A 54,338-nucleotide genomic window follows, 5' to 3' on the forward strand; every position below is an offset into this window, starting at 1 on the left:
CAGATAGGCGGCGACATAGCGGTCGATCGTGTACCGCTCCGCTTCCATGGCGCGGCGTTCCAGCGTGGAGATAAGCTCTCCGGTCACTTCCATCGCCTCCGCCTCGTGGTCGGTGAGGGCGCCGTCGCCCAGCCTGTAGCTGCGGACCAGCGAGCGATGGACGACGAGGTCGGCGTAGCGGCGGATGGGGCTGGTGAAATGCGCGTAGCTGCCGAGCGCCAAGCCGAAATGGCCGTGATTTTCGGGGCTGTAATAGGCCTGCGTCTGGGTGCGGAGGATCTGCTCCATGATCTGCGGCTTGAAATCCGCCTCCCCGACCCGCTCGATGATGCGGTTGAAAGTGGCGGGCCGGACCACCTGGCCGAGCGCGAACTCGACCTCGAAGGTCTTGAGATAATCCTTGAGCGCGACCAGCTTTTCGCGGCTCGGCGGTTCGTGATCGCGGTACATGACCGGCGCCTTCTTCATCTCCAGCGCTTTCGCCGCCGCGACGTTGGCGGCGATCATGTAATCCTCGATCAGCTTGTGCGCATCGAGCCGCTCGCGCGGCGCGACCGAGAGGATGCGGCCCTTCTCGTCGAGCATGACGCGCCGCTCCGGCAGGTCGAGATCGAGCGGCGCCCGCTTCTCACGCGCGGCATAAAGGGCGCGCCAGCAAGCCCAGAGCGGCCTTAGGGTCGATTCGACCAGTTCGTGCGGCACCGACGCCTCGGGCTGGTTCATATCGGCTTCGGAAAAGGAGCAGGGTGAGGAGGAGACTTCGATTATTTCATCAAGATCCCCATGTTGGGTTTCCTGCTCAACCAGATCGATCGCCGTTTGCGCATCTTCGTAGGCGATATTGGCGGCTATGCGGATCTTGGCGCGGGTGAAGCGCCAGTTCTTGATCTGGCCGTCCTTCGCGATCTGGAGATGACAGGCGAGCGCGGCGCGGTCCTCGCCCTGCTTCAGCGAGCAGACATGGGCCGACAGCGTCTCCGGCAGCATCGGCACGACGCGGTCAGGGAAATAAACGCTGTTGCCGCGCTTTCGCGCCTCCTTGTCGAGGGCGGAGCCGGGGCGGACGTAGAAGCTGACATCGGCGATGGCGACGATTGCCTTCCAGCCGCCGGAATTGGCGGGGTCATCGTCCGGCGCGGCCCAGACCGCGTCGTCATGGTCGCGCGCGTCGGCGGGGTCGATGGCGACGATGGGGATGTGAGTGAGGTCTTCACGATCGCCGAGCGACTGTTTCGCGACGCGCTCGGCTTCCTCCAGCACGCCTTCCGGAAATTCATGCGGAATGCCGTGCTTGTGGATGGCGATGAGGCTGAAACTGCGCGGCGCGAAGGGGTCGCCGAGGATGTCGGTGACGCGGCCCGTGATGCGCGGCGGGCGGCCGGTCTTCTCCGCGAGAACCAGATCGCCGACCTCCGCCTTGGCCTTGTCGGAAATGGGTAGCTCGCGCCGCTCCTTTTTGTCGACGGGGCGGAGCCAGTATCCCTCCCCCTCCTTGTGGACGACGCCCAGCACCAGTTCGCTGCCCTTCAGCAGCTTCTTCATCGGATGGGCGATATGGCCGGTGCCCTTTTCCTCCGTGCGGGCCAAGATGCGATCGCCGGGGCCGAGCGCCCCTTTCCGCCCCCGCTCCTGCACTCGAAGCCGCGGCTCCGGCGCATCGGCTTCCCACCGCTCCGGCACCGCCCAGACCTGCCCGCTATCGTCGACATCGGTGACGCGCAGCACCGTCACCTTCGGCACCCCGCCCATCCTGTGAAACGCGCGACCGGGAGCGCTGTCGATCAGTCCCTCGTCGCCCATGTCGCGCAGCAATTGCTTGAGCGCGATCTTGTCATGGCCCCTGAGGCCGAACGCGCGCGCGATTTCGCGCTTCCCCGCCGGCTGGTCGGAGCTCTCGATGAAATCGAGAATCTGCTGGCGGGTCGGGAGTCCCGGCGTGTTCTTCTTGGCCATCTACCCCATCTCGACGTTCGTTACGCCGGCGACAAGGTCATTCTGCCGGCGGCGGTGTCCAGGGCTTGAACGCGCCACCCGGCACGGCGGATGCAACCGGGCTCTCATAGCCGTCCGCCGAAACCGACGAGACGCCGAACACCCAATCGTCGACGCGAACGCCCTCCAGCGCATGATTGGTGGCTGTGCCTGGGAGACGCAGGCTGTGCTCCCAATCGGCGGTATCGGTCGGACGCCAGCGGATGATATAGGCGGCCGCGTTCGGCACCGATTTCCAGCTGATGGTGGTGTCGATCGAAACAGCGCCTTCCGCCGTCGGCTCCGGCGGCATCGGCGCGCGCGAGAGGGCGGCGAGGGCGGCGACGTTCAGCTTCGTCACCTTGGTGAGATAGGAGAAATCCATCTCGTCGACCGTGTCGCCATATTTGATGCCATTGTCGGTCCTCAAATCCTGGTGTTGGTGTTCATAATCCTCGACCGCGACGGTGAACCGCACCGCTGGATAACCCAGTTCCTGAAACGCAATATGGTCGCCGCCCCGCCCGAAGCGGTCGGTGCGCCATATCTGCCTGACGTCGAGCCCGAGGGCGAGCTCGTCGGCCAGTTCCTCGACGAAGCGCGAGATGTTGCGCGACGGCGAATCGTTGAAGCCGCCCCGGCTGCGCTGCGCGGCGATCAGCTCCTTAGTCCAGTCGCCGCGCACGCCTTCCGAGAGGACGCGGACATGGTCGTCGTCGCAATAGCCGTCGGAGCCGCAGCTGTTGCCGATGATGTCGTTGTTGAGCACCGCCTCGACCTGCCAGCCCTGCGCCTTGGCATAATCGGCGAGGATCTTGCCGCCGAGCAGCCCCTGCTCCTCGCCCATCAGCGCCGCGTAGACGATGGTCGCCGGGAATTTGTATTTCGAAAGGACGCGGGCGGCTTCGATGACGGCCGCGGTGCCGGAACCGTCGTCATTGGCGCCGGGGGCATCCGAAGTGGAATCCATCACATCGGTGACGCGGCTGTCGATATGGCCGGAGATGATGATCACACGGTTCGGCTCGATCGTGCCGCGCTGAATGGCGAGAACGTCGGTGACCTTGGTCGGGTTGGGCACGCGGCGGCCAGTCACCGTGTCGGACGGCGTCGCGATGGTGAGGCATCCTCCGCACGCTTGCGAGTAGCGCTCGAACTCCTCCTCCGCCCAGTCGAGGGCCGCGCCGATGCCGCGCTTCGGGTCCGTCTGCGACGAAAGCGTATGGCGCGTGCCGAAGCTCACCAGCTTCTCGACATTGGCGCGAAGCTGTTGCCGCGAGACGTCGTCGGCAATCTGTTGGGGGGTGGCGGCGGTGGCCGCGACGGGAAGCATCGCGGCGGCGAGCAGGAGCGCGAATTTTGTCATCGACACTATTCATGGACCGGCGCGGACCCGCTTGGCAAGGCGAGCGTCCTCCGACGCCGGTCGAACCCACATGGCACTTCGTCGAAGCATCGGGCAATGTCGTCCCGGTTCCGAATAGCCGATAATGATTCCATCTGAATCGCGGGGGCAAAACCATGGCGAAGCTTCAAATCGACGGAACGTTCATGCTGCTGCTCGGCCTGGGCCTGGCGTTGCAATCCATGCCAGCAAGCGCCCAGCCCAGTCCCGTGGAGCCGACGGCCGAACCACGCGCGGAACGGGACGGGCAGCACGACTTCGATTGGGAGATCGGCACCTGGAAGACCGAGCTCAAACGGCGGCTGCGCCCTTTGACGGGCTCCGACGAATGGGTCGAATATCAGGGAACGTCCCACGTCCGGAAAGTCTGGGACGGCCGTGCCAACCTGGTGGAGCTTGACGTTCAGGGCCCCGCCGGCCGCATCGAGGGTCTGTCGCTGCGGCTGTACAACCCGAAGACTCGCCAGTGGAGCCTCAATTTCGCCAGCAGCGCGGGCGGGACCATGACCCCACCCACGATCGGCGGGTTCCGGGATGGCCGGGGCGAATTCTTCGCGCGGGAAACCCTCGATGGCCGGTCGATCCTGGTCCGGTTCGTGATCTCGGACATCACCCCGACTTCGGCCCGTTTCGAACAGGCATTCTCGGATGACGGCGGAGAAGCCTGGGAAGTGAACTGGATCGCCACGGACACGCGGATGGCCGACTGAGCGGCCCCACGTCCGAGCCAGCATGATGCGAGGCTGGTCGAGCAAGGCAGTGGATTGGTCGAAGGGGTCGGGCGCCAGGGCAACCCCAAGGCCAGCGTCCTAGGTCCAAATCAGGAGTCGCCAGGATCATGTTCTTGAATCCAATGTTGTTCGCGGCCGCGTTGTTCACGACGCCCGCCACACCGCAGACGGTGGTGGACGATTTGCTTAACGTCGATCGCTCCTTTTCATCCGCGGCGGCCGCCACCGACCCCGCGTCCGGCCTTGCCACTATGCTCGACGCCGACGCGGTCACGCCGGTGCCGGGCAAAGGCATTGTCGAGGGCCGGGACGCCGTGACCGCGGTCCTTCGTTCCAGTCTCTTGGCAAGAGGGGACAAGATCGGCTGGACGCCCATTCGCGGGGGCGTCTCCGCGGATGGAACGCACGGCTTCACCTTCGGCTATCTGACGCTCGAAGGTGGCGATCCTCGGGTCACGGCGCAGAAATATCTGTCTTATTGGATCAAGCGCCCGGAAGGATGGCGCGTCGCCGTCTTCAAGCAGATGCCCCGCCCGGCCGGCGAAGTCGCCTACGATCTGCTGCCGCCCTCGCTCCCCGCGAGCCTGACCGCCCCCGTCGCCGATCCGACCGTCATCGCGGCGCACGCACGCAGCCTGGCCGAAACGGAGCAGGCATTTTCCGACGAAGCGCAAACGATCGGCCTCAAGGCCGCTTTCCGTAAATATGGCCGGTCCGACGCCATGAACATCTATGAGGGCGCCGCCTTCGCTGTAGGCCTCGACGCGATCACGGCAAGCTTTCCGGCCGAGACGACCAGCCCCCTCTATTGGTCGGCGGAGAAGACGCTCGTGGCCTCCAGCGGCGATCTCGGCGTCACTATCGGCACCATCCACCAGAAGGAGCCGGAGGCCGGCAAGCCGGCTTCCATGCCCTTCTTCACCATCTGGCGCCGCGACAGCCCAAACGATCCCTGGCGCTACGTCGCGGAGTGACGGGCCTAGCCCGTCATCCCTCGGGGTAACGGCTAGCCGTTTACCACCGTCTGCTCGATGGTGCCGAAGATGGCGTGGCCGTGCTCGTCCTCCATCCAGATGCGGATGCTGTCGCCGGCCTTGAGGAAGGGCGTGGCGGCCTTGCCATCGAGGATAGTCTCGACGGTGCGAACCTCGGCGAGGCAGGAATAGCCGCGGCCGCCGCGTGCGATGGGCTTGCCGGGGCCGCCATCGGTATCGCGATTGGAGACTGTGCCGGAGCCGACGATCGATCCCGCTCCCAAATTGCGGGTCTTGGCGAGATGCGCAACGAGGGTGCCGAAATCGAACGTCATGTCCTCGCCGGCATCCGCACGACCGAACGGCTCTCCATTGAGGTCCACCATCAGCGGACCGTGCAGCTTGCCATCCTTCCAGCGCTCGCCCAATTCGTCGGGGGTGACGAGCACCGGCGACAGCGCCGAGGCGGGTTTGGACTGGAGGAACCCGAAGCCCTTGGCGAGTTCGGCGGGGATGAGGCCGCGAAGGCTCACATCGTTGACGAGGCCGATCAGCTTGATGTGCTCAAGCGCCTCCTCGCGGGAAATGCCGCGCGGCACGTCATCGGTGACCACGATCACCTCGGCTTCGAGGTCGCAGCCCCAGCTTTCGTCGGCCAGCGGAATGGGGTCGCGCGGCGCCAGCATCTCGTCAGAGGCGCCTTGGTACATCAGCGGATCGGTCCAGAAGCTCTCAGGTAGCTCCGCCCCGCGCGCCTGTCGGACCAGCTTCACATGGTTCACATAGGCCGAGCCGTCCGCCCATTGATAGGCGCGCGGCAGCGGCGCGTCGGCGTCACGCTCGTGGAAACGCTCCTTGGGAATGGCGTCGTGGGCAAGGTCGGTCGCCAGAAGCTCCAGTCGCGGCGCGGCCTCGGCCCAATTGTCGAGCGCGGCCTGCAAGGTGGGCGCGATATGGCGCGCATCCGCGCACCAGGCAAGGTCGTGGCTGACGACCACCAAGCGGCCATCGCGGCCGAGCTTCAGAGATCCGAGCTTCATATTCTTCCTTTCGTCATCCCGGCGAAGGGGCACCCCACAAAATAGTACTTTGCGGGGACCCCGAAGGCCGGGATCTCATGGAGACCGCCGTGACTTCTTGTCCTGAAATCCCGGCCTGCGCCGGGATGACGGCAAGTGGCAACTGGCATTTCGGCCGCGCATTGGCTAGGGGCATCCACACATCACCGCATTCCCGACTTCAAGGACGAGTTCCATGCGCAACATCGATCATTTCATTGGCGGCGGCGCTCATGCCACCGGCGAGCGCCAGGGCGAGATATTCGACCCCAATAGCGGCTCCGTGCAGGCGAAGGTGGGCTTCGGCACCGCCGCCGACCTCGACAAGGCCGTGAAGATCGCGGTGGAGGCGCAGCATGGCTGGGCGGCGACCAACCCGCAGCGGCGCGCCCGCGTCATGTTCAAATATAAGGAGCTGGTCGAGAAGAATATCGAGGAGCTCGCCCTCCTCCTCGCCTCCGAGCACGGCAAGGTGATCGCCGACGCGCGCGGCGACGTGCAGCGTGGCCTAGACGTCATCGAATTCGCCTGCGGCATCCCGCATGCCCTCAAGGGCGAATACACTCAAGGCGCGGGCCCCGGCATCGACGTCTATTCGATGCGCCAGCCCTTGGGCGTGGTCGCGGGCATCACGCCGTTCAACTTCCCGGCGATGATCCCGATGTGGATGTTCGGCGTCGCCATCGCAGTCGGCAACGCCTTCATCCTGAAGCCGTCCGAGCGCGACCCCTCGGTGCCGGTCCGCCTCGCCGAGATCATGCTGGAGGCCGGGCTGCCCGAGGGCATCCTTCAGGTCGTCCACGGCGACAAGGAAATGGTCGACGCCATCCTCGACCATGACGACATCAAGGCCGTGAGCTTCGTCGGCTCGTCCGACATCGCCCATTATGTCTATAAGCGGGGCGTCGCCAACGGGAAGCGCGTGCAGGCCATGGGCGGCGCCAAGAATCACGGCATCGTCATGCCCGACGCCGATCTCGACCAGGTTGTGAACGACCTCTCCGGCGCCGCCTTCGGCTCGGCCGGCGAGCGCTGCATGGCGCTGCCGGTCGTCGTGCCGGTCGGTGACAAGACGGCCAACGAGCTGCGCGAGGCGCTGCTCCCCGCCATCGCCAAGCTGCGCGTCGGGGTCTCGACCGATCCGGACGCCCATTACGGGCCGGTGGTCAACGCGGCGCACAAGCAGCGGATCGAGAATTACATCCAGATGGGTGTCGATGAAGGCGCCGAACTGGTCGTCGACGGCCGCGGCTTCACGCTCCAGGGGCATGAGAACGGCTTCTTCGTCGGCCCAACCCTGTTCGACCACGTGAAGCCGACGATGCAGACCTACCAGGAGGAGATTTTCGGCCCCGTCCTCCAGATCGTCCGCGCCGAGAATTTCGAAGAGGCGGTCCGCCTTCCCAGCGAGCACCAGTACGGCAACGGCGTCGCCATCTTCACCCGCAACGGCCACGCCGCCCGCGAGTTCGCCCACCGCGTCAATGTCGGCATGGTCGGCATCAACGTGCCGATCCCGGTGCCGGTCGCCTACCACAGCTTCGGGGGCTGGAAGCGCTCGGCCTTCGGCGACATCAACCAGCACGGCATGGAAGGCGTGAGGTTCTGGACCAAGACCAAGACCATCACCCAGCGCTGGCCCGATGGATCGGCGACGGGTGAAAACGCCTTCGTCATCCCGACCATGGGGTAGGACGCGGAGCAGGTGAGCTCGCTACGTCATCCTGACGAAAGTCAGGACCTATGAACACGGGGGTACCGGATTGTCGCAATCCGTGTTCATGGATCCCGGATCAAGTCCGGGATGACGGTTTGAGAAATGCTGGATGCGGCGGAAGAGGATCGAACCCAAGCTCAATCGCCCGATCCCTCCTAGAACGGATTGTATTGCTCGATCAGCGCTATCTTCCAAGCTCGGCGCCAGCTCTTCAGTTGCTTCTCGCGGCAGATGGCCGTGTTCATGGATGCTGAATCAAGTTCAGCATGACGTTATGGGGGTGCAATGACTACCCAATTCGACCTCACCGACGAGCAGCGCCAGATTCAGGAGTTGGCGCGGCAGTTTACCGCAGATGCCATTACGCCCCACGCGGCGGAGTGGGACGAGAAGCATATCTTTCCGCGCGATACGATCCGGCAGGCGGCGGAGCTGGGGTTCGGATCCATCTATGTGTCCGAGGAGAGCGGGGGCATCGGGCTCGGGCGGCTGGAGGCGGCGCTGATCATGGAGGCGATGGCTTATGGCTGCCCCTCCACATCGGCCTTCATCTCGATCCACAACATGGCCGCCTGGATGATCGACCGCTTCGGCTCGGCGGGCGTGAAGGAGAAATATCTCCCTTCGATGGTGACGATGGAGCGGATGGGCTCCTACTGCCTCACCGAGCCCTCCTCCGGCTCCGACGCGGCGGCGCTCAAGACCAAGGCGGTCAGGGACGGCGACCATTATGTCGTCTCCGGCTCCAAGGCCTTCATCTCGGGGGGCGGCGAGAATGAGATCTACGTCACCATGTGCCGCACCGGCGAAGAAGGGCCGAAGGGCATCTCCTGCCTCGTCATCGAGAAGGACATGCCCGGCGTGAGCTTCGGCGCGCAGGAGAAGAAGCTCGGCTGGCATTCGCAGCCCACGGCGCAGGTCAATTTCGACGAGGTGCGCGTGCCGGCTGAGAACCTGGTCGGCGGCGAGGGCGAGGGATTCCGCATCGCCATGATGGGTCTCGACGGCGGCCGGCTAAACATCGGCGCTTGCTCCCTGGGCGGCGCCCAGCGCTGCCTCGACGAGGCGGTGGCCTATACCAAGGAGCGCAAGCAGTTCGGCACGCCGATCGCCGATTTCCAGGCGACGCAGTTCACCCTCGCGGACATGGAAACCGAGCTTCAGGCGGCGCGGATGCTGCTCTATGCGGCGGCCGTGAAGGTGACCGAGAACGCGCCCGACAAGACTCGCTTCGCCGCCATGGCCAAGCGGCTCGCGACCGACTCCGGCAGCTCGGTCGTCGACCGTGCGCTTCAGCTGCACGGCGGCTACGGCTATTTGCAGGATTATCCGATCGAACGCTTCTGGCGCGACCTTCGCGTCCATTCGATCCTGGAAGGAACCAACCAGATCATGCGCGTCATCATTTCGCGGGATATGCTGAGGCAATGATGCGGCCATTCACGCGGTCGCCGGCGGAAGCCAGGGCGCTAATCAGCGGCCGAAACTGGACCTCGGCTTTCGCCGGAGAACGGAATTGCCCATGAGCGATGTGATCACGAAAGTCGAAGGCCAGGTCGGGCGGATCAGGCTCAATCGGCCGAAGGCTATACATGCGCTGACCAAGGATATGTGCACGGCGATGATCGCCGCCCTTGTCGAATGGCGCGGTGACGGCGGCATCCAGGCGGTGATGATCGACCACGCCGAGGGACGCGGCTTCTGCGCCGGCGGCGACGTGCGCATGCTCGCCGAGAGCGGCGCGGTCGACGGCGCGGAGGCGCGCGCCTTCTTCCATGAGGAATATCGGCTCAACCACCTGCTCTTCACCTATGCCAAGCCGGTCGTCGCCTTCATGGACGGCATCACCATGGGCGGAGGCGTCGGCATCTCGCAGCCGGCAAAATACCGCATCGCGACCGAAAATACCCGCTTCGCCATGCCCGAGACGGCGATCGGGCTGTTCCCGGACGTGGGCGGCGGCTGGTATCTGTCGCGGCTGCCGGGACGCACGGGCCAGTTCCTGGCGCTCACCGGCGCGCGGATGGATGGCGCCGAGTGTCGCTATCTCGGCCTTGCCACCCATTATATCCCGCACGGCGCGATCGAAGAGGCGAAGGCCCGGATCATCGAGCACTCCGACCGGATCGAAGGGGCCCTCGGCCAGGCGAGCGTGACGGCGCCTGAACCCCGGATCGCGGACAGCATGATCCACATCAACAAGATATTCGGCTCCGATCGGCTGGAAGAAATTTTTGCGGCTCTCCAGAAGGGCGATTCCGATTGGGCCGACGCGGAGCTTGCCACGCTGCGCTCGAAGAGCCCGCAGGCGTGCAAAGTGTCCCTCCGTCTCCTGGCGGAAGGCACGAAGATGCAGGATTTCGCCGACGAGATGCGGCAGGAATATGCGGTCGCCGCCAAGGTCGTGCAGCGGCCGGACTTTCTCGAGGGCGTGCGCGCGGTGCTGATCGACAAGGACAATGCACCCAAATGGAATCCCGCGACGCCGGAAGGCGTCACCGATCACATGATCGACACCATCTTCGCGCCCATGCCCGAAGGGGACGAATGGACACCCTTATCCGTCGACGGAGGCCAGCAGTGAATTACGAGAACATCCTCGTCGAGCAGCGCGGCGCGGTGACGCTGATCACGCTCAACCGCCCGAAGGCGCTCAACGCGCTCAACGCGGTGGTGCTGAAGGAGCTGATCGACGCCTTCGCCGCCTTTGATGCCGACGATACCCAGCGCTGCGCCGTGCTGACGGGGAGCGAGAAGGCCTTCGCGGCGGGGGCGGACATCAAGGAGATGTCGGACCAAGGCTTCGCCAGCATGTATGCGTCCAACTTCTTCGCCGGCTGGGAGAAGGTGACGGCGACGCGCAAGCCGTGGATCGCGGCGGTGGCGGGCTACGCGCTCGGCGGCGGCTGCGAGGTCGCGATGATGGCCGACTGCATCATCGCCGCGGACACCGCCCAGTTCGGCCAGCCGGAGATCAAGCTCGGCGTTACGCCCGGCATGGGAGGCTCGCAGCGCTTCACCCGCGCCGTCGGCAAGGCGAAGGCGATGGAGATGTGCCTTACCGGCCGCATGATGGGCGCGGAAGAGGCCGAGCGCTCGGGCCTCGTGGCGCGCGTTGTGCCAGCAGACCAGCTTCTCGATGAGACGATGAAAACCGCCGGGACGATCGCGTCGATGGCGCCGCTCGCCGCGATGGCGACCAAGGAGCAGATCAACGCCGCCTTCGAAATGCCGCTGGCGCAGGGCATCGCCTATGAGCGCCGCCTGTTCCACGGTCTCTTCGGAACCGAAGACCAGAAAGAAGGCATGGCCGCTTTCGTCGACAAGCGTAAGGCCGATTGGAAGGGCAAGTAAGATGGCACGGGTAGCATTTATCGGTCTCGGCAACATGGGCAGCGGCATGGCCGCGAACCTCGCGAAGGCGGGGCATGACGTGCGTGCCTTCGACCTTTCCGCCGAGGCGCTGGAGCGGGCGAAGAAGGCCGGGTGCCTTCCCGTCGGCTCCACCGCCGCCGCCGTAGAGAAAGCCGAGGCGGTCGTGACCATGCTCCCGGCCGGCAAGCACGTCCGGGACGTCTACGAAAACCACATCCTCGGCAAGGCGCCGGCGACCGCCATTCTGATGGACTGCTCGACGATCGACGTCGCCACGGCCCGCGAGGTGATCGCCGACGCCCAGGCCAAGGGCTACAAGATGGTGGACGCCCCGGTCTCGGGCGGCATCGCTGCGGCGGAGGCTGGCACCCTCACCTTCATGGCGGGCGGCACCGAGGAGGCCTTCAAGCGGGCAGAGCTATTTCTGGACGTGATGGGCAAGGCCGTCATCCACGCAGGCGGGCCGGGCGCGGGCCAGGCGGCCAAGATCTGCAACAACATGCTGCTCGGCGCCTCGATGATCGCGACCTGCGAAACGTTCGTGCTCGCCCAGAAGCTGGGGCTCGATCCGCAGACCTTCTTCGATATCGCCAGCCAGGCATCCGGCCAGTGCTGGTCAATGACGAGCTACTGCCCCGTTCCCGACGTCGGCCCGGAAACGCCCGCCGACCGGGACTATGAAGGCGGCTTCGCGGCGGCGCTGATGCTGAAGGATCTGCGGCTTGCGATGGAAGCCGCGCGGAGCGTCGACAGCTACACGCCGATGGGAAGCCATGCCGAGGAGCTCTACACCCGCTTCGCCGAGAAGCTCGGCGGATCGGGCAAGGATTTTTCCGGCATCATCAAGATGATCGACGACAGTTGGCAGGGCGAAGGCTCCGTACCTCCTCCCCCGCCGGGCGTTCAGTTGAAAGACTGATGTTCAACTCGCCAGTATAGCGTCCAGGGCCCTTCTCCAGCCGTGAAGCCGTCGCTTGCGCTCGGCCTCGGCCATGCGGGGCTCGAACAACACCACATTGCCGCGCATGGGGACAGCCTCTTCAAGCGAAGAGAACATCCCGCAGCCAACGCCGGCCAGCATCGCGGCGCCCAGGGCGGTCGTTTCGACGAAGGCGGGACGCTCAACCGCCAGGTTCAACATGTCCGCCAGATCCTGTGCCAGCCAGTCGTTGGCCACCATGCCGCCGTCGACCTTCAGGCATTCCCATGCGGCGCCGTCGGAGGCGAAGGCGGTCATCAGGTCGTGCGTCTGGTGCGCCATGGCCTCCAACGCTGCGCGGACGATATGGGCGCGGCCGGTGGCGAAGCTGAGGCCGGAGATGGCGCCGCGGGCCGACGGCTCCCAGTAAGGCGCACCGAGACCGGACAGGGCGGGCACGATATAGGCGCCGCCATTGTCGGAGACGGAACGGGCGAGCGCCTCGCTCTCCGCCGCGAAGCCCAGCAGCTTCAGGTCGTCGCGAAGCCACTGGATCAGGCTGCCGGCGACAAAGACCGAGCCTTCCAGCGCATAAGCACGGGCGCCGCCCAGCTGCCAGGCGATGGTGGAGAGCAGGCGGTGATGCGAGACCGGCCGCTCCGCCCCTGTATGGGTAAGGACGAAGGCGCCGGTGCCGTAGGTCGCCTTGGTGTCGCCGGGCGCGATACAGGCCTGGCCGATGGCGGCGGACTGCTGGTCGCCGGCCATGCCGCAGATCGGAATGGGCGCGCCGAACAGGCTCGTCTCGCCGAAACGGCCCGCACAATCGACGATTTCGGGAAGAGCGGTGCGAGGAACGTCGAACAGGCCGAGAAGCGCATCATCCCACCGGCCGGTGACGATATCCATCAGCGCCGTGCGCGAAGCGTTGGTGGCATCGGTGATGTGGAGGCCGCCAGTGAGGCGATGGATAAGCCAGCTTTCGACGGTGCCGACCCGAAGATCGTCGCCCGCGTCCCTCAACTCCGGCCAGTTCGCCATCGCCCAGGCAATCTTGCTGGCACTGAAATAGGGGTCGAGGAGAAGGCCGGTGCATTGCCGCAGCGCCTCCTCGTGCCCCGCTTCCTTCAATGAACGGCAAAGCTCGGCCGTGCGGCGGTCCTGCCAGACAATGGCCGGGGCGAGCGCCCTCCCCGTTCTCCGGCTCCAGAAGACGATCGTCTCGCGCTGGTTGGTGATCCCGACCGCCGCGATCCGATCCGCGCCGCCGGCTTTGGCGACCATCGCCTCGGCGCACTCAAGGCTACGTGCCCAGATTTCCTCGGCATCATGCTCGACGAGTCCGGGGGCCGGGTAATGCTGAGTCAAATCGCGCTGCTCGCTGCCAAAACAGGCGCCGTCCGCAGCGAACAGCATCGCACGAGTGCTGGTCGTCCCCGCATCGATGACTAGAAGCAATTGGTCCACTGCCCTTCCGTCACCCCGGCGGAGGCCAGGGTCCATGCCGAGTTGGTGGCACGAAGGCGCTCTGGATTCCAGCGTTGAGCTGACGCTCTTCTACGAATCCGCTGGAATGACGTAGGTAGCGGCGATGGAAAGCTTCGATCTCCTCATCATAGGCGGCGGCATCAACGGCACCGCCATCGCCCGCGACGCCGCGATCCGCGAGTTGAAGGTGCTCCTGGTCGAAAAGGACGATCTCGCCCAGCATACCAGTTCGGCCTCCTCCAAGCTGATTCACGGCGGGCTGCGCTATCTCGAATATTATGAGTTCCGGCTGGTCCGCGAGGCGCTGAAGGAGCGGGAAATCCTGCTCCAGACAGCGCCGCACATCGTCCGGCCGCTGTCCTTCGTCCTCCCCCATGCAAGGGGCATGCGGCCCTGGTGGATGGTTCGGGCGGGTCTCCTCCTCTATCGCCTGCTCGCGTGGGGCAGCAGCTTGCCGAGGCCCGGCCGAAGCGACTATCGCGCGCCGCTGAAGCCGGAGGCAGGGCGCCGCATCGCCCTTTATGCCGATGCCGTGGTGGACGATGCCCGCCTCGTCGTCCTCAACGCGGTGGACGCGGCTGAACGGGCCGCCGAGATCGCGACCCGGACGGAATTGGTGTCGGCGGAGCGCGAGGGTGATGTCTGGCGCGCCACCCTGTCGGGAGGGCGGACGGTTTTAGCCAAGATCATCGTCAACGCCGCCGGCCCGTGGGTGGCCGAAGTGTTGGGCGGGCGGCTCAGCGAAAGCAGCGAAAGCCGAGCACGGCTGATCAAGGGCAGCCATATCCTGGTCCCGGCCATATGGGAGGGGGAACAGGCCTACATCCTGCAGCAACCGGACGGCCGCGTCGTCTTCGCCATTCCCTATGAAGGGCGGTTCACCCTGATCGGGACGACCGAAGTGCCCGTCTCCTCGCCGGAAGACGCGACTATCACGGAAACGGAGACCGACTATCTTTGCGCCGCCGCCAATCGCTACTTTAACAAACCCATCGCTCCGGCGGATGTGGTGTGGAGCTATTCCGGCATCCGCTCACTCTACGACGACGGCGAAATCGACCCCAAGGCCGTGACGCGCGACTATCGGCTGGAGCTGGACGACGATCCGGGCGCCAAGCTCCTGTCCGTATTCGGCGGGAAGATCACCACGGCGCGGGCGCTCGCGTCGGAGGCGCTCGACCGGCTCGGCATCAAGGGACGGAAATCGACTGGCTGGGCCGCGCTGCCCGGCGGCGACATCTATCCGGCCTACAACGACTATCTGCGCGAGCTGTCGACGTGGATGCCCCAGCCCCTGCTCGGCCGCCTCGCCCGCTCCTACGGAACCCGCCTCAAGGACGTGATGGGCGACGCGACCTCGCTCAAAGACCTCGGCCGGCATTTCGGCGCCGGGTTATACGAGGCGGAAGTCCGCTATCTGACAACATACGAGTTCGCGCGGACGGACGAGGACATTCTCTGGCGGCGGACGAAGATCGGGCTGCATATGAGCGCCGCCGAGCGAGAGGCGGTCGCCCGCTTCCTCGCCTAGGGCCCTTCGTGCAACGGGTCGGTGCCCGGCGCCGGAATCCTGTCCATCTTGCGCCGGTTCTCTTCGCCTTCGCGGGCAATCCCCTTGTCGTGCGCGGCACGATCCTTGTCGCGCGGAGCCTGCTTATCTCGCCGGTCCATGGCCGTTCTCCTCGCGTCTGTAACGTCCCGTCGCGCCCTTCTTTCCCGCGCAGGAACGTGTCCGCCCCGAAACGGTTGGGCCGCCATGGATTTGTCGGCGAAAGAAGCCGCCACCAAGGCAGGCGAGGGACCCAGCGTCATCGGCTGGGCGCTGGATCGCGACCAGCGCGCGGAGCTGCTTCAGCAATTTCCGCCCAAGTTCGTGGATGTCGTGGCGGATCATGTGACCCTGGCAGCGACGGCCAGTCCGGATGCGGAACTCCCCAGCGAAACGCTGGGCGACATCGTGGGCCGCATCAACGACGGCGAAGGCGTCGAGGCGCTGATCGTCAGCATCGACGGCACGACCGACCGGCCGGACGGCAGCACCTATCATGTCACCTGGTCGCTGGAGAAAGCGAAGGGCCGGCGAGCGAAGGAAAGCAACGACGTGATCGCGCGGCTTGGCTGGATCCCGATCGATCTACCCATGCCGATCAAGCTCATCCCGAGGCGCTGGCCGTGAGGCGGCAGCTTTATCTCGATTGCGACGGCGTGCTCGCCGATTTCGACCGCGGCGCCGAAGCGATACTCGGCATGAGGCCGAAGGCGTTCGAGCAGCGATACAATATCGGCCGGATGTGGGCGAAGCTGGCGAATGCGCCCGATTTTTACGGCACCCTTCCCCTGATGCCGGGCGCCATGGAGCTGTTCGGCGCGGTCAAGCATCTCGACCCGGTCATCCTGACGGGCCTGCCGCGCGGCAGTTGGGCGGCGGAGCAGAAGGTGCGCTGGGCGGCCGAGCATTTCCCCGGAACCCGCATCATTACCTGTATGGCCGTCAACAAGCGCACCCACTGCGTGCCCGGCGACGTGCTCGTCGACGATACGCTGACGCACCGCCATCTTTGGGAAGAAGCGGGCGGTATCTTCATCCATCACCGGAGCGTCGACGCGACGCTGGAGGAGTTGAGCCACTTCTTCCCGCTCCACGCGAACGCTTGAGCCAGCGGCGCGCCCGCGATAGGCGCCGGACATGAATCATACGGCCAGGATCCTGCTGCTCGGCTCGGGTGAGCTCGGCAAGGAATTCACCATCTCCGCCAAGCGCCTCGGCTGCCACGTCGTCGCCTGCGACAGCTACGCAGGCGCCCCGGCCATGCAGATGGCGGACGAGGCGGAAGTCTTCTCCATGCTCGACGGCGACAAGCTCCGCGCGGCGGTGAAGCGACACAAGCCCGATTTCGTCGTGCCGGAGATCGAGGCGATCCGCACCGAAGTTCTGCAGGAGATCGAGGCGGCCGGCACCACCGTGGTTCCCTCGGCGCGGGCGACTATGATGACGATGAACCGGGACAATATAAGGGAGCTCGCCGCCGAGACGCTGGGCCTCCGAACCTCGAAATTCCGTTTCGCCGAGAGCCTGGAGGAGGTGGAGGCGGGCGCCGCCCACACCGGCCTCCCCTGCGTCATCAAGCCGGTCATGTCATCTTCCGGCAAGGGCCAGAGCACGGTCCGCACCGCCGCGGAGCTGGAAGCCGCCTGGGATTACGCCGTCGCCAACATGCGAGGCGATCGGGCGCGGGTGATCGTCGAGGAGTTTGTCGACTTCGACTATGAAATTACCCTGCTCACCGTCCGCACGCGAGAGGGCGTCCTCTTCTGCCCGCCCATCGGCCACCGGCAGGAGCGCGGCGACTATATGGAAAGCTGGCAGCCGACGGGCATGTCCGCCAAGGCGCTGGCCGACGCCCAGGATATGGCGCGCAAGGTGGTCGACGATCTCGGCGGCTACGGCATCTTCGGCGTCGAGTTCTTCGTCGCCGGAGAGGACGTCATCTTTTCCGAACTCTCCCCCCGGCCGCACGACACGGGCATGGTGACACTGATTTCACAGAACCTGTCCGAGTTCGACCTTCACGCGCGCACCGTGCTCGGCCTTCCGATCCCGGAGATCACACTCCGCCATCCAGCCGGCGCCTCGGCCGTCATCCTCGCCGGTCGCGCTTCGGAAAGGTTCGAGATCGGCGGTCTCGCCGAGGCACTTGCCCTCGGCGGAAAGGGGGAAGAGGTGGATGTGCGCGTCTTCGGCAAGCCCGTGACCAGACCTTACCGACGGATGGCCGTGGCGCTGGCGTCAGGTCGGACCTCCGAAACGGCCCGCAAGATCGAAATCTCCTACCGCGATTGATTGCACTCCCGGAACGGGCCGCTAAGCTTCCCATTCAGAAAAAAGGGGAGTGCGATGTTCCGTAGATTTCAGGCTGCATTGGCCGGCGTCCTGCTGGCTCTGTGCGCACCGGCCGCCGCCCAGGACTATGATATCATCATCCGCGACGGCATGGTCTATGACGGCCAGGGCGGCGCTCCCTACCCCGCCGACGTGGCGATCGAGGCGGACCGGATCGCCGCGATCGGTGATCTGGACGGCGCCACCGCCGAGCGGGAAATCGAGGCGGAGGGGCTCGCCGTCGCGCCCGGCTTCATCAACATGCTGAGCTGGGCGACCCAGTCGCTGATCGAGGACGGCCGTTCGCAAAGCGATATCCGTCAGGGCGTGACCCTGGAGGTGTTCGGCGAAGGCTGGTCGATGGGCCCGCTCACACAAGAGATGAAGGCGGAGATGGAGGAGGACCAGGGCGACATCAAATTCGATGTCAGCTGGACCACGCTCGGCGAATATCTTGATTTCCTGGAGAAGAAGGGAGTCTCCACCAACGTCGCCTCCTTCGTCGGCGCGACGACCTTGCGCGTCCACGAGGTCGGCCGCGACAACAAGAAAGCGACGCCCGAGCAGACCGAGCGCATGCAGGAACTGGTGCGGCAGGCGATGCGCGAGGGCGCGCTCGGCGTCGGCTCCTCGCTCATCTACGCGCCCGCCAATTTCGCCGATACCGACGAGCTGGTCGCGCTGACCGCCGCAGCGCATGAGTTTGGCGGCACCTACATCTCGCACCTCAGGAGTGAGGCCGAGCGCTACGAGCAGGCCATCGACGAAATCCTCGAGATCGGCCGCCGCACGGGCGCGCCCGTCCAGATCTATCATATGAAGCCGGCGGGGAAGGACAATTGGGACAAGTCCATCCCCATGCTGAAGAAGCTGTCGGACGCGCGGGAAAACGGCATCGACGTCACCGCCAACATCTATCCCTATACGGCGGGCTCGACCGGCCTCTACGCGACCATGCCCTTATGGGTGCAGGAAGGCGGACATGACGCCTGGGTGGCGCGACTCAAGGACCCTGAAATCCGGGCGCGGGTGATCGCAGAAATGCGCGCGCCCGCCGTCGGCTGGGAGAACCTTCTGCATCACGCCGGCGGACCCGAAAATGTCCTGCTGACCGGCTTCAAGAACGACAAGCTGAAGCCGCTTACCGGCAAGACGCTGGCGGAGGTCGCCAGGATGCGCGGCACCAGCCCAGAGGACACGATCATCGACCTCGTCATCGAGGACGACAGCCGGGTCGACGCCATTTATTTTCTGATGACCGAAGAGAATATCCGCCGCAACATCGCCTGGCCCTGGACGATGGTCGGCTCCGACGCGGGCAGTGTTTCGGCCGAGGGCGTCTTCCTGGAAAGCAACCCCCATCCCCGCGCCTATGGCACCTTCGCCCGCTTCCTTGGAAAGTATGTGCGGGAGGAGACGGTAATTCCGCTCGAAGAGGCCATTCACCGCCTCACAGGCTTGCCCGCCGAGCAGCTGAAGCTGCATGGGCGTGGGCGGCTGGCGGAGGGCTATCTTGCCGATGTCGTGGTGTTCGATCCCGCCACCATCGTCGACAAGGCGACCTACGACAAGCCGCATCAATATGCGGTGGGCGTCGAGCACGTCCTGGTGAACGGGACGCCGGTGATCAGCGAAGGCGAGCACACCGGCGCCACTCCGGGCCGCTTCGTACGAGGGCCGGGCTGGACCGGGTGGAAGGAGTCAGCTCCTAAATGAGGCCGGCCAAGGGGCTCGACGGGTCGGCGTAGCGGCGCTTGCCCATGCGGCCAGCGCGATAGGCGAGGCGACCGGCTTCCACCGCGGCCTTCATCGCGCGCGCCATCAGGATCGGATCCTTCGCCTCGGCGATGGCGGTGTTCATGAGGACGCCGTCGCAGCCGAGCTCCATCGCGACCGTCGCGTCCGACGCCGTGCCGACGCCCGCGTCGACCAGCACGGGCACCTGGGCATTTTCTACCATGATGCGGATCATCACCTGGTTCTGAAGACCGAGGCCGGAGCCGATCGGCGCGCCCAGGGGCATGATCGCGACCGCCCCCGCATCCTCCAGCTTCTTCGCGGCGATGGGATCGTCCGCGCAATAGACCATCGGCTGAAAGCCTTCGTTGGCGAGCACTTCGGTGGCCCGCAACGTCTCGATCATGTCCGGATAGAGCGTCTTCGCCTCGCCCAGCACTTCGAGCTTCACCAGGCTCCATCCGCCGGCTTCGCGCGCAAGCCGAAGGGTGCGGATCGCCTCCTCCGCGGTGAAGCAGCCGGCGGTGTTGGGGAGATAGGTGATCTTCTTCGGATCGATGAAGTCGGTCAGCATCGGCTGCTTCGGGTCGGCGATGTTCACCCGCCGCACCGCCACCGTGACGATCTCCGCGCCCGATGCCTCGACGGCGGCGGCATTCTGCTCGAAGCTCCTATACTTGCCGGTGCCGACGATCAGCCGCGACCGGAAGGTCCGGCCGGCGACCGACCAGCTGTCGTCGTCGGCGGGGGCGGTTGCTGTCTTCTCGAGAACCGCGTCCATGCTTTCATCCATCATGGCCGCGCCTATAGCGACCTTTCGCCCCTCGCGAAACCTCAGGGACAGCGCGAACGAGTCATCGTTGCCCCTTCGCCGGTCACGGTCAGCGTGTCCCCGTCCGGAGACAGGCTGAGCCGGCGCTCATTGCTCCAAGTCTGGCCTTCGCCGCTATAGGCGGCAGTCACCTCGATCACCCGGTCGCTCACAATATCGATCTCGCGCACTTTGCCGGCACTTTCATAGAAGCGCAGCCTGTCCGCGCTGATCCTCAGCCGCGTTTCGCTTGAACCGGTGCCGCAGGCGGACAAATCCTGATTCCATTCGCCGTGGAAGCGAACGGGGATGGCTGTCGCCACTTCATCATCCGAGCCATTGTCGCCTTCGTCATCCAAGGTGTTGTCGCTGCCCTCTTCGTCCGGGAGCGGCGGCGGCGGCGGAATGTCGGCCAATTCGTCATCCGATGCATTGAAGACGAGGCTCTCATCTCCCGCCACCTCCATCTCATTACCGCCGGCTTCATTGTCCGCCGCTTGCTCCGATGAGCAGGCGCCAAGGAGCAGGGCTGCGGCGAGCGACGTGGCGAATGTCGAATGACGCATGGAAACTCTCCAAAAACATGAGCGAGAGCCGTAACGAACGCACCCTGCCCGCCTTTGCTCCCTATTTGAGACGATCAATCACCGCCTGGGCGGCGGCCGGGGCGCGAACCTTGGCGCCGTTGATCATGAACATGAACACGTCCCGGGCCTTCTTCGGTGGCGACCCGGCGTCGGCATAAGCGAGCCCCGCCGGCGCCTCGCCCGCCGCCCAAGCCTTGGCAAGTTCGGTCCAGCGGTCCAACTCGCCGGGATCATAGCCGGTCGGTTCGTCCTCCCTCGCTTGCTGGAGGCGGGCATAGACGAAATCCGCCGTCACATCGGCGATCTCCGGATAGGTCTCGGAGTCGGCGAAGACGAGAGCCGCACGTGCTTCACGGGCGAGCGTGACAAAGCCCGGATCGCGGAAGCTCTCGTGCCGTACCTCCAGTGCATGACGTAGGGGCACCCCGTCCTGCTTCGCGGGAAGTAACTTGAGGAACGCCGCGAAATCGTCGGGATCGAACTTCTTGGTGCCGGCGAACTGCCACAGGATCGGCCCCAGCTTGTCGCCGAGCTCGGTAATGCCCTGGGAGCAGAAGCGCTCGATCGACTCCCCCGCCTCGGCCAGCACCTTGCGATTGGTGCAGAAGCGCGACGCCTTGACCGCGAAGACGAAGCCGGGCGGCGCTGCCTTTCCCCAGCGCTCGAAGGTCGCCGGCTTCTGGCTGCCGTAATAAGTGGCGTTGATCTCGATCGCGGTCACATGGGTCGCGGCATATTCAAGCTCGCGCGCCTTGGGCAGGTCGTCCGGATAGAAGACACCCCGCCACGGCTCGTAGGTCCATCCCCCGATGCCGACCCGAATGGCGCCGCCGCTCATGCGCTGGCGCCGTCATAGGGAATGATCTCGAGCGCGTTGGGATCGATGCCCTCGGCGCAACCCAGGTTGATCTCGACCATCGGCGTACCGTCCGGGCCATTCCCTTCCGCGAAGGGCGCGCAGCCGCAGGTCTTGCAGAATTGATGGCGGATATTGTGCTTGTTGAACGTGTAGACCGTGATGTCGTCGCGCGAGCCCTGGAGCGTGAATTTCTCCGGCGTCGTGAAGTGATGCAGATAGCCCTTTCGCCGGCAGATCGAGCAATTGCATTCCAGCGCCCTGGTCGGCGCCTCTTCGTCGAGTGTGTAGGCGATCTTGCCGCAATGGCAGCTTCCCCGGACAGTCATCGCACCTTCTCCTTCTCCATGAGGTGTCCTTTCATTCTTGCTAATGCGAACTACTCGCAATACTATCGGGGTTGAGGAGAGATTCATGACGTTCGACATCGACCTGCTGGCGCGCACGCCCGACCTTCGCGAACTCGAGGCGGCGGAGGCCCGCGTAGCGATGACGCTGAGGCTATGGGTGGTGATGAACAAGCTCGGCCGCTGCCCGCTGGCCGCGATGGGCGAAAAGCTCGATTCGCGCCGCGCCGCCGCGCACCTCCATCTGATGCTCGAGGAAATCGGCGCCGCCTGGCCCGAACCCTTCTGCGTGAACCCGCCCTGCTGCCCTCGCCTCAGCCATGACGAGGCGCTGGTGCTCGACATGATCCGCGTTGCCAGCCGCGACGACCGGCCCGGCTTCGACCGGTTGCTGAGCGACCTCCTTCCCGCCGACGCCCGCGAACCGCTGTTCGCTTCCGCCGCTTTGTTCGCGGCCGCCTTGTAGGAAGGCCGCACGGTCACAGCGGCAAGAAGAGCCCCAGGATGGCGACGGCGATCGCCATGCAGGAAATGATCAAGGCGACCCGGGCGATGGCGCCGGCCCGCTCGGCCGCCGCCGCCGCTTCGCGCGCCGCCTCCTCCGAATCCACCGTCATGGCAACTCCTTGCAATAGAGGGCCGCCTTACCCGAACCATCGGAGTCGGTAAAAGTCCCGCGGCGCCAGCGGACATTGCCACGCGCTGTTGACGGACGACTGGATGTTGTCCCACCGTCCCGATCATGGCGACCGACGTCAAACTCCATGAAAGCTGGCGGACACCGCTCGCGGGCGAGTTCCAGAGCCCGTATATGCAGTCGCTGAAGAGCTTCCTCGTCGCCGAGAAAGCCGGCGGGAAACGCGTCTTCCCCAAGGGCGGCGAGTGGTTCCGGGCGCTCGACCTGACGCCGCTCGATGAGGTGCGGGTCGTGATCCTGGGACAGGATCCCTATCACGGTGCCGGCCAGGCGCATGGCCTGTGCTTCAGCGTGCAACCGGGCGTCCGGCCGCCGCCCAGCCTGGTCAACATCTTCAAGGAACTCGAAAGCGACCTAGGCATAGCGCCCTCGCGTCATGGCTTCCTGGAGCATTGGGCGCGGCAGGGCGTACTGCTCCTCAACAGCGTGCTGACGGTCGAGATGGGCCGCGCCGCGTCGCACCAGGGCAAGGGCTGGGAACGATTCACCGACGCGGTCATCCAGCGGATCAACGACCGCGAGGAGCCAGTGGTCTTCATGCTCTGGGGCAGCTACGCGCAACGAAAGGCGGCCTTCGTCGACAGTATCGACAAGGGCGGGCGCCACCTGGTGCTGAAGGCGCCCCATCCCTCCCCGCTTTCCGCCAATAACGGCTTCTTCGGCTGCCGCCATTTCTCCAAGGCCAATGCTTTTCTTGAGAGCCGCGGCATGACGCCGATCGAGTGGACGCTTCCTGCGTCAGTGTCTTCGATGTGAGCCGAGGTGGACGCAAAAGCATGCACTAATCGGTTGTCAGCGGGTGCGTTGCGTGGACGATATGCTTACCGCGCCCGTGGAGGCTCTCCACGAGAAAAACCCGGTCGATCGTCCAGCTGACGGGCTCGACCGGCTGGGCGGGCACCGGCGGGCCGTCATAACCGATGGTGACATGCGGCTTGATGCGCCTGACCCACAGCGCCACGTCCATGCCGAGATCGGCAAGCGTCGCTGCAAGCCGCCGGGCAAGTCCAGCCTGCAGGGCCTCGAACCCCGGCAAGCGCTCGCTCGGCTTGAGCAGGGCGGATTTCGGTCCGCCGATGATCGTGTCCAGAACGATGCGACAGGACGGCAGCGAACAGCCCGTTAGCCGATCACGGATTCGGGCGATCAAGACGCGCGGAGATTTATCGAACGTGCCCGCCATACCGATGGTTGTATGCAGCCGCTCGTCGGGCACGGGCCTTCGCACCAGCCCGGATGCATCGCGGAATCGACTGATTTCACCGGCAACGCCGACAGGCGGGTAAGCGAGAAGAAATAGGCGATGTTCGGTCATGTCGCAGCCTTGTGCCAGCAATAGAACAAATGGTAAACACATGCAATGGATCGAGCTCACCATTGCCTCAGCCATTTGGCTATGCTATATACGCCATATGGCGACAGCTTTCTCCCTCGACGAATTTGCAGCGGCGCCGCTGCTGGAGCGCGCGCATGCGGTGAGCGCGGGGTTGCCCGCCAAGGCGGTGCGCGATCTTGTCGCCGATCCGGCGATCACCCTGGCGGACGTGGCGCGGATCGTGGGCCCGCGGCGGACGATCGACCGGCGGCTCAAGGAGAACAAGCCCCTCTCTCCCGACCAGAGCGACCGCTTCGCACGGTTCGTCACGGTGCTGGCGCAGGCGACCGCCATCTTCGGCAGCCGCGTCGCGGCGATGCAGTGGCTGGGCGCACCCAAACGCCGGTTCGAGAGCGAGAAACCGCTGGACCTTTTGACCACGGACGCGGGCACGCGGCTGGTCGAGGAGGTTCTGGAGCAGGCACGGCACGGCTTCGCGGCCTGATCTCAAGACATGATCCTCTGGCGTGTCTCCGAATTTGCGACGCTGGATGGCGCGGGCGGGTTGATCGTCGGCGGACGGTGGCACAGCAAGGGGCGGCCGATCGTCTATCTCGCCGATTCGAGCGCGCTGGCGATGCTGGAAATGCTCGTCCATCTGGAAATCGAGACTCTGCCCCCGTCCTTCCAGCTTCTGAAGGTGGGCGTCCCCGACGGCCTCGATCATGCTCTCTGGCCTGAAGGCGAGGATCCGCGCGACGCGGCCGCGACGCGAGCCTGGGGCGATGCCTGGCTGGAAGCGGCCGCGACGCCGCTCGCTCGCGTTCCTTCGATCGTCGCGCCGCATGGCGCCAACTGGTTACTGAACCCGGGACACGATGCCGCTGCCAAGGTGCGGATCGAGGAGAGCAGCCGCTGGCCGTGGGACGAGAGGCTGTTCGCTAATAGCGATCGTTGAGAGCGAAGATCGGCTTCCGATCCTTCCATTTGCCGGCCGTGAAATCGGGGAAATCGAGCGTCCGATTGTCGGCCGCGATCGATTGCTCGGAAAGCGGTGTGATCGCACTCCAGGCGACGGCGTCGTAAATGTCGATCGGCATCGGATCGCCGGCCTTCAGCGCCTCGATGAAGGCGTGGATCACGAAGAAGTCCATGCCGCCATGGCCGGCACCCTTGGCCTGGGCGCCAAACCGCTTCCAGAGCGGATGGTCGTATCTGTCGAGCCAGGGCTGGGCCGGCTCCCACTCATGCGGCTTCGGACTCTTGCCCTCTATGTAGATGGACTCATTGACGTCCATCCAGATGCCTTCCGTCCCCTGGACACGAAAGCCCAACGAATAGGGGCGCGGCAGCGACGTATCGAGGGTCAAGAGGATCGTCTCGCCGTTGGCGCAGGCGATCTGCGTCTGGACGATGTCCCCGAGCGCGAACCTGACCTTCGCGTTGGGGTGATCGGGGCCGGCTTGGTCGACGACATAATCATGGAGGCCGCGCGCCTTGCTGGCGTAGCTGGTGAGGCGCGTGAAGCGATTGCCGCGATGGATGTTCGCCTGCATCGCGCAGGGGCCGATGCCGTGGCTGGGATAGAGATCGCCGTTGCGGGTGACGCCGTGATCCGTCCGCCAACGCGCCTCCGACCAACCTTTCTCGCCGAACTCGGCGCCGCCGCCATAGGCCTTGCCCGGCACGCCCGAATTGAACTTCACGGCGCGAAGGTCATGCTGATAGCCGCCCTCCAGATGCACGATCTCGCCGAACAGCCTTTGGCGCACCATGTTGAGCACGGCGAGGACGTCGCGCCGGTAGCAGACATTTTCGAGCAGCATGTAGGGCGTGCCGGTGGCGAGCTGGGCGCGCAGCACGTCCCAGTGATCGTCGAGCGTGATACCGGCGACGACCTCGCAGCCGACCGCGACCCTGGCCTTCATCGCCTCGATCGCCATCGGCGCATGCCATTCCCAGGGGGTGGCTATGATGACGCCGTCCAGCCTGGCCTTCGCGAGCATCTCGCGCCAAGCCTGGTCGCTTCCGGTGAAGATCCGGGGCGCCGGCTTCCCCGCCTCCGCGACCTCTTTCAGCGCCCGGTCGAGCATGAACTTTTCGATGTCGCACAGTGCCGCGACCTCGACATCGTCACGGCGGACCAGCTCCTCCAGCAGCACCTGTCCGCGCATGCCTGTGCCGATGACGCCGAGGCGAAGGCGGGAGGTGGATCGCGCCTTCCCGATCGTCGGGAAGGAAGCGGCGGCGGCCAAGGCGGCGGCAGTGGACAGGAACTGGCGACGATGCATTGGTCTCTCCCTAGAGGCGTGGTTCGATCGGCATCCTGCACGGCTTTCATGACCCGGCAAGGCCGGAATGACGCCGATTTCGACAGGAAGGATAATGGCGGGCGTCGGCTACGGCGGGGCTCGCATTCCTGCTGGTAGTGCTGCGGGCCACGCTATAGGGGCTCCGGCACGGTGCGGCCGCTCGTAGCGGCGACAAGGAGACGGGACTTCGATGGGCGGAAATGACGAATATGTCTACGACGAGGCTACCGGCGAATGGGTCAGCGCCGGCGAGGCGGAGGCAGCGTCCGCCGCTGGCGCGGTCGAGGTGCGCGATGCGGTCGGCAACCTCCTCGCGGACGGCGACCAGGTGACGCTGATCAAGGACCTGAAAGTCAAGGGCGCGGGCCAGACTTTGAAACGCGGCACGCTCATCAAAAGCATTCGCCTCACCGGCGACCCGCAGGAGATCGACTGCCGCTACGAAGGCATCAAGGGCCTCGTGCTGCGCGCGGAGTTCGTGAAGAAAAGATAGCCGGCCGGCTAGTCCACGTCCTGGGCAGCCAGCTCGGCTTCGCGCGAACGCGCGGCGACGGGGCGCGGCGGCGGCAGGCGAGATCCTTCAGGAACCTCGCCATGTCCCAGTAATCGGAACAGCCTCGGATCCGGTCGCGTTCGAATTCGAAGACGGAGGCACCCGAGATCTCGACGGCTTTGCCGGTGGCCGGCGCGCCCGGCACGTCGCCCTTGTGCGTGCCGCGCATGATCCATTCGGCGGTGTCGCGATAGCCGTTGGCAACGCTCGAGCACAGCTCGAACGTGGCGTCGGGAAAGGAGGCGAAAAGGCTTTCGCCAAAGGCGCAAAGCTCGGCGGCGGTGCGGTTCGTCACGCCCATCGCCACGTCGCGGTAGCGGAGGTCTCGCGTGAAGAGCGCCACCATGCGATCCATGTCGTGCGCCGACTAGGTCGCCCAATGCTCCACGATCACCCGCTCCTGACGCTCGATCAAGCTCTCGCTCATCGTGACTTCCTGGCACTGGGGAGGCTCGACGACTAGCACGAGCCTAGGATCAGGTTCAAATATCGCGGCAATTCCTCACAGTCGGACAGGCGTCGCGGCTTCTGGGCCGACGACGGTGGTCCAGGGGACGACGCGCCAGGTGCGGACCAATCCCTCGCGAACGTAAGGATCGGCCTCGGCGAAGGCGCGGGCGGCGTCCGCGCCTGTGAAGAGCAGCAGCGCGGATTCGACAGGGTCGCCGACCGCGCCGCCGAGCAGGAGGTCGCCTTTATCCGCGGCCTTCCATGCGAGGCCGAGGTGCGCCTCTCGGAAGGCGCCGCGGCGGTCGAGATAATCGGGGGCGAGATCGTAGCTGAGGAGATAATGGGGCATGAACGCCCTGTTTCACGCGGCGGGTGGATTGTCGAGTAGCGGCGGCCCCGCGATCAGCGCCGGGCCGCACTGATAGGACGCATCGCCGAGGTACACGAAGAGTTGGAGCCATGGCACGTCGCCATTCGTATATTGTCCCCGGATATCGAGGGGAGTAGCCCAATGCCAGTGACGCTGAATCACACGATCGTCCATGCCCGGGACAAGAAGGCGACGGCGGAATTCCTGACGTCGATCATCGGGCTCCCCGCCCATAGGGAATTGTCCCACTTCACGGTCGTGCAGGTGGGCGAAACGTCGCTCGACCTCATCCAGACGGACGAGCCCATCTCGTCCCGGCATTTCGCCTTTCTGGTAAGCGAAGCCGAGTTCGATGACATTTTCGGCCGCATCCAGAAGCGGGGACTTCCCTTCTGGGCCGATCCGTTCCGCAAGAGACCTGGCGAGATCAATCGCTGGGATGATGGCCGTGGCGTGTATTTCGACGACCCGAATGGTCATCTGCTGGAGATCATCACGCTCCCGTACGGCAGCGGCGGGTTGAGCGCGGAACATCCGAACCCATTGCTAGGCGGATGATATCTATCCGTGCCCGCAAAGGTCGATCTGGAGTCCGGATAACGGCAACAGCCACCTCCCCACGCGTTCTTGACTAATGCATATCCCGTTGGTTATGAGTCAAATCGATAGCCAACGAGTTATATATCCCGATGCCGAATGCTCACGATAGGCTCTTCAAGACGCTCGCCGATCCGACTCGGCGGGCCATCTTCGAGCAACTGTGTCGTGAAGGAGAGCAGACGGTCGCGGCTCTGACGGCCCGGGCCGGGGTCTCGCAACCGGCCGTGTCGAAGCATCTCGGCGTTCTGAAGCGGGCCGGGCTGGTGCAGGGCCGCCACGAAGGGCGCCAGACGCACTATGGCGCGCAGCTCGGCGCCCTGGCCCCGCTGATCGACTGGACAAGCCAGATGACCGGGTTCTGGCAGAGCCGGTTCGACGACCTCGAAGACCTGCTGAAAAGGATGGATCAATGAACGTAACATCGACCGAAACGCGCTCCGTCATTGTCGAACGTGAGATCCCGCATCCGCCGGAAAAGCTCTGGCGCGCGCTGACCGAGCCGCACCTGATCGAGGAGTGGCTGATGAAAAGCGACTTCAGGCCTGTCGTGGGTCACCGTTTCAATCTTCGCGGAGACTGGGGCGGCGTGCTGGACTGCGAGGTTCTTGAAGTCGAGCCGAACAAAGAACTGTCCTACACCTGAAATTTCGCGCACGACGACGCGGCCTACGATCTGGAGAGCGTGGTGACCTTCACGCTGACGCCAACGAGCACGGGGACGCATTTGCGCATGGAGCAGTCGGGCTTCCGGCCGGATCAGAAGCAGGCATTCGGGGGCGCCAAGGCCGGGTGGTCGCAATTCGTTGCCAAGCTGGAGCAGGTTTTGGCGCGGGTTGACTGAAGCCCGCCCGCACTCGTCTTCAATGGAGGTCCCATTGAACTGGAGCCTATGGATTCGGCAGGTCCACCGCTGGCTGTCTATCATCTTCACGGCGGTCGTCGTCGGCATCTTCGTCATGTTGGGCGCGGGGAAGGAACCTGCCGAATGGGTATATTTCGTGCCGCTGTTTCCGCTCGCCTTGCTCATGCTCACCGGCCTGTACATGTTCATGCTGCCCTATGCCTCCAGGTGGCGCGGCGGGCGGCGCACCAGCGCGCAGGAGTGAGAGCGATGGTCGGCAAGGCATCCAACAAGCCGAAGAAGGCCGCGAAGAAGGGCGACGGCTCCAAGCCTGTCCTCCTCTCGGGCGGCAACCCGCAGATTCCGAAAGGCCATGGCGAGGCGCCGGTGCGGGCGTATCTCGATGCGATGCCGGGGTGGAAGCAGGGTGTCGGGCGGCGGCTGGACGCGCTGGTCGAGCGTACCGTCCCCGACGTCCGCAAGGCGGTGAAGTGGAATTCGCCGCTCTACGGCGCCCCGGATGCCCCGCCGGACCATTGGTTCCTCAGCTTCCATTGCTTCGACCGCTATGTGAAGGTGACCTTCTTCCAAGGCTCCTCGCTGCACCCGACCCCGCCCGAGACATCCAAATATCCGGACGTGCGCTATTTCCACATCCACGAGGACGACGAGCTCGACGAGGCCCGGTTCGCCGACTGGGTTCGCCAGGCCAGCCAGCTGCCCAATGAGAAGATGTAGGCCGGCACGAACCTATCCGGCGGCCGATCGCCGGCGGACCATCTCGTTGATCCAGGTCGGGGCGAAGGGCGAGGTGCAGCCGGGCGTGGTCGGATAGTCGCGGTAGACGCCGAGCGCCTCGCCGATCGCCAGCGCCCGCGCCCGCGCCCGGTGCTCGGGATGGTGGATACCGATGAAGGCGAGCGCGAAATTCATCGTCCATTGCGTTTCCGGCGCGCCATCCGGCATTTCCCGTTCGATGCGGTCGAGCAGGGCCGCCAGGTCGAGACCGTCGGGCCTCTTCTCTATCCCGTCGGCGGTGAGGCTCCAGCCGGCGCGGGCGGCCATCCGATCGGCAGGTGACTTGTGGTCGGTCACCATCCATTGCTGCCTGAGCTTCTCCTTTTCGGGATGCTGCTTCACGACATAGGACATGAGCCAGTCCGCCACCTGAGCGAGATCGTTGGAGCGGACCTTCCTGTCCAGGTCCTCGGTGGAAAGCTCCTTCGGCTTCATCAGCAGGATCGCCAGCAGCCGCGCGTCGAGATTGCCCGTGTCCCAAAGCTCCAGCGCCAGCGGGTGGTTCGCCTCGATCTCCTTGGCGACCTTGCGGATGTCGCCCATCTTCACGCCGTATTGCTCGCCCGTGACGCCGCGCCTCGCGTTCTGGGCACGCATCTTGTCGGTGCCGAGCGCCTCGAGCCTGGCGAGGACCTCCTTCACGGTCATGGCAATCCTTCTCCGCAGCCGGCGAAATCGCGAGGCCGGAAATACATGAAGTGCCGTGACAGCGCATCGTGGTTCCTGCATGTGTATCGACCAAGGCAGCAGCGGCGGACTCGGAGGCAGCGATGGACAAGCCTCGACTCTTTTTGGGATCGTCGGGGAAACAGGAGAAGCTGCTTCAGGCGCTGACGCGCGGGCTCAGCGACATCGCGCGGGTGGAGCCCTGGACGGCGGTCTTCAATCCGGGGACGTCGACGCTGGAGCGCCTGCTCGAGCTTACCCGGGAGGTCGATTTCGCGGCGTTCGTCTTCGCGCAGGACGACTGGACGACGGGCAGTCCGCCGGCTTCGTCCGAGCCTCAGCCCGGTCAGGCGTCGCCGCGGGACAATGTCGTGTTCGAAGCCGGCCTTTTCGGCGGCGTCCTGGGCATGCGCCGGACCTTCATCCTCCATGCCAGTGGGGCGAAGCTTCCGACCGACCTGCTCGGCCTCACCTGCGTGCGCTATCCCGGCGAGATGACGCCGGCGGAGATGAGGGCCGTCAACCAGAAAATCCGCAAGGCCATCGAGACCGAGGACCGCCTTACCCGCATCGAGGGTTGCTGGTGGCAATTCTCGCTGACGGAGCGCACCGCGAAGGAGCCTTCCACCCTGGGCCTCCTCAAGATTTCGCGAGATCGCGGCGGCGTGCTCGAAATGACGGGCCGCGCGTGGCGGGAGGATGGACGCCTGTCGGCACGATATTGGAGCGAGGCGGCGAAGGAGAAGGAAGGGTCCTCGGGCCTCTTCTATTACTGGAAGGGCGAGCGGCCGCTGGACCCGGATGCGCCACAGCTGCACGGAACCGGCGAGATCAAGCTGGAATTCGATGACCGCGCCTCCGGCTACTTCACCACCCGATCTGATTCCGATCCGAATTTGAAGGCGCGGACGGTGGGCGTCTATTGGCGCGCCGACCCGGACGACATAGGCGTGATGGACGGCCGCGACGATCGGAAGCGGGCGACGCTCATTGAAGAGCGGATGACGGAATGGAGGGCCTTCAGGAATGGCTGATCGACTCGCGGACGCGGACTCTCCCTCCCGATTGATCGACGCAAAGATCGAGGCGCTGGGCGACTGGCGAGGCGAGACGCTGGCGCGGGTGCGGGCGCTGATCCAGGCGGCCGACGGGCAAGTGATCGAGGCGGTCAAATGGCGCAAGCCGTCGAACCCGATGGGGGTGCCGACATGGGAGCATGCCGGGATCCTGTGCACCGGCGAGACGTACCGGGACAAAGTGAAGCTGACCTTCGCGAGGGGCGCCGCGCTGGAGGACCCCTCGGGCCTGTTCAACTCCAGCCTGGAAGGCAACACGCGGCGCGCCATCGATATGCGTGAAGGCGAGGCAATCGACGGAGAGGCGCTGAAGGCGCTTATCCGCGAGGCCGTGGCGGAGAATCTGGCGCGCGGCGCCTAGGGCACGCCCGCTTTGATCGTTAGGTTAGGGCTAGCCTACATGGAGCTGCCGTCATTCAAGTGGATATAGGTAGGCCTTAGCGAGGCCAGAAAGCCGTCTCTAAATTTAGGTAGGCATTGACTAGCACATAAATTTAGCTTTAATTCAGGCTAGCCCTAAATCAAGGAGCCAGAATGGCCGAAGCAGACACGCAGTACCGTGCCGGACGGTATGTGAGGCAAGCCAGCCATTACTCGGCATTCGTCCCGGAGCCCCTGCCTCCAACTCCACCCCTGAAATGGGACAGCGAGCTTCAAACTTTGCTCTCAAAAGCCGACAGGGCGTTGGGCCGACTAGACGGATCGATCCAGACGCTCCCCGACCCGGACCTGTTCGTCTTCATGTACGTCAGGAAGGAGGCTGTTCTTTCGAGTCAGATCGAGGGCACACAATCCTCATTGAACGATCTGCTGGAAGCGGAGGCAGCCATCTCGGACAGCCACCGGCCTAGCGACGTGGGCGAGGTTCTGAATTATGTAAACGCGATGAACCATGGGCTGGCGCGCCTGCCTGAACTCCCGATCTCCACCCGGCTGATTAGAGAGATTCATGAGAAGCTTCTGGCAGGCGTGCGCGGCAAGCGCATGAGCCCCGGCGAGATTCGGCGGAGCCAGAACTGGATCGGGCCCGGCGGTTCCTCACTGAACAATGCCGTCTTCGTGCCACCGCCGCCCCACGAGGTCGAGCGCCTGCTCTCCGACCTAGAGAAATTCATCCACAGCGAAGAATTCATCCCTCCGCTCGTGAAGATCGGGTTGGTTCACGCGCAGTTCGAGACGATCCATCCCTTCCTGGACGGCAACGGCAGGATCGGGCGCCTGCTGATAACCTTCTTTCTCTGCCAGAATGAGATCCTGCAGAAGCCCGTTCTCTATCTCTCGCACTATTTCAAAGAACACAGGCAACTCTATTACGAGCTTCTGCAGAAGGTCAGGGACGAGGGCGCCTGGGAGGAATGGATCAAGTTCTTCCTGCAAGGGGTGGCGACGGTCAGCCTAGAGGCGACTGAGACGGCGCGGGCGATCGTGGGGCTTCGAGAAGCGCACCGTTCGATCATCACCGACACGTTCGGGCGCGCGGCCGGCAACGGGCTGAGGATATTGGAAGGTCTATATAAGAGGCCCTATGTCACGGTTAGCCAAATCAGGGATCGATTGGAGATCAGCTTTCCGCCGGCAAGCGAGCTGGTCCGGAGGTTCGTGGAGGCCGACATTCTAGTAGAGGTGACGGGGCGGGAGCGGTATCGGATTTATCAGTATACGCCGTATATCCACTTGTTCTCGGACCCGGAGCGGCGGCCGATCTAGACGGCAATTGAGTTTGTGTCCCGGGAATTTCAAGGATCGTAAGCTATCGAGTTGGACCGCCTCGGTTGTCTGCAGCCCTAACCTTCGCCTTCTTTAGCAGGTTGCATCAAGCCGCTCGCTTGCCATCTCCCGGCTCAAGCACGATCCGCAGCTTCGAGCCGGTCGCCGCCCGCGAGCTTCTCCAGCGTCCGGGTCGAGGGGCGGAAGCGGCCGCTTTCGAGGCGGCGACGACGCTCTGGCTGGTGTTCATGCGCTCGGCCAGCTCGGCCTGACTGAGCCCGGCGCGGGCGCGAGGCGAGCGCGAACTTTAGAAGCGGGGCTACCGGCGCGCGGCCATTGGCCTCAATGGTCGTAGGCCTCCGGCAGAGCCCCGCGATCGATCTCCAGATAGCGATCGCGCAGCAGCGTCTGGCGCGTCTCCAAAGGCTGCGGCACGCCATCGATCCACACCGATTCGACCTGGCTCGACAACTCGAGCGGGTCATCGTTCCAGATCACCACGTCGGCGCGTCGGCCGGGCTGGAGCGATCCGATTTCGCCCCCAAGGCCGACGGCTTTGGCCGGGGCGGAGCTGATCGCGGCGAAAGCCTCGCCCCAGGTTAACCCGTTCGCTCCCGGAATATCGTTCAGCGCGACGAGATTGCCTGCATTCTGCGTGGAGAGCCGCACCTGGCGCGCCTCGTCCTCGCCCAGCATGCCGATGCCGACCTCGACGCCCGCTTCCACCATGCGGCCGATATTGGACTGGGTGGCGGCAAGCTGCTCGAAGCTGGAGGGCAGGTCAGTGAGCGCATTGGCGATCACGGGAACGCCAGCCGCGGCGATCCTGTCCGCGACGGTCCAGCCTTCCGCGGCGCCGACCAGCACGAGGCGCAGATTGGGGAATTCCCGCTTCAGCTCCAACGTCTCGAGGATGTCGCTGGCCCGCTCGACATGGACGAGCAGGAGCTGCCGGCCGCGAAGCACCGGCACCAGCGCCGCGGCATCGAAGCGGGTGAGCAGAACGTCCTGCGGACGATCGAGCGCCGAGGAAAGCAGCGGATTTTCCGGAATCTCCTCCAGCGGCAGATCCTGCTGCTGCACCGGTTCGTCGGCGGCGAGCCCGCTTTCGCGGCTACTCGTGCCGCGAATGTCGCGGCCTAGGTCGCGCGCCTCCCGGAGCGCGTTGCGGAACAAAGTATGCGCGGACGCTCGGCTTCCGCCGGCTTCCTCGGCGCCCTCCTCGCCGAGCTCGACGAACTGGAAGGCGCGGGCGCGGGTGATCGACTGCATGTCGGCCCCGAGGTCGATGACGGCGCCCTGACCGGCGAAGATGTTCTTCGCACTGACCGGTGCGACGACCGCCCGGGTGACACCGGCAGCGCGGCTGACCGCGATGGCGGAGGCCTTCGGGTTGATCGCCGGTTCGATATCGATGGCGGCACTGAACGGCGAGCCGTTGGCTTGCGTGTCATTGGTGGGATCGACCGCATCGACCTCGACCAGACCGACGCGCGAGAAGCCGGCAACGAGGCCCGGTGCCACCCACTTGCCGGTGGCATCGACAATCGTGGCGTCGGCGGGCACCGCCACCCCTGCCCCGGCGGCCGCGATGCGGCCGTCGCGGATGACGACGGTGCCGCCTTCGATCGGCGCGGAGCCGTCGCCCAAGGCCACGGTACCGCCGGTGATGGCCACCGTCTGAGCGGCGGCGGTACTGGCGAGGAGGCCGAAAAGGACGATGCCCAGGCGGGTCGAGACGGACTTCCTCATTTCGTGTCCCCCTGGCCCGGCTGGCCGAGCTCAAAGTCGCTGACCGGGCGGCGGTCGGGATCGAGCGCGTCGTAGAGCAGCGCGCCGTCTATCCAGACCTTTTCGGGCCGCGTGTAGACGCTGAACGGGTCGCCATTCCACAGAACCACGTCAGCCATCTTGCCGGGCTTCAGGCTGCCGGTCATCTCGTCGACGCCGATCGCCTTGGCGGGATTGTAGCTGAGCCAGGTCCAGGCGACCTCGTCCGGGATCTGGATTCCGGCAGCGCGACCAACGGCGAGCGCCTTGGCCGCCTCCTGGTTGAGGCGCTGGATGCCGTTGGCGTCGTCGGAATGGACGATGGCGCAAGCGCCGGCATTGTGGACCAGCGGGATATTGGCCTCGATCGCGTCATAGGCTTCCATCTTGAAGCCCCACCAATCGGCCCACATCGCCGAGCAGACGCCGTTCTCGCGCAGGATGTCCGCGATCTTGTAGCTTTCGACGGCGTGGTGGAAGGTGGAGACCTCGTAACCGAACTCCTTGGCCATATCCATGACGACGGCCATCTCGTCGGCGCGGTAGCAGTGGTTGTGGACCGCGATGTCGCCATCGAGCACGCCGCGCAGCGTATCCATGCCGATATTGCGCTCGGGCGGATCGCCGCCGTCTTCTTCGTATTTGTCCCACTTGCGGTCATATTCGACCGCCTTGGCCCAGGTCGCGCGGTTGAGCGCGACATTGCCCATGCGGCTCGCCGGCATCTGGTTGCGATTGCCGTAGACCCGCTTGGGATTCTCGCCGCAGGCCATTTTGAGTCCATAGGGCGCGCCGGGGAATTTCATCCCCTGCATGGTGCGCGCCGGGACGTTCTTCAGCGTTACGGAGCGGCCACCGAACAGGTCGGCGGAGCCGGGCAGGATCTGGAGCGACGTCACCCCGCCATTGGCGAGCGCGCGCGAAAAGCCCGGGTCCTGCGGCCAGACGCCATGTTCGGCCCAGACGTCGGGATGAACCGGATTGGTCGCCTCGTTGCCGTCCGAATGCGCCTCGACCGACGGTGAGGGATAGTTGCCGAGATGGCTGTGGACATCGATGATGCCGGGGGTCACCCATTTGCCGGTGCCGTCTATCACCGTCGCCCCCTCGGGCGCGGCGACCGTCTGGCCGAGTTCGACGATTTTGCCGTCCGCGAAGAGAACCGAACCGTTGTCGATCCGGCCGCCCTCTCCATCATAGATGGTGACATTGGTCACGAGCGTGGGGACGCCCGGATAGGGCTGGTAGGTCGAAGGGTAAGGATTGCGCGAATAGCGTTCGATGGATGCGCTCGCGCTTTCCGGCTCGGCATTCCCCCCGGCACAGGCGCCGGCGAGCGAGGCTGCGGCGAGCAGCCCCGCGACCAGTCTTATTTTCATTATTAGCGCGCCTCTCCCGGCTTCAGTTCCTGCTCCGTGTGCACCCCGGCCGCGGCGGGTTCTCCGACTTCACGCTGTCCCGCCAGCACGCGATCGTGATGCGCGTTGTCGACATCTTCATGCATCAGACGCTTGATGAAAGGCGATACCGCGATAACCGCAACGCCGACGCCGACCGCGACCCAGCCGATCGTCGAGTAGACATCCATCACTGGCGTCGCGCCGGCCCCCACGGGCGCTTCGGCGCCATGTCCGCCGGTCGCCTGGGCGATCAGGCCGCCGATAAAATTGCCGCCTGCGGTGGAGAGGAACCAGGTGCCCATCATCAGACCCACCATCCGGGCCGGCGCGAGCTTGGTCATCGCCGACAGGCCCACGGGGGAAAGGCAGAGCTCGCCCATCGTGTGGAGCAGATAGATAAGAAAGATGAAGAGGACGGGCGTCAGCGCCGGCCCGCTGGCGGCCGCGCCAGCGACCAGCACGAGAAAGCCCGAGCCGAGCAGGATGATGCCGATGCCGAATTTCGCCGGCGTCGAGGGTTCCCAGCCCTTGCGATTGAGCCATAGCCACAGGCCCGCGAAGATCGGCCCCAGGAGCACGATGTAGATAGGATTGATCGACTGGAACACCGATGCGGGCACGTCCATGCCGAGGAAGGTCCGGTCGACCTGTTCGTCCGTATAGACGTTGAGAGACGAACCCGCCTGCTCGAACAAGGCCCAGAAGAGCGGCTGCAGCGCGATCAGGAACAGCGCCGCCAGGATGCGGTCGCGGTCGACCCGGTCGAGCTTGAAGACGGCGCTTCCGAGCAGATAGAGCACGACGATAAGGCCGCACGCGCCCAGTAGATATCCGACCACCGCCTGATACTGGACGAGCGCCCAGCATAGGAGAACGCCGACGAGGCCCCACAGGTAGATCGTATATTCAAGCGGAATACCCATTACCGGCTTTTTGAGGATCGCCGGGTCACTCGCTTCGCCGCGCCCCAGCAAGGCCGGCCGTCCCCAGACGAAGACGACGAGGCCCAGGAACATGCCGACGCCCGCGGCGCCGAAGCCATACGACCAGCCATAGGTCTGGCCGAGATAGCCGGCGATGATGGCGCCCGTCGCCGCGCCGACATTGATGCCCATGTAGAAGATCGTGAAGGCCGGATCGCGGCGGGGGTCGCCCTGGCCGTAGAGCTGGCCGACGATGGCGGAGATGTTGGCCTTGAGGAACCCGACGCCCATGATGATGAAGGCGAGCGCCAGCCAGAAGACATTGATCATCGGCGAATCCTGGCCGCCCACCCCCTCGAACGCCATCAGGCCGTGGCCGATGGTGAGGAGGACGGCGCCGAACTGGACCGCCTTTCGCTGCCCGATATAGCGATCGGCGAGATAACCGCCGATCACCGGCGTGATATAGACGAGCGCCGTATAGGCGCCGTAGATCACGTAGGCCTTGTCTTCCGCGAAGAGCCAGTGCTGCATCAGATAGAAGATCAGGAGGGCGCGCATCCCGTAATAGGAGAAGCGTTCCCACATCTCGGCGAAAAACAGGACGAAGAGGCCGCGGGGATGACCAAGAAAGGTCTTTCCGCCCACCCCGGCGTTGATTGCATCGGTGGCCACAGGATTACAACTCCAACAGATGAACGGCCGCTCTCAGTAAGGGGCAGCCTCGTTGGAGCGGCAGACTAGCGCGATAAACGCTCTTGTGAAGCCAATTGTTGCCGAACCGCGACGCTGCTACCGGTCCCACCATGCTCAACGACCTTTCGACGCCCCTCTCCTTCCTCCAGACCCGACGATCGGCGCGACCCCGCGACCTCGTCGCGCCGGGCCCCGACGCGGACCAGCTGGAGACGATCCTTCGCATTGCGAGCCGGATTCCCGACCATGGCAAGCTGCATCCCTGGCGCTTCGTGCACGTGCCGCGAGAGACGCGAGCAGCGTTCGCGGAGCTGTTGCATCGCGCCTATCGCGAAGAACGTCCCGATCCGGGCCGGCTGGAGATCGAGGCGACGGAAAAATTCGCGCACCAGGCGCCCACGCTGATCGTCGCGCTCTCCTGCCCCGTGGTCCCGCACAAGATACCGGTATGGGAACAGCAGCTTTCCTGCGGCGCGGCCTGCCTTGCGCTGCTGGCCGGCGCGCATGCCCTCGGCTTCGCGGGCGGCTGGGTGACGGGCTGGGCCGCCTATTCCGAAGCGGTCCGCGACGCCTTTGGATCGACCGACGAACGGATCGCGGCCTTCATCTTCCTGGGTACGCCCGATGTCCCGCTCGAGGAGCGGCCGCGGCCCGAACTTTCGGAGGTTTCTTCGGAATGGACGCCGGACCGGTAGCCGACCGGGACTAATTCGCTTGACCCGTATAGCTGTATTAGTGCACTATGTCGGCTATGCACAGCGACGACCGTCCCGTTTACCTCAAGCTCCGCGACATCATCGCCGCAACCATTCTTGACGGCGAGGCGCGCGACGGGGATCCCCTTCCCTCGGTCCGAAGCCTCGCGGCAGAATATGGCGCCAATCCGCTGACCGTCGCCAAAGCCTACCAGACCTTCCAGGACGAAGGACTGATCTTGGTGAAGCGGGGTGTCGGCATGTTCGTCGCCGAGGGCGCCACCGCCAGGCTCCGCGCCAGCGAACGCAAGGACTTTCTCGACAACCGCTGGCCCGCCATCGCCGCCCAGATTCGGCGTCTCAATCTCGACGCCGAAGACCTGATCGAACGCGCCCTCGCCTGACGCTCAGGCGGCGAACGCCTCTTTTTTAACCGCATAGAGAATATCGGCCGGGGCCATCGCCGCGGCCTTGAGTCCACCCGCTTCCGGCACGATCTGGTCGAGATAGAAGCGCGCCGAGGCCTTCTTCATGGCGAGGAAGGCCGGATCGCCGTTGCTGGCCGCCGCCGCTCGAAATTGTATCGCCATCAGCCAGCCGCACACGGCGACCGACAGTATGGTGAGGAAGGGATAGGCGCCGGCCATGCGGTCGTCGGCGTCGACCGAAGCGAGATGGGCTGCAATGTCTTCGCAGGCATCGACGAGCGCCATCAGCGCCGCCTCGCTTGCGGCGTCCGCGCGGATGTCGGCGAGGAGCGAGGCGAAGACGGCACCGCCCTCCAGGCCGAGCTTGCGTCCGACCAGGTCGGCGGCTTGGATGCCGTTGGTGCCCTCGTAGATGGGTGAGATGCGGGCGTCGCGATAATGCTGGGCGGCGCCCGTTTCCTCGATATAGCCCATGCCGCCATGGACCTGGACGCCGAGGCTGGTGACCTCGACGCCGACATCGGTGCCGTAGGCCTTCACCAGCGGCGTCAGCAGATCGACGCGCGCCTGGGCAGCCTCGTCCCCCAAATGGGCGCGGTCGGTGAGGCCTGCGGCATAATAGGCTAGCGCTCGCGCCGCCTGGGTCAGCGCCTTCATCCTCATCAGCATGCGGCGCACGTCGGCATGCTCGATGATCGCCACCGGCTCCCGGGTGGCGCTGCCCGCCTTGGCCGACTGGACGCGATCCCGCGCATAAGCGACCGCCCTCTGCGTGGCGGCTTCCGCTACCGAGACGCCCTGCAAGCCGACATTGAGGCGGGCATTGTTCATCATCGTGAACATGGCCCGCATGCCGCCCTGTTCCTCGCCGACCAGCCAGCCGACGCAATCGTCATGATCGCCATAGGACATGACGCAGGTCGGCGAGGCGTGGATGCCCATCTTGTGCTCGATCGAGACGCAGCGGACGTCGTTGAACTCGCCCGGCGACCCGTCGGTCTTGAGCCGGAACTTGGGCACCAGGAAGAGCGAAATGCCCCGGCTCCCCGCCGGCGCGTCCGGGGTGCGGGCCAGCACGAGGTGGACGATATTGTCGGTGAGGTCGTGCTCACCAAAAGTGATGAATATCTTCTGTCCCTTGATGCGATAGCTGCCATCGCCCTGTGGCACCGCGCGGGTCTTGAGCGCCCCCACGTCCGAGCCGGCCTGGGGCTCCGTGAGGTTCATCGTGCCGTTCCATTCGCCCGTCACTAGCTTCGGCATCCAGGTCTGCCTTTGCTCCTCGGTGCCGTGCCACTTTAGCGCCTCGACCGCGGCCGGACTCAGCATCATGATGAGGGAGAAGCCCATATTGGCGCTGCCAAGGTCTTCCATCACCACGCTGGCGAGACTGAGCGGAAGCTCCTGCCCGCCATATTCGGCGGGACCGGTCAGCGTTCCCCAGCCGCCTTCGACATAGGCCCGATAGGCCTCCTTGAAGCCCGGCGGCGTGATGACACGCCCGTCCGACCATTTCGAGCCTACCTGGTCGCCGATCCGGTTCAGCGGCGCGAACTCGCCGGCGGCGAATTGCCCCGCACCCTCCAGGATCGCGTCGACCACATCCGGCGTCGCCTCGGCATAGGCGTTGTGACCCGCCAGCTCGTCAAGCTTGACGATGTGGCGAAGGAGGAAGCGCTGTTCGGCGACGGGCGGCGTGTAGGTCAAGATGCGATGGTCCCGGTATTGCGTCGGTTGAACCCCGGCTATAGCGCTAGGTGGTGAGCCCGCCAAACCCGCCTTTTGCAACGGAAATCCGCCCCTACGGCAAGGCCGCGATCGCCGATGCCGCGCGGCTGATCGAGACGGGCCTTCCGGTCGCGGTGCCGACCGAAACCGTCTACGGACTCGCCGCCGACGCGACCAACGGCGAGGCGGTCGCGCGAATCTACGAAGCGAAGGGGCGACCGACCTTCAACCCGCTCATCGTCCATGTCCTGTCGCTGGAAGAGGCTGAACGTATCGCGCAATTCGACGACGCGGCCCGATCGCTCGCCGATCGTTTCTGGCCCGGGCCGCTCACGCTCGTCCTCCCGTTGAGGCCGGAGGGCGGCATCGCCGCGATAGTCACGGCCGGCCTGCCCACCATAGCGATTCGTTCGCCCGCCCATCCGGCGATGCGCGACCTCCTGGCGGCGGTGGGAAAGCCCCTCGCCGCCCCTTCCGCCAACGCCAGCGGCCGGATCAGCCCCACACGCGCAAGCCATGTCGCCGCAAGCCTCGGCGGGCGGATTCCACTGATCGTCGACGGGGGCGCGACAGGCCACGGCCTTGAATCCACTATCGTCGCCGTCACCGGGGGCGAGATTCGGCTGCTGCGTCCGGGACCTATCTCGAATTTCGGAGTTCCGGTTTCCTCAAACCGCTCGGAGGCGATCGAGGCGCCGGGCCAGCTCGCCAGTCATTATGCTCCGCTGAAGCCGCTGCGCCTCGATGCAGTCGACGAGCGCGATGGCGAATGGCTGATCGGCTTCGGCGACATAGCAGGCGACAGCAGCCTCAGCCGCTCCGGCGACCTCGTTGAAGCCGCCGCCGCCCTGTTCGACCGGCTGCATGAGGCCGAAGCATCCGCTCGTGCGGCCATCGCAGTCGCGCCCGTCCCGGACGAAGGGCTCGGAATCGCCATCAACGACCGCCTCCGCCGCGCCGCGGCGCCACGATAGAATTTTTAGGAGCAGCCCGATGACGCTCATGTGGGACGACAACCTGTCCCCTCCCAGGGAAACTTTCGTCACTCACCTCGAATGTTCGATGTCGGGCGAGCGCCACGAGGCGGACCGGCTCCACGGCCTGTCCGACGCCGGTTGGCCACTGCTCGTCCGATACGACCTGGAGGGGGTTCGCCGGTCTCTGACCCGGGAAACGATTGCCGAGCGGCCCATGGATCTATGGCGCTATCGCGAGCTGCTTCCGGTGCGCCGCGCCGGGAACATTGCCAGCCTCGGCGAGACGGCGACGCCGATCGTGGCGCTCGCCGCTACTGGAAAGCGCCTCGGGCTGAACACCCTGCTGGTGAAGGACGAAGGACGTCTTCCTACCGGCTCTTTCAAGGCGCGCGGCCTGGTCATGGCCGTCTCCATGGCCAAGGAACTGGGCGTCACGAAGATCGCCATGCCGACCAACGGCAACGCCGGCGCCGCCCTTGCCGCCTACGGCAGCCGCGCCGGGATCGAGACGATCGTGCTGTGTCCCGAGGACACGCCAGAGATCAATGTCCGGGAGATCGCCGCTCAAGGGGCACGGGTCTACCGCGTCAACGGCCTCATCGACGATTGCGGCAAGATCGTCGCCGAGGGCGCGAAGAAGGGGGAATGGTTCGACCTCTCGACGTTGAAAGAGCCCTATCGGATCGAGGGCAAGAAGACGATGGGCCTGGAGCTGGCCGAGCAGCTTGGCTGGGAGATGCCCGACGTCATCTTCTATCCCACCGGCGGCGGCACCGGCCTTATCGGCATGTGGAAAGCCTTTGAAGAGCTGGAGGCGCTCGGCTTCATCGGGCCCGAACGGCCGCGCATGGTTGCCGTCCAGGCCGAAGGTTGCGCGCCGATCGTCAGGGCTTTCGACAACGGCGAGGAGCATGCCCCCCGATGGGAAGACGCGCATACCGTCGCCGCCGGCATCCGGGTACCGAAGGCGATCGGGGATTTTCTGATCCTCCGCGCCGTGCGGGAGAGTGGCGGCTTCGCCATGGCCGTGTCCGACGCCGAACTGACAATCGCGGTCGACGAGACCGTGCGTGACGACGGATTGCTGCTTTGCCCGGAGGGCGGCGCGACGCTGGCGGCGTGTCACAAGGCTCTGAAGCAGGGATTGGTCGGCGCATCGGACAGGGTCGTGCTATTCAACTGCGCGACAGGGCTCAAATACCCGATGCGCGATCGCTCCCTCAGGCTCGACCGACAGGCGCCCGTTGATCATTCGGCCTTGTAGAGCCTTCACCCCCTGAGGCTTGCCCGCAAGCTCCTCAACGGCGTCGACAGCAAGGAAGGGGCCGCATGCGCTCCCTGGGCATCACTACCTCGGCGCCGTCGCGACTGTTTAGAGCGCCGCCGGTGATCTCTTCAACCGCTCGGCGAAGCTCTTCCTGAATTTCTGGAGCTTGGGCGCCACCACGGCCATGCAATAGGGGTTGGTGTCGCCCTCGCGCTCGAAATATTCCTGGTGATAATCCTCGGCTGGATACCAGTCGGAAAGCGGCTCGATGGCTGTAACGATCGGGTTCTCCCAGTCGCCCTGCGCACGCTCGATCGCCGCCCGCGCGGAGGCTTCCTGCTCCGGCGAATGCGGGAAGATGGCGGAGCGATACTGGGTGCCGATGTCGTTCCCTTGGCGATTGAGCTGGGTGGGGTCGTGAGTGGCGAAGAAGATGGCGAGGATGTCGTCATAGGAGATGACATCGGGATCGAAGGTCAGCCGCACGGCTTCGGCGTGGCCGGTGTCGCCGCCGCAGACCTGCTTGTAGCTGGGATTGGCGACAGTGCCGCCCGTATAGCCGCTCTCGACACCGGAGATGCCGATCACGTCGTCGTAGATCGCCTCGGTGCACCAGAAGCACCCGCCCGCCAATGTCGCCCGTTCCTCGGCCATGATCACCTCGCTCGACTGTCTCGCCACCAGATAGGCGGCCTGGACTGGGATTATAATGGGTCCGCGGACATTTGGGCGGCCTCCGACTCGCGCTCCCGGCCTTCCTCGGCAAGCGGCAGGGTGAAGCGGAAGATGGCGCCGCCGCCGTCGCGGTCCTCGGCCCAGATGCGACCGCCATGCGCCTCGACGATGGTGCGGCTGATGGAAAGCCCGATGCCCATGCCTTCCGCCTTGGTGCTCTGAAAAGGCGAGAAAAGCGCCTCGCGTATGTCGCGGGAAAGGCCGACCCCCGTATCCGCCACCGACACTTCGACCATGTCGCCGGATGATAGGGACGTGCTTATCCGGATTTCCCGTCTCGGCTCTCCCATCATCGCCTGAACGGAATTGCGGATGAGATTGATCAACACCTGCTGGACCTGGATGCGGTCCGCATAGACCCATCGCGCCGCCGGGTCTGTTCGGACCTGATGGGAAATGCCCAGCAGCTGCGAGTCGACAAATCCAAGGACGCTCGCTTCGTCGATCAGCCGGGGCAGATCCTCGGTACGCATCGTGACGTTGCCGCGCGCGACCAGCTCGCGCAGGCGCCGGACAATCTGCCCGGCTCGAAGGGCCGCCGTCTCAGCCGCTTCCAGCGCTTGACTCAGCTCCGGCAAGCTTCCCCCCTGAAGCGTGTCGACCATGCGCCGGCTGCCCCGGACATAGTTGGTGATAGCGGTAAGCGGCTGATTGATCTCATGCGCCAGGGTGGAGGCCATCGCGCCCATGGCGCTGAGACGCGAGACGTGAATCAGGTCCGCTTGCAGCTTGCTGAGCGCCGCCTCCGCGCGGCGCCGTTCGGTGATGTCGGTCATGGCGCCCACCGCCCGCAAAGGCCGGCCGTCCTTGTCGCGGACGATGAATCCCTGGTCCTGGACGTCGGCATAGTCGCCGTCGGCACGCCGGATGCGATAGGAGTCGGACCAGTGGCTCGCCCGGCCCTCTATGGCCGCGGCAAGTCCGGATGCCACGCGCTTCCTGTCGTCCGGATGGAGCTGCTCTTCCCACCAGGACAAGGGCAATGTCGCCTCGACCTGGGGATGGCCGAGGAAGCCGTCGACCGACGGCGCCCGATGGACCTGGTTGCAGGAAAGATCGAGCTCCCAGATGGCGTCGTTGGCGGCGTGAGCGGCGAGCCGATAGCGCTCTTCCGCCGCCCGCCGCTCCTCGTCGGCCCGGGTCTGTTCCTCGATATCCTCGGTCGTTCCGTACCAGCGGATGATGCGTCCGCTCTCGTCGCGGCGCGGCGCGGCGCGCGCGCGGAACATGCGATAGGATCCATCGGCGACCCTCATCCTGAATTCGATCGAGCTCGCCTCGCCGGAAGCCAGCCGAGAGCGCCAATGGGCCATTACCGGCTCCACATCGTCGGGATGCATGGCCTGCATCCAGCGGTCGTGCGCGAGCAGGTCGCCGCCGAGCCCGGTCAGCACGGCGAAGCGGGGGCCGATCGACAGGATTGTGCCGTTCGGGTCGGCGGTCCAGGCGAGCTGCTCGCTGAGCTCGATGGTACAGCGGTACAGTTCCTCGCTTTCGCGAAGCCGTTCCTCCGCTGCAAAACGCTCCTCGCCTTCGCGCACCAACCGATCATAGGCCGCTTCGAGCTGGCGCGTGCGCTCCGCGATCCTATGCTCCAGCGTTTCGCTGAGCTGGCGATAGCTTTCCTGCGCCTCTCCCAGCTGCTTCAGCAGGATCTGCGATCCACGCTGCTTGTCGCGGGAGCGCAAGGCGGTGAGGGCCGACCGCTCGACAATCGAAGCTTCGATCGGCCGCTCGACGATTCTCACCTGCCCCAGCTTGTCGAGGAGGGGAGCGTATCGAGGCACGTCGCACCGCTCCACCAACAGGAGGATGGGAAGGTCCGACCATGTCGGTTGCTCCTCGATCGCGTGCCTTAACGCCACATGGTCGAACCGCTCCAGCATGACTTCTGCCACGACGAGCACGCCGATCTCGCCACGCCGGACCAGTCCAACGAGCTCGTCCGGTTCGATCAGCGCGCAAGGGTGGTTATAGTCGCAGAGTATCTGCTCGATGAGCTTGCCGTCTGACGGCGGCGCCAGAATGGCGAAACCCGGTTTGGTCATTCTACCTTCGACAAGCGCGCCTGAATTTCGGGATCGGCCCGAAACACCCGCGCATCGAGGGGCGGAGTCCTATTGGCCGCCCACGGGCTCAAGCGGCTCGATCTCGGCCTGCACCGCCAGGGTCAGCGCCTCGGCGAGGCTGCCGGCCTGGAGACGGTCCATCATGTTCGCGCGGTGCATTTCGACCGTGCGCAGGCTGATGCCGAGTCGGCGGGCAAGCACCTTGTTGGGGAGCCCCGCCATCAGGCCCTGAAGCACTTCATGCTCGCGGGTCGTCAGCGCGCCGATCCGGTCCTGCGCCTGCCGCTTGCGCTCCGCTCTCTCTCCTCTGTCCTTCAACAGCCCGAAGGCGCGTTCGAGGCTGCTGAGCAGGAGCCCCTCGTCGAACGGCTTTTCAATGAAGTCGACCGCGCCCAGCTTCATCGCGCGGACCGCGATCGAAACTTCGCCATGGCCCGTCATCACGATCACCGGCCAGTCGATTCCGCGACGGGAAAGCTCCGCCATCACTTCGAAACCGTCGATCTCCGGCATCCGGATGTCGAGCAGGATGCAGCCCGGCTGGAGCTCACCGAGGCTTTCCAGAAAATCAGCCCCGCTACCGAAGGGGCGGGAGCTGAGCTCGGCGGTGCCAAGCATGAAGCTGATCGACCGGCGGACGTCGCGATCATCGTCCACTACATGAACATGCTGAGAAGACAGGGTAATTTCCTTCGGGACAGGCGTTATCGTCCAGATATCCCCAAATAAGGTGATTTTGGGGTCCCGAGTCAACGGGTGACTGATCGGGATCAAGGAAATTCGCCCTAGGGCGACAAATGCGGCGGCGGGAGTGGGGGTCCCGCCGCCTTTTGTGCATCAGGACCAGTTGATGCGGGTCGAAATAGACATTGGCCGGGATGCGAAATCAAGTGGAACCTATACGGTAGTAACCGCAGGGCATTTCTAACATGGATCAGTCGAAAAGGTGCCGATTTCTGCCTTTTCAACAAGTTATGCATCTATTATCGGCGAGCGAGCATGGCGTCCAAATTTGCGGGTGCCGCCTCAGGCTGGAGCTGCTCCATCCGGCACTGAGCCGGCGCCTTGTCCGGGCGCCAGCGCAACAGGCGGGTTCCGTGCCGGAATCTATCGCCCGTGATCTGGTCGTAGGCCACTTCGACGACGAGCTCCGGCTTCAACGGCTGCCACTCGCCGCTTCGCTCGGTGCTCCAGCGGCTGGGGCCGCCGGGCGCACGGCCCGTGAAGCCGGGCGGCGCGACCAGCGCCTCGAGTCGCTTCGTCAGCTCCGCCCGATCGGCGCCGGGAATGGCGGAGGTGAAGCCGACATGGTCGAGCTTGCCCTCGGTATTATAAAGACCCAGGAGCAGCGATCCGACCTTCCTGCCCTTCGCGGCGTAGCGGAAGCCGCCGACAACGCAGTCCGCGCTCCTGATCTGCTTCACCTTCAGCATAGCCCGCTCGCCGGCTTCGTAGATGCCGTCGCGGCGCTTGGCGACAACGCCATCCAGCGCTGCCCCCGACTCTTCGAGCCATTGCTCGGCCAGCGCGCGGTCGGCGGTGCCGGGCGAGAGATGCAGAGATCTCCGGCTTTCGGCGGCATGAAAGGCTTCCAGGGCTTCCCGGCGCTCCGCCAGGGGTCGCTCCAACAGGCTTTCGCCGTCGGCCGAAACCAGGCAGTCGAACAGCATGAGCTCGGCCGGCGTCTCCGCCGCCAATTTCTTGACGCGGCTCTCGGCCGGATGAAGGCGCAGCTGCAAAGCTTCGAAGGAGAGCACGCCGCCGACCGGGATGATCAGCTCTCCATCCACCACCAGCCTCTTGGTCTCCAAGCCCGCGATGATCGCTTCCACTTCTGGAAAATAGCGGGCGAGCGGCTTGCCGCTTTTGGACTGGAGCGCGACATCATCGCCGTCGCGAAAGACGAGGCAGCGGAAGCCGTCCCATTTGGGTTCGAACCACCAGTCCGGGCTTTCAGGCAGGGCATCGACGAGCTTCGCTTCCATCGGCGCCAGGCCCGGTTTCACCGGCAGTCGATCGAACGCATCCATGGCGGGAAGACGCGGGTCCACACCCGCTTGTTCCGCATCCGAAAGCGGCAATTGTTCGTTAATATTTGGTTCCGCATAATGCGGCGAAGCGCGACTGAGCTGCGATGAAACCCAGCCTCGCCGAGGTCAATTCATTGAGACCGCATGACAAAAGCGATAGAAGGATCCCTTGGCACCGGGAGGGGAAACTGACACTTTCACGCAGACACTTTCTTCATGCCGGCGCCGCTGCCGGTCTTCTGGGGATCGCCGGTCGCCCGGCGATCACGGCCGCCGCGTCCTTCGCGCCGCAGATCGATCCGCGCCTCAAGGCCCGCGCGCTGCTCGCTCTCGCCGCCAAGCGGTCGAGCATCCGCAATGCCGACGTGATCGGCATCGCCGATTTCTCGCGGCCTTCAGGCGATCCGCGTTTCTACCTTCTCGACGTGATGAGCGGTCGGATGACAGCGCATCATGTCGCCCATGGCCGGGGGTCCGATCCGACCCATTGCGGTTGGTTGCAGAACTTCTCCAACGAATATGAATCGCTGGCGACATCGCGGGGCGCCTATGTGACGGGCGACTTCTACAACGGCAAATATGGTTATTCGCTGCGTCTCTCGGGGCTCGACCCGACCAACAGCAACGCCCTGGGGCGTGCTATCGTCGTTCACTCCGCCTGGTATGCGGAGCCGGAGATCGCGCGTGAGCAGGGCAAGCTCGGCCGCAGCGAGGGCTGCTTCGCTTTCGGTGCCGCCAGCCACGCCGAGATGCTGGGGCGCCTCGGCCCCGGCCGCCTTCTCTACGCCGACAAGGTCTAATCCGATCCGCTAACCGTCGACGCTAAGGCCGTGTCGCCGCCGTCGTTCAAGGCGAGGGCGACCGGTCCGTCGCGGCTGTACAGATCGTCATAGGCGATGATGCCGCCGCTGTCCTTCGCCGCCGCGGCGGTGAAGTAAGTGATGTAGACCGGGATCGGCACCGCGGTGTCTGCCTGCACCGTTTCGCCGGACGCCACCGTCTCGTCGATCCGAGCCTTGTCCCATTCGCCCGTGGGCGCCAGCAGCAACTCCGCGAAGCCGAGCGCGTCCTGGGTACGGATGCAGCCATGGCTGAACGCCCGCCGATTCTTGGCGAACAGGTTCTTGGCCGGCGTGTCGTGGAGATAGATGGCGTAATCGTTCGGCATCACGATCTTCATTCTGCCGAGCGCGTTATTGGGCCCCGGCCGCTGCCGCATATACACCGTCCCGTCCTCGCCGCGCTTGGTCACATAGCCTTTGGCACCGGCTCCGACTTCCTTGACGATGCTCTGGGGCAGATTCCACCAGGGATTGAAGATCACGCCGCTGATGGTCGCGCTGAGCTGCGGCGTCGCGGTCTTGGGCTTGCCGACCACGGCGCGGTGCCTCGATACGACCTGGCCATGTTCGACCAGCGCCACCGTGTAAGCGGGAACGTTCACGATCACATATTTCTGCCCCAGGTCGCGAGGCATCCAGCGCCAGCGGTCGAGATTGGCCCGGACCTTGTCGATCGTCGCGCGGTCGCTCTTCGGCGTCGCGGCGAGCACCGTCTTCAGCTCGGCATATTGCGGATGCGTCGGCAGCAGCGACGACAGCGTGTCCCGCACCGTATTGTCCCGGGTGGCCGTCGCCATCAGGGCATATTGCTGGTTGCCGTTGATCTCGTCGTCCTTGATGTGCCAGCCGAGCCGGGCGTCGCCGCGCGCATGGCCAAGGCTGAGATCGGAGGAGAGCCGAAGGAAGACGTCGGTCGCGGCACGGCCGAGCTCGATTTCATCGGCGCCGGCGAGAGCGGCGCGAAGTCGCTCCGGCTGGTAATCGGCGGGATCGAGCCCCTCCTCGCCGACTCGTTCGACATAGGCGAGCAGCTCCTCGACATCCTCGCGACCCCACTCCGCCACCGGCATGGGCGGCAGGGCGATGACAGGAACGGCTTCGACGGCGGGCGGCGCCGGCTCGGCGGCCAGCACCTCGCCGGAGGTGACCTGATCTTCGGTCGGAGTTTCGCCCGGCACAAGCTGCGCCGCGGCAGGCGCGGCAACGAGCGCGCTGGAAAGGATCAAGGCTAGTCGAGATAATCTGAACATGGCGTCCCTGTCGTCATTTATGCCGGTCGGCGTTCGCCGGCCACCTTTGCCCGTAAAATGCCTGGGCAAGACAGGCAGTTCCTCGATCAACATATTGAGCCTGAACTGGAAGTGCATGGCGCAACAATATGCCCGTCCATCTATTTAATGGCTCTGCGGGCGCGATCCAATATTTGCCTCGCGACCCCGGCGAATATAAGGGCTGCCGCGAGAGCGCGGGCATCATCGCCGTTGGTCGGCTGGCGGCAAGACTCAGCTCAAGAACGGTTATCGCGGAAGATAAATGTTTTTCTTCAGGAAGATACTTGGAAAGCAGGAGCCGGCGGCGGCCGTGAGCGGCAAGGCCGGCGCGCGCGCTTATGCGATCGGCGACGTGCACGGCAGGCTCGACCTCCTCGACATCCTGCTTCGCCGGATCGAAGCGGACATGGCATCGCTGGACGCTCGCAAGACATTCATCGTGTTTCTCGGCGATTTCATCGACCGCGGCCCCGATTCCGCAGGCGTGATCGAGCGCCTGCGCGTCTACCGCCCCGCATCGGCCAGACCGGTCTTCCTCGCCGGCAATCATGAGGAAGTGCTGCTTCGCATCCTCCAGGGCGAGACGGGCATCCTGCCCTCCTGGCTCAAGTTCGGCGGCGCGGAATGCGCGCAAAGCTATGGGATCGATCCCAAGGAACTGCGACGAATGGACGAGAAGGCGGGCATCAGGCTCGTCCAGGACCGCGTGCCGCCAGCGCATAGGGAGTTTCTGGAGGGGCTGGCCGACACGTTCAGTTTCGGCGACTATCTCTTCGTCCATGCGGGCATCCGCCCCGGCATCGACCTTGAGGAGCAGAACCTTTCCGACCTCCGCTGGATACGCGAACCGTTCCTCAGCGAGCAAAAGGCACACGGGTTCATGGTCGTCCATGGACACACGATCGTCGACGAGGTGGACGAACGGCCCAACCGGATAGGAATCGACACCGGCGCCTATCAGACCGGGCGCTTGACGGCGCTGGTGGTTGAGGATGATCGCCGCCGCTATATCGTCGCCGAGGCCGCCGACAACGATGCCGAACGGGGTTGAAGCGTCCGCCGGCGCGCGCATCCGGCACGACATCCTGAAGCTGGTCCTCGCCATCGTCGCGGCGGTCCTACTCGCGTGGCTGGTCGTCCGATCGGCGGCGGTGAACGCGCTTGTCGAGAGCGACCCTGCCGCTGCGGCCCTCGTCGCTCCGAATGATCCCCGCGTAGCCCTGGCGTTGACTGACGCCATCGTCCGGCAGGAAAGGGGCGCGGTGGCCCAAGCGACCGTGGACAGCGCTCTCGCCGCGTCGCTCCGCGCGCCGCTCCATGAAACGCCCTTCCTCCTGGCTGGCGCGAGCGCGCTCCGTGGCGGCATGGGAGAGCAAGCGGAACCGCTGCTGGTCGAGGCTCGCGAACGAAATCCCCGTTCCCGCACCGCCCGCTTCCTTCTGCTCGAACATTATGTGCGTAACGGTCAGGCCAAGGAAGCAGCCGGGGAGATGGCCGTCCTTACACGGCTCATGCCCGACGCCCGTCCGCTGCTGATCGCCGGCCTCGCCCGCTTCGCCGAAAGCACCCCGGAGAGCGCCGCGATCGCGCAGGTGCTGGAGGGCGACCCGGCCGCCCAGAGCGCCGTGCTGGAGCACCTGGCCGCCACGGGAGCGTCGCCCGACTTGATCCTGGGGCTGTCCAGGGGCAAACGACCCGGCCCGGAAGCGAAATGGCCCGATGTCCTGGTCGCCGCCCTGGCGGAGCGGGGCGATGTCGAGCAGGCCTATGCGCAGTGGCGCCGTTTCGCAGGCTTCCCCGCGGGGCGCGCGCCGGGGGACCTGTTCAACCCGGGGTTTGAAGATCTTCCCGCTGGCCCGCCCTTCAACTGGCATCTCGTCAGCGGCGAGGCGGGCTCCGCGCAGCTCGGCAATGGCCTCAGGATCGCTTATCCGGGTGATGCGCGGGCGGAGTTCGCCGAACAACTTCTCTTGCTTCCCTCCGGCTCCTACACGCTTTCCTTCGAGGCGAAGGGCGAAGCCGGAGCGGCGGGAAGCGGTCTCGCCTGGACGCTGACATGCCAGGGTTCAAACGCGCGCCTGACAACTATCGCCGTCAAGCCTTCGGCCGTAATCCCGCAGTCGAACAATGGCGCATTCGCGGTGCCCGCCGGTTGCCCGGCGCAATGGATCAGGCTTGTGGGCCGCCCGGGTCGGGGAGTGGGCACGCCGAATATCGCCATCACCGACCTGTCGATCGAACAGGCGGATTCCTTGTGATGGAGCGCGTCCGCGAAGGGCTTGTCCCGGCCTATCTGCTGCTTTGCCTCATCCTGGGCGGTGCCAGTGCGGCCGGCCTCTGGGCCAACATGCTGCTCCAACTGCTCGCCATCCCGATCATCCTGTGGTCGCTGCTCAGCCGACCGGAGACGCCGCTCTCGCCGCCGGCGCGTCGTCTGCTGCTCCTGGCCTGGCTGGCCGTCGCCCTGGTCGCTGTTCAGCTCATTCCCCTGCCGCCCTTCCTGTGGACGCTGTTCCCGGGCCGCGGCGCGATCGTCGACGGCTACACGCTGCTGGGACTCGATCTTCCCTGGCTCCCGATCTCGCTCGCCCCTTACGACACCGTCTCCTCGGCGCTCTGGCTTCTGCCGTCGCTGGCCGTCCTGCTCGGGATGTTGAGGTTAGGATTCGGGCGGAGCGGGCTCGCCTGGTCGATCGCGGTCGTGGCGGCGCTGTCGCTCCCGCTCGGCCTCCTCCAGGTGACCGCCGGGTCGTTCTTCTACATCTATGAGATCAGCGATTTCGGCCTCTATACCGGTCTCTTCGCCAATGCCGCGCATCTTGCATTGCTGCTGCTGGTCGCCGTTCCGCTGCTCGTCGCGCTTTACCTGTCCGCCGCGTCCCAGCAGGAGACCGAAGGCGACATCTACCGGCGAAAGCTGCTGGTGCTCCTGGCGCTGCTCGCGGTCGTCGCCGGTCTCATCCTCAGCGCTTCGCTCATCGCCCTCGCGCTTCTCGTGCCGGTCCTCATCGCCAGCATCGCGATGTTCCGCCGTCGCAAGCGCAGAATTTCCCGGATCTGGGCCCTCGCTTTGGGGCTGCTGGCCCTACTCTATGTCGGCGTCGTCTCCTTCACCTCCTTTCAGAACGCCTATATTTGGGAAGAGGCCGTCGCCGGACCGAATTCGCGCCACGGTGCGGTCGGCACCAGCATCGGCGCCGCCGTCGATTTCCAGCCGCTGGGCTCCGGCATAGGCACTTTCGCAGACGTCTACCGGCGCTACGAGGAAGCCGGCGCGGTCGACCGAATCTACCTCAACCACGTCCACAACGATTATGTCGAACTCCTCCTCGAGATGGGCCTTCCCGGTCTGGCGCTGATCGTCGCCTTCCTGCTGTGGTGGGTTCGCCGGACCCACGCGATTTGGCTTTCGAACGAGTCCGGGCCGCTCCAGCGCGCGGCGACGATCGCATCGGCCGCGATCCTCGTTCAGAGCGCCGTCGGCTATCCTCTCCGCACGGCCGCGCTCAGCGCCGTCTTCGCCGCCTGCTGCGCGCTGATGGCGCGTCCGCGGGTCCGCAAGGAGGAACCGAGGCGGCGCGACGAGGGGAAGCGGTCAAGGAAGGCGAGGCACCTGTCGGCTGGCTAGAGCCGGCAAAATATAGGCATGACGTCTTACAGGCGGGATCAACGGTCAATCATCATGTGTGCGCGCTGCCTCGTCGGCATTCACCACCCAATCGACCCAGCGATTCCCGAGACGGTCTCGATCAAAGCTCCGCTCGGCCAGCGCCCGCGCGTTCTTGCTCATCTCACTTAGAGCCATAACGTCATCCGCCATATGTTCCAGTGCGTCGGCGAAGGCGACGGGATCGTCGGGTGGGACTGCGCATCCGCAGCCGTTCTCGGTAATCAAGTCGGCGAGCCAACCTGGATAGTTGTTGAGCACAGGGAGCCCGGCAGCGATGTAATCAAAAAATTTGTTCGGTGATGTCCCTTGGTAGAAGGCCGGAACGTTCAAGAGAGTCTGGAGGCCAATGTCGGCGCCCGCCAACAAACCCGCTAGTCGATGTTTCTCAATGGGGTCGTGAAAAATCACGTTGGTGAGTGCCTCCCGGTCCGCGCGCTCGCGCAGTCGCGGCTTCAACATGCCATCTCCGATCAGGAGGATCTTGATATCGTCGCGATGGCGGCGCCGGAGTTCCGCTGCCGCGTCAAGAACAGCGTCGAGGCCATTGGCGATGCCGTGCGTTCCCGAGAACAATGCCAGCACGTCCGTGTCAGTTA

General features: G+C 65.1%; 58 protein-coding genes and 1 pseudogene (1 of these 59 running past the window's edge). 34 read left to right on the top strand and 25 right to left on the bottom strand.

The genetic code is table 11. From position 1 onward, the window contains the following. Together VIR62_RS14070 and VIR62_RS14075 are read right to left on the bottom strand one after the other, a co-directional pair. On the bottom strand, window positions 1-1,953 hold a 1,953-nt coding region (locus tag VIR62_RS14070), incomplete at its 3' end, for a ribonuclease R family protein (protein WP_431872261.1). A gap of 37 nt (window positions 1,954-1,990) precedes the next feature. Beyond that, complete coding sequence (locus VIR62_RS14075; protein ID WP_431872263.1) at window positions 1,991-3,337, bottom strand: M28 family peptidase; 1,347 nt, start codon at window positions 3,335-3,337, stop codon at window positions 1,991-1,993. A gap of 185 nt (window positions 3,338-3,522) precedes the next feature. Here VIR62_RS14075 and VIR62_RS14080 point away from each other — a divergent pair, with 185 nt between their 5' ends. Further along, window positions 3,523-4,086 (top strand): hypothetical protein, encoded by a 564-nt coding sequence (locus VIR62_RS14080; RefSeq protein WP_431872265.1) that lies wholly within the window; start codon window positions 3,523-3,525, stop codon window positions 4,084-4,086. Between the two features lie 128 nt (window positions 4,087-4,214). Next, window positions 4,215-5,081, top strand: coding sequence for a hypothetical protein (locus tag VIR62_RS14085; RefSeq protein WP_431872267.1), 867 nt, complete (start codon window positions 4,215-4,217; stop codon window positions 5,079-5,081). Window positions 5,082-5,113: 32 nt separating this feature from the next. Here the strand turns inward: VIR62_RS14085 and VIR62_RS14090 are convergent, their stop codons facing one another. Continuing rightward, window positions 5,114-6,121 carry a fumarylacetoacetate hydrolase family protein gene (locus VIR62_RS14090; RefSeq protein WP_431872269.1) on the bottom strand — a complete coding sequence of 336 codons (1,008 nt, stop codon included), beginning with the start codon at window positions 6,119-6,121 and terminating at the stop codon, window positions 5,114-5,116. 214 nt (window positions 6,122-6,335) lie between these two features. On the opposite strand from VIR62_RS14090, the gene VIR62_RS14095 reads away from it, so the two are divergent. The 5 genes from VIR62_RS14095 (at window position 6,336) to mmsB (ending at window position 12,150) form a co-directional block, all read left to right on the top strand. Beyond that, window positions 6,336-7,832, top strand: coding sequence for a CoA-acylating methylmalonate-semialdehyde dehydrogenase (locus VIR62_RS14095; RefSeq protein ID WP_431872271.1), 1,497 nt, complete (start codon window positions 6,336-6,338; stop codon window positions 7,830-7,832). A gap of 309 nt (window positions 7,833-8,141) precedes the next feature. Next, window positions 8,142-9,287, top strand: a complete 1,146-nt coding sequence (locus VIR62_RS14100; protein ID WP_431872272.1) for an acyl-CoA dehydrogenase family protein — start codon at window positions 8,142-8,144, stop codon at window positions 9,285-9,287. Window positions 9,288-9,378: 91 nt separating this feature from the next. Beyond that, window positions 9,379-10,440 (top strand): enoyl-CoA hydratase/isomerase family protein, encoded by a 1,062-nt coding sequence (locus VIR62_RS14105; RefSeq protein ID WP_431872274.1) that lies wholly within the window; start codon window positions 9,379-9,381, stop codon window positions 10,438-10,440. After that, window positions 10,437-11,210, top strand: coding sequence for an enoyl-CoA hydratase (locus tag VIR62_RS14110; protein ID WP_431872276.1), 774 nt, complete (start codon window positions 10,437-10,439; stop codon window positions 11,208-11,210). The genes VIR62_RS14105 and VIR62_RS14110 overlap by 4 nt, the downstream gene beginning before the upstream one ends. Further along, window positions 11,110-12,150 carry a 3-hydroxyisobutyrate dehydrogenase gene (gene mmsB, locus VIR62_RS14115; RefSeq protein ID WP_431872278.1) on the top strand — a complete coding sequence of 347 codons (1,041 nt, stop codon included), beginning with the start codon at window positions 11,110-11,112 and terminating at the stop codon, window positions 12,148-12,150. Before VIR62_RS14110 ends, mmsB begins: the two co-directional genes overlap by 101 nt. A gap of 3 nt (window positions 12,151-12,153) precedes the next feature. Here the strand turns inward: mmsB and glpK are convergent, their stop codons facing one another. Further along, window positions 12,154-13,617 (bottom strand): glycerol kinase GlpK, encoded by a 1,464-nt coding sequence (glpK, locus tag VIR62_RS14120; RefSeq protein WP_431872280.1) that lies wholly within the window; start codon window positions 13,615-13,617, stop codon window positions 12,154-12,156. A gap of 124 nt (window positions 13,618-13,741) precedes the next feature. Here glpK and glpD point away from each other — a divergent pair, with 124 nt between their 5' ends. Beyond that, window positions 13,742-15,169 carry a glycerol-3-phosphate dehydrogenase gene (gene glpD / locus VIR62_RS14125; protein WP_431872282.1) on the top strand — a complete coding sequence of 476 codons (1,428 nt, stop codon included), beginning with the start codon at window positions 13,742-13,744 and terminating at the stop codon, window positions 15,167-15,169. Here the strand turns inward: glpD and VIR62_RS14130 are convergent. Continuing rightward, window positions 15,166-15,309, bottom strand: a complete 144-nt coding sequence (locus VIR62_RS14130; RefSeq protein ID WP_431872284.1) for a hypothetical protein — start codon at window positions 15,307-15,309, stop codon at window positions 15,166-15,168. The two genes, glpD and VIR62_RS14130, sit on opposite strands and share 4 nt — an antisense overlap. Before the next feature lie 85 nt (window positions 15,310-15,394). Here VIR62_RS14130 and VIR62_RS14135 point away from each other — a divergent pair, with 85 nt between their 5' ends. From VIR62_RS14135 to VIR62_RS14150, 4 genes are read left to right on the top strand one after another with little or no spacing between them, the layout of a single operon-like run. After that, complete coding sequence (locus VIR62_RS14135) at window positions 15,395-15,814, top strand: hypothetical protein (protein ID WP_431872286.1); 420 nt, start codon at window positions 15,395-15,397, stop codon at window positions 15,812-15,814. Then, a complete protein-coding gene (locus tag VIR62_RS14140) occupies window positions 15,811-16,293 on the top strand; it encodes a 5' nucleotidase, NT5C type (RefSeq protein WP_431872288.1) in 483 nt (160 codons plus the stop codon). The genes VIR62_RS14135 and VIR62_RS14140 overlap by 4 nt, the downstream gene beginning before the upstream one ends. Window positions 16,294-16,324: 31 nt before the next feature. Next, window positions 16,325-17,479, top strand: a complete 1,155-nt coding sequence (gene purT / locus VIR62_RS14145; protein ID WP_431872290.1) for a formate-dependent phosphoribosylglycinamide formyltransferase — start codon at window positions 16,325-16,327, stop codon at window positions 17,477-17,479. Window positions 17,480-17,533: 54 nt separating this feature from the next. Continuing rightward, a complete protein-coding gene (locus VIR62_RS14150) occupies window positions 17,534-19,234 on the top strand; it encodes an N-acyl-D-amino-acid deacylase family protein (protein ID WP_431872292.1) in 1,701 nt (566 codons plus the stop codon). On the opposite strand, the gene VIR62_RS14155 is transcribed toward VIR62_RS14150, so the two are convergent. The 4 genes from VIR62_RS14155 to VIR62_RS14170 form a co-directional block, all read right to left on the bottom strand. Next, window positions 19,227-20,036 (bottom strand): sulfur carrier protein ThiS, encoded by an 810-nt coding sequence (locus VIR62_RS14155; protein WP_431872294.1) that lies wholly within the window; start codon window positions 20,034-20,036, stop codon window positions 19,227-19,229. The genes VIR62_RS14150 and VIR62_RS14155 overlap by 8 nt on opposite strands. A gap of 53 nt (window positions 20,037-20,089) precedes the next feature. Next, complete coding sequence (locus VIR62_RS14160; RefSeq protein WP_431872296.1) at window positions 20,090-20,632, bottom strand: hypothetical protein; 543 nt, start codon at window positions 20,630-20,632, stop codon at window positions 20,090-20,092. 61 nt (window positions 20,633-20,693) lie between these two features. Further along, window positions 20,694-21,491 (bottom strand): DUF72 domain-containing protein, encoded by a 798-nt coding sequence (locus VIR62_RS14165; RefSeq protein ID WP_431872298.1) that lies wholly within the window; start codon window positions 21,489-21,491, stop codon window positions 20,694-20,696. Then, on the bottom strand, window positions 21,488-21,838 hold the full coding sequence (locus tag VIR62_RS14170; protein WP_431872299.1) for a GFA family protein: 351 nt from the start codon (window positions 21,836-21,838) through the stop codon (window positions 21,488-21,490). Before VIR62_RS14170 ends, VIR62_RS14165 begins: the two co-directional genes overlap by 4 nt. 85 nt (window positions 21,839-21,923) lie before the next feature. On the opposite strand from VIR62_RS14170, the gene VIR62_RS14175 reads away from it, so the two are divergent. Further along, a complete protein-coding gene (locus VIR62_RS14175) occupies window positions 21,924-22,322 on the top strand; it encodes an addiction module antidote protein (protein WP_431872301.1) in 399 nt (132 codons plus the stop codon). Window positions 22,323-22,335: 13 nt separating this feature from the next. Here the strand turns inward: VIR62_RS14175 and VIR62_RS14180 are convergent, their stop codons facing one another. Continuing rightward, entirely contained in the window at window positions 22,336-22,473 is a 138-nt protein-coding gene (locus VIR62_RS14180) for a hypothetical protein (RefSeq protein ID WP_431872303.1), read from the bottom strand. A gap of 125 nt (window positions 22,474-22,598) precedes the next feature. Between VIR62_RS14180 and ung the strand changes: the two genes are divergently transcribed. After that, complete coding sequence (gene ung / locus VIR62_RS14185; protein WP_431872305.1) at window positions 22,599-23,309, top strand: uracil-DNA glycosylase; 711 nt, start codon at window positions 22,599-22,601, stop codon at window positions 23,307-23,309. A 25-nt stretch (window positions 23,310-23,334) separates the two neighbouring features. Here ung and VIR62_RS14190 read toward each other — a convergent pair whose 3' ends face one another. After that, entirely contained in the window at window positions 23,335-23,943 is a 609-nt protein-coding gene (locus VIR62_RS14190; protein WP_431872307.1) for a 2'-5' RNA ligase family protein, read from the bottom strand. A 22-nt stretch (window positions 23,944-23,965) separates the two neighbouring features. Between VIR62_RS14190 and parS the strand changes: the two genes are divergently transcribed. After that, window positions 23,966-24,373: a type II RES/Xre toxin-antitoxin system antitoxin gene (parS, locus tag VIR62_RS14195; protein ID WP_431872309.1), complete on the top strand. Its 408-nt coding sequence runs from the start codon at window positions 23,966-23,968 to the stop codon at window positions 24,371-24,373. A gap of 9 nt (window positions 24,374-24,382) precedes the next feature. Then, complete coding sequence (locus VIR62_RS14200) at window positions 24,383-24,826, top strand: RES family NAD+ phosphorylase (RefSeq protein WP_431872311.1); 444 nt, start codon at window positions 24,383-24,385, stop codon at window positions 24,824-24,826. Here VIR62_RS14200 and VIR62_RS14205 read toward each other — a convergent pair. Continuing rightward, window positions 24,810-26,159 carry a Gfo/Idh/MocA family protein gene (locus tag VIR62_RS14205; protein WP_431872313.1) on the bottom strand — a complete coding sequence of 450 codons (1,350 nt, stop codon included), beginning with the start codon at window positions 26,157-26,159 and terminating at the stop codon, window positions 24,810-24,812. The genes VIR62_RS14200 and VIR62_RS14205 overlap by 17 nt on opposite strands. A 211-nt stretch (window positions 26,160-26,370) precedes the next feature. Between VIR62_RS14205 and VIR62_RS14210 the strand changes: the two genes are divergently transcribed. Beyond that, a complete protein-coding gene (locus tag VIR62_RS14210; RefSeq protein WP_431872315.1) occupies window positions 26,371-26,673 on the top strand; it encodes an alkylphosphonate utilization protein in 303 nt (100 codons plus the stop codon). Here VIR62_RS14210 and VIR62_RS14215 read toward each other — a convergent pair. Both VIR62_RS14215 and VIR62_RS14220 read right to left on the bottom strand, forming a co-directional pair. Continuing rightward, window positions 26,630-27,088 (bottom strand): ester cyclase, encoded by a 459-nt coding sequence (locus VIR62_RS14215; RefSeq protein WP_431872316.1) that lies wholly within the window; start codon window positions 27,086-27,088, stop codon window positions 26,630-26,632. The genes VIR62_RS14210 and VIR62_RS14215 overlap by 44 nt on opposite strands. Before the next feature lie 147 nt (window positions 27,089-27,235). Beyond that, on the bottom strand, window positions 27,236-27,532 hold the full coding sequence (locus VIR62_RS14220) for a YciI-like protein (protein WP_431872318.1): 297 nt from the start codon (window positions 27,530-27,532) through the stop codon (window positions 27,236-27,238). Window positions 27,533-27,694: 162 nt separating this feature from the next. Here VIR62_RS14220 and VIR62_RS14225 point away from each other — a divergent pair, with 162 nt between their 5' ends. From VIR62_RS14225 to VIR62_RS14245, 5 genes and pseudogenes are all read left to right on the top strand, one after another. Next, on the top strand, window positions 27,695-28,111 hold the full coding sequence (locus VIR62_RS14225) for a VOC family protein (protein ID WP_431872320.1): 417 nt from the start codon (window positions 27,695-27,697) through the stop codon (window positions 28,109-28,111). A gap of 131 nt (window positions 28,112-28,242) precedes the next feature. Further along, window positions 28,243-28,566, top strand: coding sequence for an ArsR/SmtB family transcription factor (locus tag VIR62_RS14230; protein ID WP_431872322.1), 324 nt, complete (start codon window positions 28,243-28,245; stop codon window positions 28,564-28,566). Continuing rightward, window positions 28,563-28,994, top strand: a pseudogene (locus tag VIR62_RS14235) (SRPBCC family protein). The gene VIR62_RS14230 and the pseudogene VIR62_RS14235 overlap by 4 nt, the downstream one beginning before the upstream one ends. 34 nt (window positions 28,995-29,028) lie before the next feature. Then, a complete protein-coding gene (locus tag VIR62_RS14240; protein WP_431872324.1) occupies window positions 29,029-29,259 on the top strand; it encodes a hypothetical protein in 231 nt (76 codons plus the stop codon). 5 nt (window positions 29,260-29,264) lie between these two features. Further along, window positions 29,265-29,732 carry a DUF1801 domain-containing protein gene (locus VIR62_RS14245; RefSeq protein ID WP_431872326.1) on the top strand — a complete coding sequence of 156 codons (468 nt, stop codon included), beginning with the start codon at window positions 29,265-29,267 and terminating at the stop codon, window positions 29,730-29,732. A gap of 12 nt (window positions 29,733-29,744) precedes the next feature. Here VIR62_RS14245 and VIR62_RS14250 read toward each other — a convergent pair whose 3' ends face one another. After that, a complete protein-coding gene (locus VIR62_RS14250; RefSeq protein WP_431872328.1) occupies window positions 29,745-30,440 on the bottom strand; it encodes a DNA alkylation repair protein in 696 nt (231 codons plus the stop codon). A 122-nt stretch (window positions 30,441-30,562) separates the two neighbouring features. On the opposite strand from VIR62_RS14250, the gene VIR62_RS14255 reads away from it, so the two are divergent. The 4 genes from VIR62_RS14255 to VIR62_RS14270 all read left to right on the top strand — a co-directional run bounded on the left by VIR62_RS14255 (window position 30,563) and on the right by VIR62_RS14270 (window position 33,513). Next, the gene (locus tag VIR62_RS14255) at window positions 30,563-31,492 is read left to right on the top strand and encodes a TIR domain-containing protein (protein WP_431872330.1); all 930 of its coding nucleotides are present in this window, start codon (window positions 30,563-30,565) and stop codon (window positions 31,490-31,492) included. Then, a complete protein-coding gene (locus tag VIR62_RS14260) occupies window positions 31,485-31,895 on the top strand; it encodes a DUF1801 domain-containing protein (protein ID WP_431872332.1) in 411 nt (136 codons plus the stop codon). Before VIR62_RS14255 ends, VIR62_RS14260 begins: the two co-directional genes overlap by 8 nt. Window positions 31,896-32,068: 173 nt before the next feature. Next, entirely contained in the window at window positions 32,069-33,241 is a 1,173-nt protein-coding gene (locus tag VIR62_RS14265) for a Fic family protein (protein ID WP_431872334.1), read from the top strand. Between the two features lie 119 nt (window positions 33,242-33,360). Then, window positions 33,361-33,513, top strand: coding sequence for a hypothetical protein (locus tag VIR62_RS14270; RefSeq protein WP_431872335.1), 153 nt, complete (start codon window positions 33,361-33,363; stop codon window positions 33,511-33,513). Window positions 33,514-33,583: 70 nt separating this feature from the next. Here the strand turns inward: VIR62_RS14270 and VIR62_RS14275 are convergent, their stop codons facing one another. The 3 genes from VIR62_RS14275 to VIR62_RS14285 are packed head-to-tail and all read right to left on the bottom strand — an operon-like array spanning window position 33,584 to window position 38,009. Beyond that, window positions 33,584-34,993, bottom strand: a complete 1,410-nt coding sequence (locus tag VIR62_RS14275) for an amidohydrolase family protein (RefSeq protein WP_431872337.1) — start codon at window positions 34,991-34,993, stop codon at window positions 33,584-33,586. Continuing rightward, window positions 34,990-36,390: an amidohydrolase gene (locus tag VIR62_RS14280; RefSeq protein WP_431872339.1), complete on the bottom strand. Its 1,401-nt coding sequence runs from the start codon at window positions 36,388-36,390 to the stop codon at window positions 34,990-34,992. Before VIR62_RS14280 ends, VIR62_RS14275 begins: the two co-directional genes overlap by 4 nt. 2 nt (window positions 36,391-36,392) lie before the next feature. Next, complete coding sequence (locus tag VIR62_RS14285) at window positions 36,393-38,009, bottom strand: peptide MFS transporter (protein ID WP_431872341.1); 1,617 nt, start codon at window positions 38,007-38,009, stop codon at window positions 36,393-36,395. Window positions 38,010-38,140: 131 nt separating this feature from the next. On the opposite strand from VIR62_RS14285, the gene VIR62_RS14290 reads away from it, so the two are divergent. Continuing rightward, window positions 38,141-38,725, top strand: a complete 585-nt coding sequence (locus VIR62_RS14290) for a nitroreductase family protein (protein ID WP_431872425.1) — start codon at window positions 38,141-38,143, stop codon at window positions 38,723-38,725. A 56-nt stretch (window positions 38,726-38,781) separates the two neighbouring features. Next, entirely contained in the window at window positions 38,782-39,129 is a 348-nt protein-coding gene (locus tag VIR62_RS14295; RefSeq protein WP_431872427.1) for a GntR family transcriptional regulator, read from the top strand. A 3-nt stretch (window positions 39,130-39,132) separates the two neighbouring features. Here the strand turns inward: VIR62_RS14295 and VIR62_RS14300 are convergent, their stop codons facing one another. Further along, window positions 39,133-40,860, bottom strand: coding sequence for an acyl-CoA dehydrogenase (locus VIR62_RS14300; RefSeq protein ID WP_431872342.1), 1,728 nt, complete (start codon window positions 40,858-40,860; stop codon window positions 39,133-39,135). 50 nt (window positions 40,861-40,910) lie between these two features. Here VIR62_RS14300 and VIR62_RS14305 point away from each other — a divergent pair, with 50 nt between their 5' ends. Next, a complete protein-coding gene (locus VIR62_RS14305) occupies window positions 40,911-41,855 on the top strand; it encodes an L-threonylcarbamoyladenylate synthase (RefSeq protein WP_431872343.1) in 945 nt (314 codons plus the stop codon). 19 nt (window positions 41,856-41,874) lie between these two features. Then, window positions 41,875-43,122 (top strand): threonine synthase, encoded by a 1,248-nt coding sequence (locus VIR62_RS14310; protein WP_431872345.1) that lies wholly within the window; start codon window positions 41,875-41,877, stop codon window positions 43,120-43,122. A 108-nt stretch (window positions 43,123-43,230) separates the two neighbouring features. Here the strand turns inward: VIR62_RS14310 and msrA are convergent, their stop codons facing one another. From msrA to VIR62_RS14330, 4 genes are all read right to left on the bottom strand, one after another. Next, window positions 43,231-43,779 carry a peptide-methionine (S)-S-oxide reductase MsrA gene (gene msrA, locus VIR62_RS14315; RefSeq protein WP_431872429.1) on the bottom strand — a complete coding sequence of 183 codons (549 nt, stop codon included), beginning with the start codon at window positions 43,777-43,779 and terminating at the stop codon, window positions 43,231-43,233. Window positions 43,780-43,829: 50 nt separating this feature from the next. Beyond that, on the bottom strand, window positions 43,830-45,908 hold the full coding sequence (locus VIR62_RS14320; protein WP_431872346.1) for a PAS domain-containing protein: 2,079 nt from the start codon (window positions 45,906-45,908) through the stop codon (window positions 43,830-43,832). 69 nt (window positions 45,909-45,977) lie between these two features. Next, complete coding sequence (locus VIR62_RS14325) at window positions 45,978-46,586, bottom strand: response regulator transcription factor (RefSeq protein WP_431872348.1); 609 nt, start codon at window positions 46,584-46,586, stop codon at window positions 45,978-45,980. Window positions 46,587-46,912: 326 nt separating this feature from the next. Beyond that, on the bottom strand, window positions 46,913-47,980 hold the full coding sequence (locus tag VIR62_RS14330) for an ATP-dependent DNA ligase (RefSeq protein ID WP_431872350.1): 1,068 nt from the start codon (window positions 47,978-47,980) through the stop codon (window positions 46,913-46,915). 83 nt (window positions 47,981-48,063) lie between these two features. Here VIR62_RS14330 and VIR62_RS14335 point away from each other — a divergent pair, with 83 nt between their 5' ends. Further along, window positions 48,064-48,759 carry a murein L,D-transpeptidase catalytic domain family protein gene (locus tag VIR62_RS14335; protein ID WP_431872352.1) on the top strand — a complete coding sequence of 232 codons (696 nt, stop codon included), beginning with the start codon at window positions 48,064-48,066 and terminating at the stop codon, window positions 48,757-48,759. On the opposite strand, the gene VIR62_RS14340 is transcribed toward VIR62_RS14335, so the two are convergent. After that, window positions 48,756-50,051, bottom strand: a complete 1,296-nt coding sequence (locus VIR62_RS14340; protein WP_431872353.1) for a L,D-transpeptidase family protein — start codon at window positions 50,049-50,051, stop codon at window positions 48,756-48,758. The two genes, VIR62_RS14335 and VIR62_RS14340, sit on opposite strands and share 4 nt — an antisense overlap. Before the next feature lie 283 nt (window positions 50,052-50,334). On the opposite strand from VIR62_RS14340, the gene VIR62_RS14345 reads away from it, so the two are divergent. The 3 genes from VIR62_RS14345 to VIR62_RS14355 are packed head-to-tail and all read left to right on the top strand — an operon-like array spanning window position 50,335 to window position 53,700. After that, window positions 50,335-51,123: a metallophosphoesterase gene (locus VIR62_RS14345; protein ID WP_431872355.1), complete on the top strand. Its 789-nt coding sequence runs from the start codon at window positions 50,335-50,337 to the stop codon at window positions 51,121-51,123. Beyond that, window positions 51,107-52,330: a hypothetical protein gene (locus VIR62_RS14350; RefSeq protein WP_431872357.1), complete on the top strand. Its 1,224-nt coding sequence runs from the start codon at window positions 51,107-51,109 to the stop codon at window positions 52,328-52,330. Before VIR62_RS14345 ends, VIR62_RS14350 begins: the two co-directional genes overlap by 17 nt. Next, window positions 52,330-53,700, top strand: a complete 1,371-nt coding sequence (locus VIR62_RS14355; protein ID WP_431872431.1) for an O-antigen ligase family protein — start codon at window positions 52,330-52,332, stop codon at window positions 53,698-53,700. The genes VIR62_RS14350 and VIR62_RS14355 overlap by 1 nt, the downstream gene beginning before the upstream one ends. Window positions 53,701-53,745: 45 nt before the next feature. On the opposite strand, the gene VIR62_RS14360 is transcribed toward VIR62_RS14355, so the two are convergent. After that, window positions 53,746-54,338: the final stretch of a glycosyltransferase family 4 protein gene (locus tag VIR62_RS14360; RefSeq protein ID WP_431872359.1), read on the bottom strand. Its footprint extends 646 nt past the window's final position; 593 of the gene's 1,239 nt are visible here — the last part of the coding sequence; its start codon lies beyond the right edge, outside the window; its stop codon occupies window positions 53,746-53,748.

Source organism: Allosphingosinicella sp., assembly GCF_036570505.1.
In the GTDB taxonomy this organism is placed as follows: Bacteria; Pseudomonadota; Alphaproteobacteria; order Sphingomonadales; family Sphingomonadaceae; genus Allosphingosinicella.

What these genes read in the sequence shown, in the direction of transcription:
- VIR62_RS14075 (WP_431872263.1), bottom strand. Translation starts at nt 3,337, where the DNA reads ATGACAAAATTCGCGCTCCTGCTCGCCGCCGCGATGCTTCCCGTCGCG.
- VIR62_RS14080 (WP_431872265.1), top strand. Translation starts at nt 3,523, where the DNA reads ATGCTGCTGCTCGGCCTGGGCCTGGCGTTGCAATCCATGCCAGCAAGC.
- VIR62_RS14085 (WP_431872267.1), top strand. Translation starts at nt 4,215, where the DNA reads ATGTTCTTGAATCCAATGTTGTTCGCGGCCGCGTTGTTCACGACGCCC.
- VIR62_RS14090 (WP_431872269.1), bottom strand. Translation starts at nt 6,121, where the DNA reads ATGAAGCTCGGATCTCTGAAGCTCGGCCGCGATGGCCGCTTGGTGGTC.
- VIR62_RS14095 (WP_431872271.1), top strand. Translation starts at nt 6,336, where the DNA reads ATGCGCAACATCGATCATTTCATTGGCGGCGGCGCTCATGCCACCGGC.
- VIR62_RS14100 (WP_431872272.1), top strand. Translation starts at nt 8,142, where the DNA reads ATGACTACCCAATTCGACCTCACCGACGAGCAGCGCCAGATTCAGGAG.
- VIR62_RS14105 (WP_431872274.1), top strand. Translation starts at nt 9,379, where the DNA reads ATGAGCGATGTGATCACGAAAGTCGAAGGCCAGGTCGGGCGGATCAGG.
- mmsB (WP_431872278.1), top strand. Translation starts at nt 11,110, where the DNA reads ATGAGCGCCGCCTGTTCCACGGTCTCTTCGGAACCGAAGACCAGAAAG.
- glpD (WP_431872282.1), top strand. Translation starts at nt 13,742, where the DNA reads ATGGAAAGCTTCGATCTCCTCATCATAGGCGGCGGCATCAACGGCACC.
- VIR62_RS14130 (WP_431872284.1), bottom strand. Translation starts at nt 15,309, where the DNA reads ATGGACCGGCGAGATAAGCAGGCTCCGCGCGACAAGGATCGTGCCGCG.
- VIR62_RS14135 (WP_431872286.1), top strand. Translation starts at nt 15,395, where the DNA reads ATGGATTTGTCGGCGAAAGAAGCCGCCACCAAGGCAGGCGAGGGACCC.
- purT (WP_431872290.1), top strand. Translation starts at nt 16,325, where the DNA reads ATGAATCATACGGCCAGGATCCTGCTGCTCGGCTCGGGTGAGCTCGGC.
- VIR62_RS14150 (WP_431872292.1), top strand. Translation starts at nt 17,534, where the DNA reads ATGTTCCGTAGATTTCAGGCTGCATTGGCCGGCGTCCTGCTGGCTCTG.
- VIR62_RS14155 (WP_431872294.1), bottom strand. Translation starts at nt 20,036, where the DNA reads ATGGACGCGGTTCTCGAGAAGACAGCAACCGCCCCCGCCGACGACGAC.
- VIR62_RS14160 (WP_431872296.1), bottom strand. Translation starts at nt 20,632, where the DNA reads ATGCGTCATTCGACATTCGCCACGTCGCTCGCCGCAGCCCTGCTCCTT.
- VIR62_RS14165 (WP_431872298.1), bottom strand. Translation starts at nt 21,491, where the DNA reads ATGAGCGGCGGCGCCATTCGGGTCGGCATCGGGGGATGGACCTACGAG.
- VIR62_RS14170 (WP_431872299.1), bottom strand. Translation starts at nt 21,838, where the DNA reads ATGACTGTCCGGGGAAGCTGCCATTGCGGCAAGATCGCCTACACACTC.
- VIR62_RS14175 (WP_431872301.1), top strand. Translation starts at nt 21,924, where the DNA reads ATGACGTTCGACATCGACCTGCTGGCGCGCACGCCCGACCTTCGCGAA.
- VIR62_RS14180 (WP_431872303.1), bottom strand. Translation starts at nt 22,473, where the DNA reads ATGACGGTGGATTCGGAGGAGGCGGCGCGCGAAGCGGCGGCGGCGGCC.
- ung (WP_431872305.1), top strand. Translation starts at nt 22,599, where the DNA reads ATGGCGACCGACGTCAAACTCCATGAAAGCTGGCGGACACCGCTCGCG.
- VIR62_RS14190 (WP_431872307.1), bottom strand. Translation starts at nt 23,943, where the DNA reads ATGGCTGAGGCAATGGTGAGCTCGATCCATTGCATGTGTTTACCATTT.
- parS (WP_431872309.1), top strand. Translation starts at nt 23,966, where the DNA reads ATGGCGACAGCTTTCTCCCTCGACGAATTTGCAGCGGCGCCGCTGCTG.
- VIR62_RS14200 (WP_431872311.1), top strand. Translation starts at nt 24,383, where the DNA reads ATGATCCTCTGGCGTGTCTCCGAATTTGCGACGCTGGATGGCGCGGGC.
- VIR62_RS14205 (WP_431872313.1), bottom strand. Translation starts at nt 26,159, where the DNA reads ATGCATCGTCGCCAGTTCCTGTCCACTGCCGCCGCCTTGGCCGCCGCC.
- VIR62_RS14210 (WP_431872315.1), top strand. Translation starts at nt 26,371, where the DNA reads ATGGGCGGAAATGACGAATATGTCTACGACGAGGCTACCGGCGAATGG.
- VIR62_RS14215 (WP_431872316.1), bottom strand. Translation starts at nt 27,088, where the DNA reads ATGGATCGCATGGTGGCGCTCTTCACGCGAGACCTCCGCTACCGCGAC.
- VIR62_RS14220 (WP_431872318.1), bottom strand. Translation starts at nt 27,532, where the DNA reads ATGCCCCATTATCTCCTCAGCTACGATCTCGCCCCCGATTATCTCGAC.
- VIR62_RS14225 (WP_431872320.1), top strand. Translation starts at nt 27,695, where the DNA reads ATGCCAGTGACGCTGAATCACACGATCGTCCATGCCCGGGACAAGAAG.
- VIR62_RS14230 (WP_431872322.1), top strand. Translation starts at nt 28,243, where the DNA reads ATGCCGAATGCTCACGATAGGCTCTTCAAGACGCTCGCCGATCCGACT.
- VIR62_RS14245 (WP_431872326.1), top strand. Translation starts at nt 29,265, where the DNA reads ATGGTCGGCAAGGCATCCAACAAGCCGAAGAAGGCCGCGAAGAAGGGC.
- VIR62_RS14250 (WP_431872328.1), bottom strand. Translation starts at nt 30,440, where the DNA reads ATGACCGTGAAGGAGGTCCTCGCCAGGCTCGAGGCGCTCGGCACCGAC.
- VIR62_RS14255 (WP_431872330.1), top strand. Translation starts at nt 30,563, where the DNA reads ATGGACAAGCCTCGACTCTTTTTGGGATCGTCGGGGAAACAGGAGAAG.
- VIR62_RS14260 (WP_431872332.1), top strand. Translation starts at nt 31,485, where the DNA reads ATGGCTGATCGACTCGCGGACGCGGACTCTCCCTCCCGATTGATCGAC.
- VIR62_RS14265 (WP_431872334.1), top strand. Translation starts at nt 32,069, where the DNA reads ATGGCCGAAGCAGACACGCAGTACCGTGCCGGACGGTATGTGAGGCAA.
- VIR62_RS14275 (WP_431872337.1), bottom strand. Translation starts at nt 34,993, where the DNA reads ATGAGGAAGTCCGTCTCGACCCGCCTGGGCATCGTCCTTTTCGGCCTC.
- VIR62_RS14280 (WP_431872339.1), bottom strand. Translation starts at nt 36,390, where the DNA reads ATGAAAATAAGACTGGTCGCGGGGCTGCTCGCCGCAGCCTCGCTCGCC.
- VIR62_RS14290 (WP_431872425.1), top strand. Translation starts at nt 38,141, where the DNA reads ATGCTCAACGACCTTTCGACGCCCCTCTCCTTCCTCCAGACCCGACGA.
- VIR62_RS14295 (WP_431872427.1), top strand. Translation starts at nt 38,782, where the DNA reads ATGCACAGCGACGACCGTCCCGTTTACCTCAAGCTCCGCGACATCATC.
- VIR62_RS14310 (WP_431872345.1), top strand. Translation starts at nt 41,875, where the DNA reads ATGACGCTCATGTGGGACGACAACCTGTCCCCTCCCAGGGAAACTTTC.
- msrA (WP_431872429.1), bottom strand. Translation starts at nt 43,779, where the DNA reads ATGGCCGAGGAACGGGCGACATTGGCGGGCGGGTGCTTCTGGTGCACC.
- VIR62_RS14320 (WP_431872346.1), bottom strand. Translation starts at nt 45,908, where the DNA reads ATGACCAAACCGGGTTTCGCCATTCTGGCGCCGCCGTCAGACGGCAAG.
- VIR62_RS14335 (WP_431872352.1), top strand. Translation starts at nt 48,064, where the DNA reads ATGAAACCCAGCCTCGCCGAGGTCAATTCATTGAGACCGCATGACAAA.
- VIR62_RS14340 (WP_431872353.1), bottom strand. Translation starts at nt 50,051, where the DNA reads ATGTTCAGATTATCTCGACTAGCCTTGATCCTTTCCAGCGCGCTCGTT.
- VIR62_RS14345 (WP_431872355.1), top strand. Translation starts at nt 50,335, where the DNA reads ATGTTTTTCTTCAGGAAGATACTTGGAAAGCAGGAGCCGGCGGCGGCC.
- VIR62_RS14350 (WP_431872357.1), top strand. Translation starts at nt 51,107, where the DNA reads ATGCCGAACGGGGTTGAAGCGTCCGCCGGCGCGCGCATCCGGCACGAC.
- VIR62_RS14355 (WP_431872431.1), top strand. Translation starts at nt 52,330, where the DNA reads ATGGAGCGCGTCCGCGAAGGGCTTGTCCCGGCCTATCTGCTGCTTTGC.